Source organism: Sinorhizobium meliloti (assembly GCF_017876815.1).
GTDB classification, from domain to species: domain Bacteria; phylum Pseudomonadota; class Alphaproteobacteria; order Rhizobiales; family Rhizobiaceae; genus Sinorhizobium; species Sinorhizobium meliloti.
The window spans coordinates 281,338-337,152 of sequence record NZ_JAGIOS010000001.1; the positions used below are offsets into that span (position 1 = coordinate 281,338).

At 63.5% G+C, this 55,815-nt stretch carries 56 protein-coding genes and 1 riboswitch (2 of these 57 cut by a window edge); of the genes, 25 read left to right on the forward strand and 31 right to left on the reverse strand.

Translation table 11 applies throughout. The features are described 5' to 3' along the window. Positions 1-199 carry the 3' end of a protein-disulfide reductase DsbD domain-containing protein gene (locus JOH52_RS01355; protein WP_013844115.1) on the forward strand. Its footprint begins 629 nt before the window's first position, so 199 of the gene's 828 nt are visible here — the last part of the coding sequence; its start codon lies off the left edge, out of view; its stop codon occupies positions 197-199. A gap of 55 nt (positions 200-254) precedes the next feature. Continuing rightward, positions 255-740 carry a peroxiredoxin gene (locus tag JOH52_RS01360; RefSeq protein WP_010968915.1) on the forward strand — a complete coding sequence of 162 codons (486 nt, stop codon included), beginning with the start codon at positions 255-257 and terminating at the stop codon, positions 738-740. Positions 741-950: 210 nt separating this feature from the next. Here the strand turns inward: JOH52_RS01360 and rnhA are convergent, their stop codons facing one another. From rnhA to coxB, 12 genes are all read right to left on the reverse strand, one after another. Further along, complete coding sequence (rnhA, locus tag JOH52_RS01365; protein WP_010968914.1) at positions 951-1,412, reverse strand: ribonuclease HI; 462 nt, start codon at positions 1,410-1,412, stop codon at positions 951-953. Then, positions 1,409-2,389: a homoserine kinase gene (locus JOH52_RS01370; RefSeq protein WP_010968913.1), complete on the reverse strand. Its 981-nt coding sequence runs from the start codon at positions 2,387-2,389 to the stop codon at positions 1,409-1,411. The genes rnhA and JOH52_RS01370 overlap by 4 nt, the downstream gene beginning before the upstream one ends. Positions 2,390-2,543: 154 nt before the next feature. After that, positions 2,544-3,554: a 4-hydroxy-3-methylbut-2-enyl diphosphate reductase gene (gene ispH / locus JOH52_RS01375; RefSeq protein WP_003532315.1), complete on the reverse strand. Its 1,011-nt coding sequence runs from the start codon at positions 3,552-3,554 to the stop codon at positions 2,544-2,546. A gap of 93 nt (positions 3,555-3,647) precedes the next feature. After that, positions 3,648-4,415, reverse strand: a complete 768-nt coding sequence (locus tag JOH52_RS01380) for an SURF1 family protein (RefSeq protein WP_013844113.1) — start codon at positions 4,413-4,415, stop codon at positions 3,648-3,650. After that, positions 4,384-4,767, reverse strand: coding sequence for a DUF983 domain-containing protein (locus tag JOH52_RS01385; protein ID WP_010968910.1), 384 nt, complete (start codon positions 4,765-4,767; stop codon positions 4,384-4,386). Before JOH52_RS01385 ends, JOH52_RS01380 begins: the two co-directional genes overlap by 32 nt. Continuing rightward, entirely contained in the window at positions 4,764-4,943 is a 180-nt protein-coding gene (locus JOH52_RS01390) for a L,D-transpeptidase (protein WP_234705572.1), read from the reverse strand. Before JOH52_RS01390 ends, JOH52_RS01385 begins: the two co-directional genes overlap by 4 nt. An 18-nt stretch (positions 4,944-4,961) precedes the next feature. Continuing rightward, on the reverse strand, positions 4,962-5,840 hold the full coding sequence (locus JOH52_RS01395) for a cytochrome c oxidase subunit 3 (RefSeq protein ID WP_010968909.1): 879 nt from the start codon (positions 5,838-5,840) through the stop codon (positions 4,962-4,964). 61 nt (positions 5,841-5,901) lie between these two features. Continuing rightward, on the reverse strand, positions 5,902-6,498 hold the full coding sequence (locus tag JOH52_RS01400) for a cytochrome c oxidase assembly protein (RefSeq protein ID WP_010968908.1): 597 nt from the start codon (positions 6,496-6,498) through the stop codon (positions 5,902-5,904). Positions 6,499-6,509: 11 nt separating this feature from the next. Further along, the gene (locus JOH52_RS01405; protein ID WP_010968907.1) at positions 6,510-6,650 is read right to left on the reverse strand and encodes a hypothetical protein; all 141 of its coding nucleotides are present in this window, start codon (positions 6,648-6,650) and stop codon (positions 6,510-6,512) included. Next, positions 6,650-7,600: a heme o synthase gene (locus tag JOH52_RS01410; RefSeq protein ID WP_013844112.1), complete on the reverse strand. Its 951-nt coding sequence runs from the start codon at positions 7,598-7,600 to the stop codon at positions 6,650-6,652. The genes JOH52_RS01405 and JOH52_RS01410 overlap by 1 nt, the downstream gene beginning before the upstream one ends. A 98-nt stretch (positions 7,601-7,698) precedes the next feature. After that, positions 7,699-9,387: a cytochrome c oxidase subunit I gene (ctaD, locus tag JOH52_RS01415; RefSeq protein WP_003532329.1), complete on the reverse strand. Its 1,689-nt coding sequence runs from the start codon at positions 9,385-9,387 to the stop codon at positions 7,699-7,701. Between the two features lie 19 nt (positions 9,388-9,406). Beyond that, a complete protein-coding gene (gene coxB / locus JOH52_RS01420; protein WP_010968905.1) occupies positions 9,407-10,291 on the reverse strand; it encodes a cytochrome c oxidase subunit II in 885 nt (294 codons plus the stop codon). 401 nt (positions 10,292-10,692) lie between these two features. Here coxB and JOH52_RS01425 point away from each other — a divergent pair, with 401 nt between their 5' ends. Beyond that, positions 10,693-11,223 (forward strand): invasion associated locus B family protein, encoded by a 531-nt coding sequence (locus JOH52_RS01425; protein WP_003532333.1) that lies wholly within the window; start codon positions 10,693-10,695, stop codon positions 11,221-11,223. Positions 11,224-11,291: 68 nt separating this feature from the next. Here JOH52_RS01425 and ribB read toward each other — a convergent pair whose 3' ends face one another. Together ribB and aroC are read right to left on the reverse strand one after the other, a co-directional pair. Beyond that, a complete protein-coding gene (gene ribB / locus JOH52_RS01430; RefSeq protein WP_003532339.1) occupies positions 11,292-12,392 on the reverse strand; it encodes a 3,4-dihydroxy-2-butanone-4-phosphate synthase in 1,101 nt (366 codons plus the stop codon). 91 nt (positions 12,393-12,483) lie between these two features. After that, positions 12,484-13,581 carry a chorismate synthase gene (gene aroC / locus JOH52_RS01435; RefSeq protein ID WP_010968904.1) on the reverse strand — a complete coding sequence of 366 codons (1,098 nt, stop codon included), beginning with the start codon at positions 13,579-13,581 and terminating at the stop codon, positions 12,484-12,486. Positions 13,582-14,021: 440 nt separating this feature from the next. Between aroC and JOH52_RS01440 the strand changes: the two genes are divergently transcribed. Beyond that, positions 14,022-14,282, forward strand: coding sequence for a DUF1344 domain-containing protein (locus tag JOH52_RS01440; RefSeq protein ID WP_003532345.1), 261 nt, complete (start codon positions 14,022-14,024; stop codon positions 14,280-14,282). Between the two features lie 10 nt (positions 14,283-14,292). Here JOH52_RS01440 and JOH52_RS01445 read toward each other — a convergent pair whose 3' ends face one another. The 4 genes from JOH52_RS01445 to JOH52_RS01460 form a co-directional block, all read right to left on the reverse strand. Further along, complete coding sequence (locus tag JOH52_RS01445) at positions 14,293-14,877, reverse strand: histidine phosphatase family protein (protein WP_003532346.1); 585 nt, start codon at positions 14,875-14,877, stop codon at positions 14,293-14,295. Positions 14,878-15,021: 144 nt separating this feature from the next. After that, on the reverse strand, positions 15,022-15,840 hold the full coding sequence (fabI, locus tag JOH52_RS01450) for an enoyl-ACP reductase FabI (RefSeq protein WP_003532347.1): 819 nt from the start codon (positions 15,838-15,840) through the stop codon (positions 15,022-15,024). 200 nt (positions 15,841-16,040) lie between these two features. Beyond that, positions 16,041-17,096 (reverse strand): DnaJ C-terminal domain-containing protein, encoded by a 1,056-nt coding sequence (locus JOH52_RS01455; protein ID WP_010968903.1) that lies wholly within the window; start codon positions 17,094-17,096, stop codon positions 16,041-16,043. 205 nt (positions 17,097-17,301) lie between these two features. Beyond that, positions 17,302-17,757, reverse strand: coding sequence for an RT0821/Lpp0805 family surface protein (locus JOH52_RS01460; RefSeq protein ID WP_003532349.1), 456 nt, complete (start codon positions 17,755-17,757; stop codon positions 17,302-17,304). A gap of 141 nt (positions 17,758-17,898) precedes the next feature. On the opposite strand from JOH52_RS01460, the gene pdxH reads away from it, so the two are divergent. After that, entirely contained in the window at positions 17,899-18,519 is a 621-nt protein-coding gene (gene pdxH, locus JOH52_RS01465; RefSeq protein WP_013844109.1) for a pyridoxamine 5'-phosphate oxidase, read from the forward strand. A gap of 23 nt (positions 18,520-18,542) precedes the next feature. On the opposite strand, the gene JOH52_RS01470 is transcribed toward pdxH, so the two are convergent. Continuing rightward, a complete protein-coding gene (locus tag JOH52_RS01470; RefSeq protein WP_014529095.1) occupies positions 18,543-19,601 on the reverse strand; it encodes a polysaccharide deacetylase family protein in 1,059 nt (352 codons plus the stop codon). A 209-nt stretch (positions 19,602-19,810) separates the two neighbouring features. On the opposite strand from JOH52_RS01470, the gene JOH52_RS01475 reads away from it, so the two are divergent. Further along, the gene (locus JOH52_RS01475; RefSeq protein WP_010968900.1) at positions 19,811-21,040 is read left to right on the forward strand and encodes a D-alanyl-D-alanine carboxypeptidase; all 1,230 of its coding nucleotides are present in this window, start codon (positions 19,811-19,813) and stop codon (positions 21,038-21,040) included. A 141-nt stretch (positions 21,041-21,181) separates the two neighbouring features. Here JOH52_RS01475 and tldD read toward each other — a convergent pair whose 3' ends face one another. Next, positions 21,182-22,597, reverse strand: coding sequence for a metalloprotease TldD (gene tldD, locus JOH52_RS01480; RefSeq protein ID WP_013844108.1), 1,416 nt, complete (start codon positions 22,595-22,597; stop codon positions 21,182-21,184). A 103-nt stretch (positions 22,598-22,700) separates the two neighbouring features. Further along, a complete protein-coding gene (locus tag JOH52_RS01485; RefSeq protein WP_010968898.1) occupies positions 22,701-23,900 on the reverse strand; it encodes a winged helix-turn-helix domain-containing protein in 1,200 nt (399 codons plus the stop codon). A gap of 133 nt (positions 23,901-24,033) precedes the next feature. On the opposite strand from JOH52_RS01485, the gene JOH52_RS01490 reads away from it, so the two are divergent. Genes JOH52_RS01490 through JOH52_RS01510 form a run of 5 tightly spaced genes read left to right on the forward strand, consistent with a single transcriptional unit; the run spans position 24,034 to position 28,586 of the window. After that, positions 24,034-24,714 carry an energy-coupling factor ABC transporter ATP-binding protein gene (locus JOH52_RS01490; RefSeq protein ID WP_010968897.1) on the forward strand — a complete coding sequence of 227 codons (681 nt, stop codon included), beginning with the start codon at positions 24,034-24,036 and terminating at the stop codon, positions 24,712-24,714. Continuing rightward, positions 24,708-25,313, forward strand: a complete 606-nt coding sequence (locus JOH52_RS01495; protein WP_010968896.1) for a CbiQ family ECF transporter T component — start codon at positions 24,708-24,710, stop codon at positions 25,311-25,313. Before JOH52_RS01490 ends, JOH52_RS01495 begins: the two co-directional genes overlap by 7 nt. Positions 25,314-25,344: 31 nt before the next feature. Then, a complete protein-coding gene (locus JOH52_RS01500; RefSeq protein ID WP_010968895.1) occupies positions 25,345-25,908 on the forward strand; it encodes a biotin transporter BioY in 564 nt (187 codons plus the stop codon). 4 nt (positions 25,909-25,912) lie between these two features. Beyond that, positions 25,913-27,409: a class I adenylate-forming enzyme family protein gene (locus JOH52_RS01505; RefSeq protein WP_013844107.1), complete on the forward strand. Its 1,497-nt coding sequence runs from the start codon at positions 25,913-25,915 to the stop codon at positions 27,407-27,409. Beyond that, positions 27,393-28,586 carry a thiolase family protein gene (locus JOH52_RS01510; protein WP_014526637.1) on the forward strand — a complete coding sequence of 398 codons (1,194 nt, stop codon included), beginning with the start codon at positions 27,393-27,395 and terminating at the stop codon, positions 28,584-28,586. The genes JOH52_RS01505 and JOH52_RS01510 overlap by 17 nt, the downstream gene beginning before the upstream one ends. Here the strand turns inward: JOH52_RS01510 and JOH52_RS01515 are convergent. Then, the gene (locus tag JOH52_RS01515) at positions 28,574-28,975 is read right to left on the reverse strand and encodes an acyl-CoA thioesterase (protein WP_010968892.1); all 402 of its coding nucleotides are present in this window, start codon (positions 28,973-28,975) and stop codon (positions 28,574-28,576) included. The two genes, JOH52_RS01510 and JOH52_RS01515, sit on opposite strands and share 13 nt — an antisense overlap. Before the next feature lie 13 nt (positions 28,976-28,988). Between JOH52_RS01515 and JOH52_RS01520 the strand changes: the two genes are divergently transcribed. The 7 genes from JOH52_RS01520 (at position 28,989) to JOH52_RS01550 (ending at position 36,529) form a co-directional block, all read left to right on the forward strand. Next, positions 28,989-29,957, forward strand: a complete 969-nt coding sequence (locus JOH52_RS01520; RefSeq protein WP_010968891.1) for a zinc-dependent alcohol dehydrogenase family protein — start codon at positions 28,989-28,991, stop codon at positions 29,955-29,957. A 62-nt stretch (positions 29,958-30,019) separates the two neighbouring features. Then, on the forward strand, positions 30,020-30,949 hold the full coding sequence (locus tag JOH52_RS01525) for a histone deacetylase family protein (protein WP_010968890.1): 930 nt from the start codon (positions 30,020-30,022) through the stop codon (positions 30,947-30,949). Between the two features lie 3 nt (positions 30,950-30,952). Next, entirely contained in the window at positions 30,953-31,204 is a 252-nt protein-coding gene (locus tag JOH52_RS01530; protein WP_003535810.1) for an exodeoxyribonuclease VII small subunit, read from the forward strand. Between the two features lie 216 nt (positions 31,205-31,420). Continuing rightward, positions 31,421-32,344, forward strand: a complete 924-nt coding sequence (locus tag JOH52_RS01535; protein WP_003535807.1) for a pirin family protein — start codon at positions 31,421-31,423, stop codon at positions 32,342-32,344. Positions 32,345-32,564: 220 nt separating this feature from the next. Next, entirely contained in the window at positions 32,565-34,478 is a 1,914-nt protein-coding gene (gene dxs / locus JOH52_RS01540; RefSeq protein WP_033044606.1) for a 1-deoxy-D-xylulose-5-phosphate synthase, read from the forward strand. A gap of 51 nt (positions 34,479-34,529) precedes the next feature. Further along, positions 34,530-35,285 (forward strand): TlyA family RNA methyltransferase, encoded by a 756-nt coding sequence (locus JOH52_RS01545; protein ID WP_010968888.1) that lies wholly within the window; start codon positions 34,530-34,532, stop codon positions 35,283-35,285. Further along, positions 35,282-36,529, forward strand: a complete 1,248-nt coding sequence (locus JOH52_RS01550; protein ID WP_010968887.1) for a class I SAM-dependent RNA methyltransferase — start codon at positions 35,282-35,284, stop codon at positions 36,527-36,529. The genes JOH52_RS01545 and JOH52_RS01550 overlap by 4 nt, the downstream gene beginning before the upstream one ends. A gap of 81 nt (positions 36,530-36,610) precedes the next feature. Here JOH52_RS01550 and mcpU read toward each other — a convergent pair whose 3' ends face one another. Continuing rightward, positions 36,611-38,707, reverse strand: coding sequence for a methyl-accepting chemotaxis protein McpU (gene mcpU, locus JOH52_RS01555; protein ID WP_014529091.1), 2,097 nt, complete (start codon positions 38,705-38,707; stop codon positions 36,611-36,613). Here mcpU and JOH52_RS01560 point away from each other — a divergent pair. Continuing rightward, positions 38,700-38,939 carry a hypothetical protein gene (locus JOH52_RS01560; protein WP_017265910.1) on the forward strand — a complete coding sequence of 80 codons (240 nt, stop codon included), beginning with the start codon at positions 38,700-38,702 and terminating at the stop codon, positions 38,937-38,939. The two genes, mcpU and JOH52_RS01560, sit on opposite strands and share 8 nt — an antisense overlap. Before the next feature lie 51 nt (positions 38,940-38,990). Here JOH52_RS01560 and JOH52_RS01565 read toward each other — a convergent pair whose 3' ends face one another. Both JOH52_RS01565 and JOH52_RS01570 read right to left on the reverse strand, forming a co-directional pair. After that, positions 38,991-39,743 carry a crotonase/enoyl-CoA hydratase family protein gene (locus JOH52_RS01565; RefSeq protein WP_010968885.1) on the reverse strand — a complete coding sequence of 251 codons (753 nt, stop codon included), beginning with the start codon at positions 39,741-39,743 and terminating at the stop codon, positions 38,991-38,993. A gap of 9 nt (positions 39,744-39,752) precedes the next feature. After that, on the reverse strand, positions 39,753-41,534 hold the full coding sequence (locus tag JOH52_RS01570; RefSeq protein ID WP_010968884.1) for an acyl-CoA dehydrogenase family protein: 1,782 nt from the start codon (positions 41,532-41,534) through the stop codon (positions 39,753-39,755). 177 nt (positions 41,535-41,711) lie between these two features. Here JOH52_RS01570 and JOH52_RS01575 point away from each other — a divergent pair, with 177 nt between their 5' ends. Beyond that, complete coding sequence (locus JOH52_RS01575; protein ID WP_010968883.1) at positions 41,712-42,701, forward strand: transporter; 990 nt, start codon at positions 41,712-41,714, stop codon at positions 42,699-42,701. Between the two features lie 595 nt (positions 42,702-43,296). On the opposite strand, the gene JOH52_RS01580 is transcribed toward JOH52_RS01575, so the two are convergent. Then, entirely contained in the window at positions 43,297-43,710 is a 414-nt protein-coding gene (locus JOH52_RS01580) for a BA14K family protein (RefSeq protein WP_010968882.1), read from the reverse strand. 259 nt (positions 43,711-43,969) lie between these two features. On the opposite strand from JOH52_RS01580, the gene JOH52_RS01585 reads away from it, so the two are divergent. Beyond that, positions 43,970-45,031, forward strand: a complete 1,062-nt coding sequence (locus JOH52_RS01585; protein ID WP_013844102.1) for a glycoside hydrolase family 25 protein — start codon at positions 43,970-43,972, stop codon at positions 45,029-45,031. Position 45,032: 1 nt separating this feature from the next. Here the strand turns inward: JOH52_RS01585 and JOH52_RS01590 are convergent, their stop codons facing one another. Together JOH52_RS01590 and JOH52_RS01595 are read right to left on the reverse strand one after the other, a co-directional pair. Beyond that, on the reverse strand, positions 45,033-46,133 hold the full coding sequence (locus JOH52_RS01590) for an FAD-binding oxidoreductase (RefSeq protein WP_014526636.1): 1,101 nt from the start codon (positions 46,131-46,133) through the stop codon (positions 45,033-45,035). Next, the gene (locus JOH52_RS01595; RefSeq protein ID WP_010968879.1) at positions 46,130-47,374 is read right to left on the reverse strand and encodes an aromatic ring-hydroxylating oxygenase subunit alpha; all 1,245 of its coding nucleotides are present in this window, start codon (positions 47,372-47,374) and stop codon (positions 46,130-46,132) included. Before JOH52_RS01595 ends, JOH52_RS01590 begins: the two co-directional genes overlap by 4 nt. Before the next feature lie 114 nt (positions 47,375-47,488). Next, a riboswitch (cobalamin riboswitch) is annotated at positions 47,489-47,691 on the reverse strand. A 320-nt stretch (positions 47,692-48,011) separates the two neighbouring features. Between JOH52_RS01595 and JOH52_RS01600 the strand changes: the two genes are divergently transcribed. The 3 genes from JOH52_RS01600 (at position 48,012) to JOH52_RS01610 (ending at position 51,135) form a co-directional block, all read left to right on the forward strand. Then, positions 48,012-48,605: a DUF6656 family protein gene (locus tag JOH52_RS01600; RefSeq protein WP_010968878.1), complete on the forward strand. Its 594-nt coding sequence runs from the start codon at positions 48,012-48,014 to the stop codon at positions 48,603-48,605. Positions 48,606-48,670: 65 nt separating this feature from the next. Further along, positions 48,671-49,645 carry an L-threonylcarbamoyladenylate synthase gene (locus JOH52_RS01605; protein WP_010968877.1) on the forward strand — a complete coding sequence of 325 codons (975 nt, stop codon included), beginning with the start codon at positions 48,671-48,673 and terminating at the stop codon, positions 49,643-49,645. A 47-nt stretch (positions 49,646-49,692) separates the two neighbouring features. Continuing rightward, positions 49,693-51,135, forward strand: a complete 1,443-nt coding sequence (locus JOH52_RS01610) for an FAD-binding oxidoreductase (RefSeq protein WP_010968876.1) — start codon at positions 49,693-49,695, stop codon at positions 51,133-51,135. Between the two features lie 47 nt (positions 51,136-51,182). Here JOH52_RS01610 and JOH52_RS01615 read toward each other — a convergent pair whose 3' ends face one another. Further along, positions 51,183-53,492 carry a DUF1217 domain-containing protein gene (locus JOH52_RS01615; protein ID WP_017265803.1) on the reverse strand — a complete coding sequence of 770 codons (2,310 nt, stop codon included), beginning with the start codon at positions 53,490-53,492 and terminating at the stop codon, positions 51,183-51,185. A 374-nt stretch (positions 53,493-53,866) separates the two neighbouring features. Here JOH52_RS01615 and JOH52_RS01620 point away from each other — a divergent pair, with 374 nt between their 5' ends. Then, on the forward strand, positions 53,867-54,433 hold the full coding sequence (locus JOH52_RS01620; RefSeq protein ID WP_010968874.1) for a DUF6101 family protein: 567 nt from the start codon (positions 53,867-53,869) through the stop codon (positions 54,431-54,433). A gap of 79 nt (positions 54,434-54,512) precedes the next feature. Here the strand turns inward: JOH52_RS01620 and ubiA are convergent, their stop codons facing one another. Both ubiA and JOH52_RS01630 read right to left on the reverse strand, forming a co-directional pair. Then, a complete protein-coding gene (ubiA, locus tag JOH52_RS01625; RefSeq protein ID WP_010968873.1) occupies positions 54,513-55,469 on the reverse strand; it encodes a 4-hydroxybenzoate octaprenyltransferase in 957 nt (318 codons plus the stop codon). Positions 55,470-55,541: 72 nt separating this feature from the next. Then, a protein-coding gene (locus JOH52_RS01630; RefSeq protein WP_010968872.1) for a MipA/OmpV family protein crosses the window boundary here: on the reverse strand, positions 55,542-55,815 show its 3' end. Its footprint extends 533 nt past the window's final position; the window shows 274 of its 807 coding nt (coding positions 534-807); its start codon lies beyond the right edge, outside the window; it ends in the stop codon at positions 55,542-55,544.

The following is a 55,815-nucleotide window of genomic DNA, read 5'->3' on the forward strand; positions in this document are numbered from 1 at the left end:
GTCAGCCGATCTCTTTCTCGCCGGGCCGCCCGGCGTCTTTTTCGGCAAGCCGGTTTTTCACGATGCGCAGGGCGCCGAGCGTCGGGCCGACGTTCCGGTGAAGCTCTCCGGCAAGGACAAGAACATCGCGGGTAAGCCGATCACGCTCACCCTGCGCGCGGGCAGCCGCAGCATGGAAACGATGCTTGCCTTTGATTGAGCCGACCCTATAGTCCTGCGAAACCCCGCTACTGCATAGAGACGAGGAGAGACCAGTGACCATTGCCGTCGGAGACAAGCTGCCCAACGCCACCTTCAAGGAGAAGACCGCAGACGGCCCGGTCGAGGTAACGACCGAGCTGCTCTTCAAGGGCAAACGCGTGGTTCTTTTCGCGGTGCCGGGTGCTTTTACCCCGACCTGCTCGCTCAACCACCTGCCCGGCTATCTGGAAAATCGCGATGCCATTCTTGCGCGCGGGGTCGACGACATCGCCGTTGTCGCGGTCAACGACCTGCATGTGATGGGCGCCTGGGCGACCCATTCCGGCGGCATGGGCAAGATCCATTTCCTCTCGGACTGGAATGCCGCCTTTACCAAGGCGATCGGGATGGAGATCGATCTTTCGGCCGGCACGCTCGGCATCCGCTCGAAACGCTATTCGATGCTGGTCGAGGACGGCGTCGTCAAGGCGCTGAACATCGAGGAAAGCCCGGGACAGGCGACCGCTTCCGGTGCGGCCGCGATGCTTGAGCTGCTTTGATTCTTAAAACGGACTGCGTGCATCTGCCCCTCATCCGGCCTGCCGGCCACCTTCTCCCCGCACGCGGGGCGAAGGGACAAGCGGCATGCTCCAGTTCTAGAGCGAGCGCTCGGGAAAGACCCCGGGGCGTTCGCCGCTTGCCCCTTCTCCCCGCGTGCGGGGAGAAGGTCGCGGCAGCGGGATGAGGGGCAATAACAGACGGAGAGCTTTCTATTTCACCGCGTCCGCACGACGCGCCTTCTTGAACGGTTCCATGCCCTTGCGCGCAAGTTCGTCGGCGCGTTCGTTCTCCGGATGGCCGGCGTGGCCCTTCACCCAGTGCCAGGTCACGTTGTGGCGGTTCCTTGCCTCATCGAGCGCCTGCCATAACTCGCCGTTCTTCACCGGCTTCCGGTCGCCGGTTTTCCAGCCGTTGCGCTTCCAGCCGTGTATCCATTTGGAGATACCGTCCATCACATATTTGCTGTCGGTATGGAGATCGACCTCGCAGGGCTGCCTGAGCGCGTTGAGGGCAGAGATCGCCGCGAGAAGCTCCATGCGGTTGTTCGTCGTCTCCGCCTCTCCGCCGGACATTTCCTTCTCCACGTCGCCGTAGCGCAGGACCGCGCCCCAACCGCCCGGTCCGGGATTTCCCGAGCACGCACCGTCGGTAAAGATGTGGACGTGCTTCATGCCGGGGCCTCTTCGCGTCTGAGGCCATATTCGGCGCTCGAGACGATGGCGCGGTGGAAGCGGATCTTCGTCAGATATTCGAGCGGATCTTTCTTGACCACAAGCGCGCCCGGCGGCGTCATCAGCCAGTCATAGAGGCGCGTCAGGAAGAAGCGGAGCGCGGACCCGCGCGCAAGCAGCGGCAGCGCCTCGATCTCTTCCGCCGTCAATCTCCGCACGCTCTCATAGCCGGAAAGCAGCGCCATGCCCTTGGTGATGTTGTAGGAGCCATCCTTCTCGAAGCACCAGGAGTTCAGGCAGATGGCGACGTCGTAGGCGAGGAAATCGTTGCAGGCGAAATAGAAATCGATAAGGCCGGAAAGACGATCGCCGAGGAAAAACACGTTGTCCGGGAAGAGATCAGCGTGGATCACGCCTTCCGGCAGGTCTTTCGGCCAATGCTCCTCGATAAAGGCGAGCTCCGTCGCGATCTCGTCCTTGAGGCCGGCTTGAACCTCGTCGGCACGCGCTTCGGAGTTCCGCCATAGCGGTCGCCAGCCTTCGACGGAGAGCGCGTTGGGGCGCTTCAGGGGAAAGCCCTCACCCGCCTGGTGCATCGATGCGAGCGCCCGGCCGACCTCGCGGCAGTGCTGCGCCTCGGGCTTTCTCAGCCACATGCCTTCCAGAAACGAGATCACGGCCGCAGGTCTTCCTGAGAGCGTTCCGAGAAGCTTGCCGTCGGCGCGTGGAAGGGGCAGCGGGCAGGAAAGCCCACGCTCGGCGAGGTGATGCATGAGGCCCAGGAAAAACGGCAGATCGTCGGCGTTTACCCGCTTCTCGTAGAGCGTGAGGATATAGGCCCCTTTGGTCGTGTGGAGAAGGAAGTTTGAATTCTCCACGCCTTCGGCGATGCCCTTGTAGGAGGTCAGCGATCCCACCTCATAGGCGGCGAGGAAACGGATCAGCTCGTCTTCCGTGATATCGGTATAAACTGCCAAGGCGCGTTACTTTCCAGAGATGCTAATTGCGAGAATCTAAGCGGCTAGAGCACTTCCAGGAAAAGTGTGTAACGGTTTCCGTCCGGAAGTGCGTTGGTTCAAATGGGTAGAGCCTTCCAGTGTTTCCATGAAACATTGAAATGCTCTAGCTGCGCTACTCGCCGTTGACGAAGGCCATGTCGGCCCCCGTCAGTTCGACGTGCCGGAGCTCGCGGTTGACGAGAAAGTGCTCGTTTTCCTCCACCGTGTCGGCAAGCTCGACCGTGGCATCGTAGCGCTCGCGGAACGCTTCGATGATCTCGTTGACGATCACCTCCGGCGCGGAAGCACCCGCCGACAACCCGACCATCGAAATATCCCCCACCGTCGCCCAGTCGATTTCCGAGGCGCGCTGGACGAGAACGGCTTTTTTCGCCCCTGCCCTCAGCGCAACCTCGACGAGGCGCTTCGAGTTCGATGAATTGGGTGCGCCGACGACCAGGAAAAGGTCGCAGCCGGGCGCCGCCTGCTTCACCGCTTCCTGCCGGTTCGTGGTGGCATAGCAGATCGAATCGGCCGCAGGCGCCGTCAGGTTCGGAAAGCGCTCATGCAGCCGCTTGATGACGCCGGCGGTATCGTCGACCGAGAGCGTCGTCTGCGTGACGAAACCGAGATTGTCCGCGTCCGGCGGCATATAGACGTCGGCATCCTCGACGGTCTCGACCAGGGAGACCGCCCCCTCCGGCAATTGCCCCATGGTGCCGATGACCTCGGGGTGTCCGGCATGGCCGATCAGCACGACGTGGCGTCCCATGCGATGATGGCGCATCGCCTGCTTGTGCACCTTCGAGACGAGCGGGCAGGTGGCGTCGAGATAGAAGAGATTGCGCTCGTCCGCATCGGCCGGAACGGATTTGGGCACGCCATGGGCGGAGAAGACCACGGGCTGCTTGCGGTGCTCGGGCGGGATCTCGTCGAGCTCCTCGACGAAAATCGCCCCCTTGGCTTCGAGCCCCTCCACCACGTAACGGTTATGCACGATCTCATGACGGACATAGACCGGCGCGCCGAACTCCTTGAGCGCGAGCACCACGATCTGGATCGCCCGGTCGACGCCCGCGCAGAAGCCACGCGGCCCGCAGAGGCGGATGGTGATCGGGGTTTTTGCTGCTGCGGATGGGGCCATCATGAAAACGCCAGTGGAACGAACAAAGCCGGATGTCGGCATGGGCCATATATAGCGGCAACGATCGGGCACACAAGGAAGAACCGGCGCGCCCTACCGCCTGCGCCGGTAGATGTAGATGCCGCTGACGGCGACGAGGGCGGCTGCAAGGCCGTACCAGGTCAGCGCATATTGCAGGTGATTGTTCGGCAGATCGAACTGGGTCACGCCGCCGATCGGCAGACCGCCGGGATTGTCCGATGCATCGGCATCGATAAAGAAGGAAACGACGCGATCGGATGCGAGGCCGGCAGAGTCCGCCATCGTATCGAGGTCCTTCCAGTAGAAGATGTTCTTGGCGGCGTCGTTGTCCGGTACCAGGGACGACGGCTTTCCGGAAAGCTTCGGCCGCGCCAGACCGTTGATGGTCACACTTCCGGCGATCTGCCCTTCGGCCCGCGTGGAGGCATCCTTCTTCTCGAAGGGGACGAAGCCGCGGTTCACGAAAATGGCCCGGCCGTCGGCCAGCATAAGAGGCGTGAAGACGTAGAAGCCCGTGCGGCCTTCATGGGTGGCGAAGAAATGGCGCTCCTTGCCGTGGTCGTACACGCCGGACACGTACACTGTCCGGTAGTCGATATCCCCGCCGGCCGCGGCCATGGCCTCGATCTTGTCGAACGAGACGGCCGGCGCCGAGCGCCGCTCGGCAATTGCGCCGATCAGCGCCTCCTTCCAATGCAGCCGTTGCATCTGCCAGGTGCCCAGCGACACGAGCACAGCGAAAGCGGCGAGCACCAGGACAACGCCGGCCGCACGGCCGGCGCGGCTGCGCGGAGCCGGCATGCGCTCGTCAACCACGGTCGATTTCACCCGGACGTGCATTGTTGCGGTATTGCAGATTGATGAGCACGCCCTTCAGCATACGCGTCAGCGCCAGGCTCAAGACGGTTGCAAGCGGAATCCACAGGAGGAAATGCAGCCAGAGCGGCGGGTTGACATTGATCTCCATCCAGAGCGCCGCGCCGACGACCACGAAGCCGACGATCAGGATGACGAAGACGACCGGACCATCGCCGGAATCCGCGAAACCATAATCGAGCTCGCAACTGCCGCAGGCCGGCCGAACCTTCAGCAGCCCGTCGAAGAGCTTTCCCTGGCCGCAGCGGGGGCAAAGACCCTTGATTCCCGTCATCACGGGATCGACGGGCGGATAGAGCGCCTTGTCTTCGTTCATGGGTTGGTCACGATCGCGGTATTGTTGGGAACCATGTCCCGGATTTCGTCCATCTCGGCATTGGTAACGGCAATGCAGCCATTCGTCCAATCGAACATGTGCGTCAAAAACGCCAGCCAGCCGAAATAAGCCATATGTTCAAATGAAACGGGGCGGCCTCTCAGCCGCCCCGTCATCATCGAAGCATAACGGCGTCAGCCGTGGGCGATCGGCGCGCCCCAGCCACCCCAGATGTAGATGGAGAAGAAGAGGAACAGCCAGACGACGTCGACGAAATGCCAGTACCAGGCCGCCGCCTCGAAGCCGAAGTGGTGCTTCGGCGTGAAGTCGCCCCGCAGGGCGCGCAGCAGGCAGACGAGCAGGAAGATCGTGCCGACCAGCACGTGGAAACCGTGGAAGCCGGTCGCCATGAAGAAGGTCGCGCCGTAGATCGAATCCTTGAAGGCGAACGGCGCGTGCGCATACTCGTAGCCCTGCACGTAGGAGAACAGAACGCCGAGCATGACCGTGAGCGTCAGGCCGTAGACGAGGCCCTTGCGATCGTTGTGCAGCAGCGCATGGTGTGCCCAGGTCGCCGTCGTGCCGGAGAGCAGCAGGATGACGGTGTTGTAGAGCGGCAGGTGCCAGGGATCGAGGACCTCGATGCCCTTCGGCGGCCAGACGCCGCCGGTGAACTCGGCGCGCGCGGCCTGGATCGCTTCACCGGGAAAGAGGCTGGCGTCGAAGAATGCCCAGAACCAGGCAGCGAAGAACATCACCTCGGAAGCGATGAACATGATCATGCCGTAGCGCAGGTGCAGCGACACGACGCGGGTATGGTGGCCCTCATGCGCTTCCTTGATGGTATCCGACCACCAGCCGAACATGGTGTAAAGGATCAGCGCCAGACCGATGAAGAAGACCCACGGATTGGCGAACTCAAGCCCGAACATCTTGAACGAGCCGCCGGAGAGATAGCGCATGTAGCCGACGCCGCCGAAGGCCATGACGAAGGCTCCGATGGAGGCAAGCAGCGGCCACGGGCTCGGGTCGATGATGTGATAGTCGTGTTGCTTCTGGTGCGCTCCGGCCATGTCGATAATCCCCGATAGTCCTCTCTTGTCGCCGTCCGGCATAGCCGAAAAGGCGCTCATGTCAAAGTTTGTTTTCGGCCTTCGCCTTCACTTGCGCGACCGGCTTGGAGGGTTCGCGCGGGTAGAAGGTGTAGGACAGCGTCAAAGTCTTGATGCCCTGCGTCTCTACCGGCTTGACGATCTCCGGATCGACGAAGAAGACGACCGGCATCTCCATTTCCTCGCCCGGCTCAAGCGTCGTCTCCGTGAAGCAGAAGCATTGCACCTTGTTGAAATAGGCACCGGCCGCCATCGGCGTCACGTTGAAGGTCGCCTGGCCCGTCGTCGGCGTGGAAGCCAGGTTCTTCGCACGGTACATGATCTGCACCGTCTCGCCGATCCTGACGTCGATATCCCGTTGAACCGGGACGAACTCCCAGGGCAGTCCGGCAGCGACGTTGGCGTCGAACGTGACCTTGATCTTCTCGTCGAGGATTAGGTCGGATGCCTGCTCGACCCGCTGCGTGGTGCCGTTATAGCCCGTGACCCGGCAGAACATGTCGTAGAGCGGAACGGCCGCATAGGCCATGCCGATCATGCCTGCCACAAAGGCAAGGCACGTGCCGACGATCACGCCGTTCGAGCGTTCCTTCCGATCTGCCTGCCCATTGTCCGCCATGCGCAACGCCTTCAATTCACCATGCCGCCGCCGACCTTGACCAGCGTGACGACGTAGAAAATTGCGACCAGGGCCGCCAGCACGATGCCGAGCGCGATGTTGCGGCCGCGGCGGGACTTCTTCTGAGCCTCGTTGAGTTCAACGGTTTCCATCAGACAATGCCTCCAAGCCAGATCCGGGCGATCGCGTAATCAACCAGGAGCGCCGAGAATATCGCGAAAAGATACGCGATCGAGAATGCGAAGAGCTTTTTCGCCGGCACCATGCGCTTGTCGCCTTCGGGCATGCGCAGTACGCCCAGCGAATACCAGACGAAGCCGAGCCCCATGGCCGTGGCAAAGGCTCCATAGCCGAGGCTCGCGAAGCCGAGCAAGGTGGGACAGACGCCGCTGACTGCGGTGAGCACTGCGTAAATGACGATCTGCCGCTTGGTCGTCGCCTCGCCGCAGACATTCGGCATCATCGGCACGCCGACCGCGCCGTAATCGCCCATCTTGAAGAGAGCCAGGGCCCAGAAATGCGCCGGCGTCCAGAGAAAGATTATGAGGAAGAGCACGATGCTCTCGACCGACACGCCGCCGGTCACGCAGGCCCAGCCTATCATCGGGGGGAAGGCCCCGGCGGCTCCACCGATGACGATGTTCTGCGGCGTCGAGCGCTTCAGCCACATCGTATAGATGGCCACGTAGAAGAAAATCGTGAAGGCGAGCAACCCGGCTGCGAGCCAGTGGACGGCGAGCCCGAGGATGATCACCGAGAATGCCGACAGGGTCAGTCCGAAGGCAAGCGCCTCCTGGGGCAGAATCTTGCCCGCCGGAATCGGACGCTTGGCCGTGCGGCTCATCACCGCGTCGATATCCGCGTCGTACCACATGTTCAGCGCTCCGGAAGCGCCGGCTCCGATGGCGATGCATAGAATGGCGGTGAAGCCGATGAACGGATTGATATGGCCGGGGGCAAGGACGAGCCCGGCGAATGCGGTGAAGACGACGAGAGACATGACACGCGGCTTCAGGAGCTCGAAATAATCGCGTGCAGAGGCCTCGGAAAGTCGCGGTGCGCCTTCCATGCCAACTACCTCGTGATTGCCGATGACCGTCATGTCCGTACCTTGAACTTGCTGCGGCAGAAACAGCCGCGTCACGCCGGCCTGCCGGCGGGGAGAAGCCGCCGAAACCGGCGGCTTCTGTTCGTTACCCGTCACTTGATCCGCGGGAGCTGCTCCCACTGGTGGAACGGCGGCGGCGAAGACAGCTGCCATTCCAGCGTGTTGGCGCCTTCGCCCCAGGGGTTATCCCCCGCAACGCGCTTCTTCGCGAAAGCTTCGGCGACACAGAAGAGGAAGATCAGCACGCCGACTGCCGCGATGTAGGAGCCGTAGGACGAAACCATGTTCCAGCCGGCAAAGGCGTCCGGATAGTCGATGTAACGGCGCGGCATGCCTGCGAGCCCGAGGAAATGCTGCGGGAAGAAGATCAGGTTCACGCCGACGAACATCACCCAGAAATGCAGTTTGCCGAGAAACTCCGAGTACATGTAGCCGGTCATCTTCGGGAACCAGTAGTACCAGGCCGCGAAGATTGCGAAGACGGCGCCGAGCGACAGCACGTAGTGGAAGTGCGCCACCACGTAATAGGTGTCGTGCAGCGCACGGTCGAGGCCGGCATTGGCGAGCTGGACACCCGTGACGCCGCCGACGGTGAACAGGAAGATGAAGCCGATCGCCCAGACCATCGGGGTCGCGAAGCGGATCGAGCCGCCCCACATCGTCGCGATCCAGGAGAAGATCTTCACACCCGTCGGCACGGCGATGACCATCGTCGCGAAGACGAAGTAGCGCTGCGTCTGGAGCGACATGCCGACCGTGTACATGTGGTGCGCCCACACGATGAAGCCGACGGCGCCGATCGCGACCATGGCGTAGGCCATGCCGAGATAACCGAAGATCGGCTTGCGCGAGAAGGTCGAGATGATGTGGCTGACGATGCCGAAGCCCGGCAGAATCAGAATGTACACTTCCGGGTGACCGAAGAACCAGAACAGGTGCTGGAACAGGATCGGGTCGCCGCCGCCTTCCGGCGCGAAGAAGGTCGTGCCGAAGTTGCGGTCCGTCAGCAGCATGGTGATCGCGCCTGCGAGAACCGGCAGCGAGAGCAGGAGCAGGAAGGCGGTGATCAGAACCGACCAGGCAAAGAGCGGCATCTTGTGCAGCGTCATGCCCGGAGCGCGCATGTTGAGGATGGTGGTGATGAAGTTGATCGCGCCGAGGATCGACGAGGCGCCGGCGATGTGCAGGCCGAGGATCGCGAGATCCATCGCGGGCCCGGGCATGCCGGATGTCGAGAATGGCGGATAGATCGTCCAGCCGCCGCCCGCGCCATAGGCGCCTGCAGGACCTTCGACGAACATCGAAAGCAGCACCAGCAGGAAGGCCGGCACGATCAGCCAGAAGGAAATGTTGTTCATGCGCGGGAACGCCATGTCCGGCGCACCGATCATGATCGGCACCATCCAGTTGGCGAAGCCGCCGATCAGCGCCGGCATGACCATGAAGAAGATCATGATCAGCGCGTGAGCGGTCGTGAAGACGTTGAACATGTGCTTGCCGCCGTCGATGGCAGCATCACCCTCGAAACCATAGACCATCTGGGCCAGACCGTGGAAGATCTGGATGCCCGGCTCCTGCAGTTCGGCGCGCATGAAGACCGACAGCGTGCCGCCGATGATGCCGGCGATGATCGCGAAGATCAGGTAGAGCGTACCGATGTCCTTGTGGTTGGTCGATAGGAACCAGCGCTGAAAGAAGGTCAGCGGCTTGTGCGCGTGGTCCGCGTGGCCATGATCGGAATGATCATGGCGTTGATCGTGATGAACGGCTGTTCCAGCCATGGTCAAGCTCCACTTCCGATTACTGTGCGGCGTTGTCGGCGACGTCAACGGCCTTGGCCGCGCCGTCGACGGACGCCATGAGCGCCTTGTTCGCTTCGCCGACATTGGTTGCGGCGGCGGCGAGCCAGGCGTCGTATTTATCCTGCGCAACAACGCGGACGGCGATCGGCATATAGGCGTGATCCTTGCCGCAGAGCTCGGAACACTGGCCATAATAGAGACCTTCGCGGTCGGCCTTGAACCAGGTCTCGTTGAGACGGCCGGGAACCGCGTCGATCTTGACGCCGAAAGCCGGCATGGCGAAGGCATGAATTACGTCGGCAGCCGTGACGAGCAGGCGAACGGTCTTGCCGACCGGCACGACGACTTCGTTGTCGACGGCGAGAAGACGCGGATACTGCGCCTTGTCCTCTTTGCCGAGGCCCGCACGATCCTCGTCCTTCAGGAGCAGGCTATCGAAGGAGAGCGGGCTTTCGCCGACCTCATATTCATAGGACCAGTACCACTGGTTGCCGGTCGCCTTGACCGTCAGGTCCGGATTCTCCGGAGGCGTGAGTTGCGCGGTCAAAAGCTGGAATGAGGGAATCGCAAGGAAAAGCAGCACGATAACCGGGCCGACCGTCCAGACGACTTCGATCAGCGTATTGTGGCTGGTCCTCGACGGAACAGGATTGGCACTCTCGCGGAACTTGACGACCACGATGACCAGCAGCAGGAGAACGAAAAGTGTGATCGGAATGATGAACCACAGGGTGTAGTGTTCAAACCACGTGATTTCTTCCATGATGCCCGTAGCAGCCGCCTGAAAGTTCGTCTGCCAGTCGACAGGCTTGTCAGCAAAGGCGCTCGAAGCAAAAAGCAGACAGGCAAGCGCTGCCAGAACTGCATAGGCCTTGTTTTTCACAATTACGTCTCCCCAATGCGCTTGATCAGGATCAAACCCGGAACACAGAATCCCTGCGATACTGAAGCGCTTCAAACCACAGTTTGACCAGCGCCGCAACATCTGTCCAAGCAACCTCGTGCGGCATTTTTGCACAAAGCGGAAGTTTTCGCACAGGAGACCTCGCAACCGGTCGAAAGCCCTCCCACGCACCGGCGCCCGCGCGCGGACCGGTCATTCGCCGCCCCATTTGCGGGCAGCCACGCTCACCGGCGGAGAGAAAGCGGCCCTCGGCACGCCGATTTCGTACCGGGAGGGCCCAATTTCGGCCATATGACACTGGAATGTAACGACCAGGGCTTTTCATTTATCCTCGCGCGCTTCAAGAATAGCCCTAATGATTCGAGGTTTTTGAGGTTTACATGGGCCTGTCCCTCTTCTCCCGGCTGCCCGCCCTGGCCGCGCTCGCAATTGCCGCCTTCGCACTCCCCGCAGCAAGCTTGGCCCAGCAATCCAACGCAACGCCGGGCACGGTGAAGTCAAATCACGGCGCGTGGTCGATCGTCTGCGACCAGCCGGCAGGCGCCTCGGCCGAACAGTGCGCGCTGATGCAGAACGTCATCGCCGAAGACAGGCCTGAAGTCGGTCTCTCGGTCGTCGTCCTCAAGACCGCCGACCGCAAGGCGAAGATCCTTCGGGTGCTTGCGCCGCTCGGCGTGCTCCTGCCGAACGGCCTCGGCCTCAATGTCGACGGCAAGGACATCGGCCGCGCCTATTTCGTGCGCTGCTTCTCCGACGGCTGCTACGCCGAGGTCGTGCTCGAAGACGAGCTTCTCAAGACCTTCCGCGCCGGCGCGACGGCGACCTTCATCGTTTTCCAGTCGCCCGAGGAAGGCATTGGCATCCCCGTCGACCTCAAGGGCTTCGACGAAGGCTACGACGCCCTGCCGTAACGGCAGCTTGCTTCAAGGCGAGGGAGCCGCGTCGGGTGACGCGGCTTTTATTTTGGGCTCTTCCGGATTTACAGAATCTCGGTAGCGGCGATCTTGATGCCGAAGCCCTCCAGGCCGACATAATGCCGCTCGCGCGACGAAAGAAGGCGAATGGAGGTGATGCCGAGGTCTTTCAGGATCTGCGCGCCGAGGCCGATCTCCAGCCACTCGCTTTCGCGCTCCTGTGCCTCCGAGTGGACCTCCCTCTCGTGCTTGCCCTTTCGCGCTGTCTGCGAAATTCCGACCCCCACGGAGCCCTCCCGCAGATAGACGATGACGCCCCTCCCCTCGGCGGCGATGCGCTTCATGATCTCGTCGATCTGGCGGCCGCGGCCGAAGACGTCGGCTCCGACATTTTCGAGGTGGAGACGCACGGGAATGTCGACGCCGTCGCGAATGTCTCCGAAAACCACGGCCAGGTGCTGCATCGTATCCCAGGGCAGCGAATAGGTGTGGCCCTTGGCCTTGCCGTAGGGCGTGTCCATTTCGAAGGAATGGCCCTGCTCGATCAAGGTCTCCTTGCGCTGGCGATAGGCAATGAGATCGGCCACGGAGACCTGCTTCAGGCCGTGCGTTTCCGCGAAGGCTTCGACCTGCGGCCCACGCATGACGGTGCCGTCATCGTTGACGAGTTCGCAGATGACGCCGATCGGCGGCAGGCTCGCGAGCCTGCAGAGATCGACGGCGGCCTCGGTATGGCCGGAGCGCATCAGCACGCCGCCCTCGCGCGCCACGAGAGGGAATATGTGGCCCGGCCGGACGAAATCCGTCGGCCCGACATTCGGATTGGCAAGGTTTCTGACCGTAAGCGTTCGGTCGTCTGCGGAAATGCCGGTCGTGGTCCCGTGCTTGAAATCGACCGACACCGTGAAGGCGGTGGTGTGGGCGGAGTCGTTCTCGGCAACCATCGCATTCAGGTTGAGGCGTTTTGCCTCCTCGCGCGGCATCGGCGTGCAGACGATGCCGGAGGTATGGCGCACGATGAACGCCATCTTCTCAGGCGTGCAGTGCACCGCTGCGACGATCAGGTCGCCCTCGTTCTCACGGCCGCCGTCGTCGGTGACGACGACGATCTCGCCTGCTTCGAAGGCGCGAATGGCTTCGACGACGCGCTTCTGGTCGTAGGACATATATATTGCCTCCGCGAATATCTTGTTTGGCGCAATGCCTGACAGCGGCGCGCGTCTTTTTGGACGCGCAAAGGCCGCTGCAGCAGTGGAGTTACTTCAGCCGCCCGGTCTGACCGCGGTCACGCAGATAATGATCGGCGATGGCGCAGGCAAGCATGGCCTCCCCGATCGGCACCGCCCGAATGCCGACGCAGGGGTCGTGGCGGCCCTTGGTGCGCACGTCGACCTCCTTGCCGTCGCTGTCGATCGAACGGCGCTCCGTGAGAATGGACGAAGTCGGCTTGATGGCGAAGCGCGCAACGACCGGCTGCCCGGTCGCGATCCCGCCCAGAATGCCGCCGGCATTGTTGGACAGGAAAACCGGCTCGCCCTGCGCCCCGATGCGCATTTCGTCGGCGTTCTCCTCGCCGCTGATCTCGGCTGCGGCAAAGCCGTTGCCGATCTCGACGCCTTTGACCGCGTTGATGGACATCAGATTGGCGGCGATATCCTGATCGAGCTTCGCATAGATCGGCGCGCCGATGCCGGCCGGAACGCCTTCGGCAACCACCTCGACCACGGCGCCGATCGACGATCCCGCTTTGCGGATGCCGTCGAGATATTCTTCCCAGACGGGCACGATCGCCGGGTCGGGTGCGAAGAACGGATTGTTGTTCACTTCCGCCCAGTCCCAATTGGACCGGTCGATCCGGTGCTTGCCGATCTGGACGAGTGCACCGCGAACCACCAGGCCCGGCACGACCTTGCGCGCGATAGCGCCCGCCGCCACGCGCGCAGCCGTCTCGCGCGCCGAGGAGCGGCCGCCGCCGCGGTAATCGCGGATGCCGTATTTCGCATCGTAGGTATAGTCTGCATGACCGGGACGGTATCGCTTGGCGATCTCGGAATAATCCTTGGAACGCTGGTCGGTATTCTCGATCATCATCGAGATTGGCGTACCGGTCGAAATCATCGTCTCGCCGTCGTCATCGAGCATCACGCCGGAAAGGACCTTCACAAGGTCGTCCTCACGACGCTGGGTGACGAAGCGCGACTGGCCGGGTTTGCGCTTGTCGAGCCAGGCCTGGACTTCGGCGAGCGTAAAGCGAATTCCGGGCGGACACCCGTCGACGACACAGCCAAGTGCGGGACCGTGGCTTTCGCCCCAGGTCGTGACGCGGAAAAGATGACCGAATGTATTGTGCGACATGGCGGCTACCGAACTCCGGATCGCGAAGATGGCCGATGGACCCCCTCGCGTCTATTCCAATCACCCCGGAGCCGCAGCTGGCCCGCTCCGAGGGCCACGCGTCAGACGCGCGTGCCCTCTCTTAGTGGAAAGCGGGCACGCGGGAAAGTCCTTCTGCGCGTCGGCTGGCGCGGGTGCCATCTCCCCTGTTCCCCAGGCTTGGCGCCTTAAGGAAGATGCCGTGAAATTCCCGTGGAGAACCCGGCGAGAGCGGCTGCCGCAGAGCCGCTCCGCCGCTTTCACGGAATCATCGGGTTGTAATTCTCTGAACCGGCCTTCACCCTCCCATGCGGCGGGCAACTGCATCGAAAAAGCAACAACATAGGGCTACTTTTGCCACAATCGGGGATCAAAGCGTGAGGACAACAAAATTCGCAGAATCATTGAAGAGGGCAAGAAGGATGCGATTTGTCATTGCCACGCTCATGGCCACCGCAAGCCTGCTTTCGCCGCTCTCCGCGCTTGCCGAGAGTGCCGACGTCGAAGCCGTGATCACCAGCGTCGATACCGACCGGCTGAGCCTCTCCCTCGATGACGGCAAGAGCTACCAGGCGCCAGAGGAATTCAACTTCGAGGGGCTGGAGGCCGGCGTCAAGGTGCTTGTCTTCTACACCGAAGTCGACGGCAAGCGCGTCATCAACGACCTGGAGATCCTTCAGTAGGTTTGCGGCGTCAGAGCCAGCCTATCGAGCCATCCACGATTTTCAGCAGGCGGTCCTGCGGTATCGCAGCGGCCGCCGCCTCATCGGCATCCATCTCCCCAAGCAGCTTGAACAATGCCCTGATAACGCCGCCATGGCTGACGCAGACCGTAGGCCGCGTCACGCTCCTGAGCCAGGCACCGACACGCCAGGACAGGATTTCGTAGCTCTCGGCGTCAGGACCGGGCGGAATGAAATCCCATTTCGCGACGCGCCTCTCCGCGATCCGCTCGGGCACGAGCCGCTTCAGTTCGGGAAGCGTGTAGCCTTCCCAGTCGCCGAAGGACACTTCCTTCAGACGCTCGTCGGTGCGGTAGGCCAAGGGATCGAGATCCATCGCCCGCCGAAGACGCTCCATGGTTTCGCGCGTACGGCCGAGCGGGCTGCTGACGAAATCGAAGTCGGCCGCGCCGCTCCCGATGATCCTGCTCAACGCGACGCCGTTCCCGGTCGCCTGCTGCCGCCCGGTCTCGTTGAGGGGGATGTCCTTCTGACCCTGAAGGCGGCTCTCCGCATTCCAGTCCGTTTGTCCATGGCGAACCATGTAGATGAGCACAATGTCCACTCCGGGCGAGCCGCCGCGATCCCTACCGCACATTCCGCAAACCGCAGCCGGTTTGAAGATAGAACATGCAGCAGTTCAAAGTGTTACAGCCGCCATGCGGCCGAAGGACGCATGGCGGCTGTCGAGCAAAGGCTGTCAATCCTTCAGAACGCTGATGTCCGGCGCGTCAACGGCCTTCATGCCGACCGTGTGGTAGCCGGAATCGACGTGATGGACTTCGCCGGTGACGCCGCTCGACAGATCGGAAAGCAGGTAGAGGGCAGAATTGCCGACCTCCTCGATCGAGACGGTGCGCTTCAGCGGGGCGTTGTATTCGTTCCACTTCAGGATGTAGCGGAAATCACCGATGCCGGACGCAGCAAGCGTCTTGATGGGACCGGCGGAGATCGCGTTGACGCGGATGCCGCGGTTGCCGAGGTCGACCGCCAGATAGCGAACGCTTGCCTCGAGGGCCGCCTTGGCGACACCCATGACGTTATAGTGCGGCATAACCTTCTCGGCGCCGTAATAGGTGAGCGTCAGTATCGAGCCGCCGTCGTTCATGACGCGATCCGCACGTGCGGCGACCGCCGTGAAGGAATAGACCGAAATGTCCATCGTACGCGCGAAGTTGTCGCGGCTCGTATCCAGGTAGCGCCCCGTCAATTCGTCCTTGTCGGAAAAGGCGATCGCGTGCACAACGAAATCGATCTTGCCCCACTTCTCTTCGAGGGCCGAGAATACGGCATCGATCGTGGCGAGGTCGGTCACATCGCAATGGCCGGCCATGAAGGCACCAAGCTCCTGCGCCAGCGGCTCGACGCGCTTTTTCAAAGCATCGCCCTGCCATGTCAGCGCGATTTCAGCCCCTGCCTCGGCCAAGGCCTTCGCGATGCCCCACGCAATCGAGCGATTGTTTGCGACGCCCATGATGACGCCGCGCTTGCCATTCATCAGACCCGATGCCTGAGCCATGGAATGTCCCCAATACTGTCTGCCTCCACCAGCTGCTGCCGGTGGCAAAATTTCACAAATGCCAGGATGCCGCGCCTCCTGCAGCGGGTGCGGCAAATTGTCGAGCATTGCCTATGGCATAGGCGCCACAGCGGTTCAAGCAGGAGGCGGATCAGGAACTGTTAGTCCCCGTAATATTGGTTCAGCTTGTCAGAAAAGCTTCATAAAAAGAGGCCGTCACGTTGGGATCGCATGAGGTCCGTCACCTTGTCGTCCGGTTTTTCATGCAGCACCACCCGCAATTCGACGATCAGGTCGCCGCTTTCCCCGTCGGCGCCGCGCAAGCCCTTGCCGGCGATGCGGATCTCCTTGTCGGAGCCCGACCACGCCGGTACGGCCACCGTGAGCGGTCCGTTCGGTGCCTCGATCGTCGTTTCGCAGCCGAGAACCGCGTTCTGAAGATCGATCGGCAATGTGGTGACGATGTCGAGACCGCGGGTCCGGAACGGGCCGTCCTGACTGAGGCGCAGGGTTGCCACCACGTCGCCGCGCGCCATCCCGGCAACACGGTAGCCCTGCTCCTTCAGGCGGATCGCCTGGCCGTCCGTCGCGCCGGCCGGGATGGGGACCTTCAGCAGCTCTCCATCCGGAAGCTCCACCGGCACGCGCGCGAGATTGATCACGTCTTCGACGCTGGCGTGAACGTCGACGGCAAGATCGGGCACCTTCTCGGCCGTTTTCGCGATGCGTCCGCGAATACGCTGGACGATCGCCGCGACCAGATCCGCCGCCGGCATGATCGAGCGACGGGCAAGCGCGTCGGCTTTCGGCTGCTCTTGTTTTGCTTCGGCGGCAGGCTCGGTTTTGGCTTCCACCGGCGCACGTTCCCTTTCGGCGGGACGCGCGGAAGACTTCGGCCTCGCGGAAGTGGCCTGCGGCTCGACGCCGAATATGCGCGAAATCGCTTCCTCGGCCGTTTCGGCGCCGACAGGCTCGTCCGGCACCTCCGCGCCTCGCATCTTCTCCTTCATCGCCTCCATGCGACGAAGCTCCGCCTCGCGCCGCGCCCAGTCGTAGCGGCTTCTGCGCACCGGGTCGCGAAGCAGCTCATAGGCCCTGCCCGCTTCCGCGAAGCGCTCGTTGGCGGTGGGATCGTCCTGGTTGTGATCGGGGTGGACCGCTCTGGCTACGGAGCGCCAGGCCGCCTTGATTTCCTCTTGCCCGGCGGTGCGACGCACACCAAGAATTGCATAGGGATCGCGCATGGCTGCTATCATTTTCTTTACTCGGCGGTCCTTCCCCGGATGCCCGCCTGACACCTCACGACGATCGAAGAGGGTCTGGGAAAACCTTCTCCGTCCACGAGAGATGATCGGGCGAAGTTGCTAACTATCGGTTAGTCGGAGGCGGGGACGCGCTGCCGAAAGCATCGTCCGGGACGCTTCGCCGGCCGCTTTGCGGCAATATGGTTAACCTGCGATTTCAGCTCCGCGGGCCGAAGCTCGTCAGGTACCATTCCCCGTTGCCGAGCTGGCAGGTGTTGCCATCGAACTTGGCAATGCCCTCGAAGGAGTGCCGGGTCGTCGTGAAGCGGCGGCAACGCATGCCCGAGGCATGGTCTTCCTGGATGCTGCTGATGACGCCGGCGCTGCCGGAATTCGCATTGGCCCAGGGGATGGTGCTGTCGTGGCCCTGACTGATGTCGGCAGAGGTAACGAGGTCGCGCACGGCTATGGCATCGGAAAGGCCGTCGGATGTCTTCGCCACCGGCACGGTTCCGGTCGAGACCGAACGATCGACGCCCGATCCCCCGAAGACGTCGAGGCCCGCGCCCATGCACCCCGGCAGAGCGAGAATCGTCACGCAAATTGCCGCGCTGCGCAGCAATGCGAAGGAAAGACCCTTCTTGCCATCGTTCCGCTTTGCTATGTCTTGCACGGCAATCCTGTCAGACTCGCCAGAGCGCACCACGTCCCGAGGAAGTCCGCAGGCAGGCTCTGACATTATTACGATGCGGAAACACCACTCGGGCTCATCCCGAAGCGTTCCCGCGCCAGACACACGGCATTGGAAAACAATATGACCGCGAACGAGTTAATAACCGGTGACTTCACGGAAGCAAGCGAGCCCTTTTCCCTTTTTGGCACATGGCTGAAGGAAGCCGAAAAGAACGAGGTGAACGATCCGAACGCCGTCGCCCTTGCGACCGTCGACCCGGATGGCATGCCCAATGTGCGCATGGTCCTGCTCAAGGGGTTCGACGAACGCGGCTTCGTCTTGTACACGAATTTCGAGAGTCAGAAAGGCCGGGAAATGCTCGCGACCCGCAAGGCGGCCCTGTGTTTCCACTGGAAATCGCTGCGCCGCCAGGTGCGTCTGCGCGGTCCGGTCGAAATCGTCTCCGACGAGGAAGCCGACGAATATTTCATGAGCCGGCCCCGCGGCAGCCGCATCGGCGCCTGGGCATCGAAGCAGTCACGGCCGCTCGAAAGCCGCTTTGCGCTGGAGAAGGCCGTCGCCGAGTACACGGCTCGGCATGCGATCGGCGAGATTCCACGTCCGGACTACTGGTCCGGATTCCGCATCCGTCCGCTGTCGATCGAATTCTGGCACGACCGCCCCTTCCGGCTGCACGACCGTGTCGAGTTCCGCCGCGAAACGCCGGATGGCGGCTGGACGAAAGTGCGGATGTACCCCTGACGAAAAGACGCTGCCACCGCGAGTCAACCTGCCCGGCGGGCAAGGAGCCGGAACGGGATGCCGGAACCGAGTGCGGTCACATAGCGCGCGGCCTGGAAATGGCCGTTGAGCGAAATCCGCGGCAGCGCATGAGGATTTGCAGCCTCGGACAGCATGCCGGGCTGCGTCGTCACCGCCACGGCAAATCCGAGTTCCGCCGCCAGCAAATGATCGCGGGGCGAAACCGCGAGCCTGTCACCATAGGGATAGGCGAAGCTCGAGGGCCGGCGACCGGTGATCGTCCTGACGCGTTCGGCGGAGGCTGAAATTTCGCGGCGCGCCTCGTCGTCGCCAAGCCGCGCGAGTGCGCGATGGCTGATCGTGTGCCCGCCGAGGCTCGCAAGCGGACTTCGGATCAGGCTCCGGAGACCCTCCTCGTCGAGCGTCAGACGCTCGGTGATGGCCAGCGGGTCGATGCCGTGCTCGTGCGCGGCCTTATTCAGTGTCGCGAGCGCATGGGCCTCATCGCTGCCATGGACATAGGCGGCGATCCGATCGAAGGCGGCCTGCTTCTGCGCAAGGTTGTCGCTCGCTACTGCTTCCTCACCTGCGCCGAAATCGAAACGAAACCTGCCGCAGACGGACAGGAGATCGGCGATCGTTTCCCACCAGAGCGTATGGCTGCGGTCGAGATAACCGGCCGTGACGAAAACGGTGAAGGGCACGCCGTGGCGCTCGAAGACCGGCAGGGCGTGATCGAGATTATTGCGGTAGCCGTCATCGAGAGTGAAGCAGGCGAAGGGCCAGTTATCGGCGGAAGCAAGGCAGGCGGGCAGGTCATCCAGCGGGACGAGGCGATAGCCGTCCCGCTTCAATGTCACGATCGCCTCTTCGAGGAATGCCGGTGTGATTTCCAGGTGGGCGTTGGGATCGAAAGCTCGCGGAACCTTCGGGCGAACATGATGCAGGGTGAAGATCGCCCCGCGCCCGCGAGCCGCGCCCATCAGCCGCGCCCGCGCAAGCAGATGCGCAGCCTCGAGCCCGCCGGTGATAGCGGTGCGCTTGGCATGGTAGCGGACCAGACCCGCGAAGCCGTGTTTCATCTTCTTCCGTCTTCTCAAATCGTCATGTCGAGCTTGGACAGGCACTGCGGCCCGGACGGTAACGTCTGCGGGGTTAAGCCTTGCTGAATCGGCCGGGCGATGCGAAAGACCGGGCCGCGTCTGGGCGGCGAGGTTGCAACTACGCCTTGAGCCTGTCAAAACAGCGTACCGCGTCGATATCGGCCGCACATCTCTATGAGGGGGGTTCGATGACGAGCTTTCGATTGGCTATGGCGACGATCGCCGTGCTTTTCTTCGGTGCCGTTCAGGCAATGGCAGGCAACGCCTCGCTTGTCGTCGACGCTCGGACGGGCCGGGTTCTCTCTGCCGAAAACCCCGACACGCTCCACCATCCCGCGTCTCTCACCAAGATGATGACGCTCTACATGACCTTCGAAGCGCTTCACCGCGGCCAGATCGCCTGGAAAACGCCTGTGCCCGTGTCCGCGACCGCTGCACGCAAGCCGCCGACGAAGCTCGGCGTCAAGGCCGGAGGAACGATCACCGTCGAAGAGGCTGTCTACGGCATGATCGTCCGTTCGGCCAACGACGCGGCGGCAGCGATGGCCGAGCGGCTTGGCGGTTCCGAGGAAGGCTTCGCGAGAATGATGAACGCAAAGGCACGCCAGCTCGGCATGAACCGCACATTCTTCGTCAACGCTTCGGGTCTGCCGGCAAGCGAACAGGTGACCACGGCCCGCGACATGGCGCGGCTGGCCGTGGCACTCATGCGACACTATCCACGCGAGTACCGCCTGTTCTCGGTCCAGAGTTTCGCCTTCCGCGGTCGTGTGATCCGAGGCCACAACAATCTGATGTATCGATACCAGGGGATGGACGGTATCAAGACCGGCTACACGCGAGCCTCCGGCTACAATCTCGTAAGCGCGGTGAACGACCGCAACCGACGCCTCATCGGCGTGGTGCTCGGCGGGCGGAGCGCGCGAAGCCGTGATGAGAAGATGGCGGCGCTCCTCGACCAGCACCTGGGCAGGGTCTCCTCGCCCGGCCGCCCGATGATCGCAGCAGCAAGCGCACCCCGCCTGGCCGACGTGGCAAGCTTGCCCGGCGTTTCCTTGTCTTATGTGGGTACCCAGCCCGCGGTCGAACCTGTCGCCGCAGCGCCGTTGGCCGGTATCGTCCCGGCGGATCGGCCAACCCCGGTGGCGGCCGCGAGTACGGCACCACCGGCCGGCGGTTGGCGCATTCAGATTTCCACCGCACCGACGGCGGAAGGTGCGCGCAAGATGCTCGTCGAAGCGCAATCGGCCGGCGGCGCAGCCCTTCTCGGCGCCGCCCCCCACACCGAGACCGCAGGCTCGGGCGGAGCCTATCGCATAGGTTTCGCAGGCTTCGCCAGTCGCGAGGCGGCCGCGACCGCCTGCAGCATCCTGAAAAAGCGGTCCTATGACTGCGTCTTGCTTCCTGATGGGGGGTGAGTCCGCAACTCCTCCGCTCCTCATTCCTGTGCTCGTCACAGGAATCCAGCCAGACCAAGTCCTTGGGCTGAAAAACTCTTCCGCGCCGCAGACGCGGCGCTGCTGGATCTCTGTGACAAGCACAGAGATGAGGGAACGTTGTCAGGCTTGCGTGCCGCCGACGGTGATCTGATCCATGCGCAGGTGCGGCTGGCCGACGCCGACCGGGACCCATTGGCCGGCCTTGCCGCAATTGCCGATGCCGGTGTCGAGCTTCGTATCGTTTCCGACCATCGTCACCCGCTTCATCGCATCCGGACCGTTGCCGATCAGCATCGCGCCCTTGACGGGCGCTCCGACCTTGCCGTTCTCGATCAGATAGGCCTCGGTGCAGCCGAAGACGAATTTGCCTGAGGTGATATCGACCTGGCCGCCACCGAAGGAGACGGCATAGATGCCCCTCTTCACCGACGAGATGATTTCATCGGGCGTGCGGTCCCCGGCAAGCATGTAGGTGTTGGTCATGCGCGGCATCGGCACGTGGGCGTAGCCCTGGCGGCGGCCGTTGCCGGTCGGTTCCATGCCCATTAGGCGGGCGTTCTGCCGGTCCTGCATATATCCGACGAGCTTGCCGTCCTCGATCAGGACATTGTAGCCGGAAGGCGTTCCCTCGTCGTCGATCGAGATGGAGCCCCGCCGGGCTTCGATCGTGCCGTCGTCGACGACCGTGACGCCCTTCGCAGCGACCTGCTCGCCGAGCAGCCCGGCGAAAGCGGAGGTCTTCTTGCGGTTGAAGTCGCCTTCCAGGCCGTGGCCGACGGCTTCATGCAGCATGACGCCCGGCCAGCCGGAGGCAAGCACGACGTCCATGGTGCCGGCCGGCGCATCGATCGCCTCGAGATTGACGAGCGCTTGCCGCAGAGCCTCGTCCGCTCCGCTTTTCCAGTTTTCCTCGGTTATGAAATCGCCGAAGCCGCGCCGTCCGCCGATACCGAAGGAGCCGCTTTCCTGACGGTCGCCCTCGCCGACCACGACGGAGATATTGATCCGCGTCATCGGCCGGACATCGTGGACGCGGTGCCCGTCGGCTCTCAGAATATCCACGACCTGCCAGCTCGCCGCGACCGTCGCGGTCACCTGGCGGACCTTCGGCTCCTTGGCGCGCAGATAGGCGTCGATCTCCTGAAGCAGCTTGACCTTGGTCTCGAAACTCGGCTCGCCGATCGGGTTCTCGTCGCCGTAAAGCTTCTTGTTGGTGCGCTGCGGGGCTGCCGCGTAGGAGCCGGAATAGCCTCGGGTCACCTGCTCCACGGCATCCGCCGCCCTCTTCAGGGCCGCAAGCGACAGTTCGCCGGCATGGGCGTAGCCCACGGCTTCGCCGGCGACGGCGCGCAGGCCGAAGCCCTGGTCTGTGTTGAAACTGCCGCCCTTCAGGCGGCCGTTGTCGAAGGAAAGCACCTCCGCCTGCGCATGTTCGAGGAAGAGCTCGCCGTCATCGGCGCCGGCAAGCGTTTCGGAGAGAACCTTGCGGACCGTCGCCTCGTCCGCATCGAAGAGGCTCATCAGGTTGGTGTCCATGGTTCTGCTCCCTGCCGTGAAGGATTGGGTCGTGAAACTTACTGGCTCCATTTAGGGAGCGCCGGCCCGCAAGCCAAGAAAAAACAAAAGCACGAAAAATCGGTCAGGAAAGGGCAGCGTTCCAGCCCTCGAGCAATTTGACCTCCTCGACGCCGGCAAAGCGGGCGATGCGGTCGAGTTCGGCCATGAGTTTTTCCATCCGGCCCGAAGAGGGTTTGACGCCACGTTCCAGCCAGAGGCGCCGAACGTCGAGGCTTCCGCGCTTGCGATCGGCTTTCATGTCGATGCGGCCGATCATCCGGTCGCCTTCGAGCAGAGGGAAGACATAATAGCCATATTCCCGCTTCGGCTCCGGTACGAAAACCTCGATGCGGTAGAAGAAGTCGAAAAGCCGTTCGGCCCGGTTCCGGTCGCGCAGCAGCGGGTCGAAGGGGCTCAGCACCCGGACGCGGGCGGGCGGGTCGGGAATGTCGCCGAGCCCGTCGGGAAAGCCGGCGAAGGCAAAGGACGGGCGCGGCTTGCCGCCATTGGCAGGCTCGATGACGATCTCGCACAGTTCGTCGCGATGGGCGGCGACCCAGTCCTTCGCCTCGTCCGGCGACACGAGATCCCAGAAGGCTGCGATCTCGCCGTGGGTGGCGAAGCCCAGCCGCTCGAGCGCGCTGCGGCAGGCCCAGTCGATGAACTCCTCATGCGCGACCTCACCGTCGTAATGGCGGGCGGGAATGACGCGTTCCGTCAAATCATAGACCTTCTGGAAATTCTCGCGCCGGGCGATCGCAAGCTTGCCCTGGCGCCAGAGCACCTCGAGAGCCGTCTTCGACGGGTGCCAGTTCCACCAGCCGCCGGATTCGTGGCCGTCCTCCTTGAGGTGGCGCGCCATGACGGCGCCATTGTTCGCGATCCTCGCATAGGTCTCCTCGCAGCCCGCATCGAAGTCTTCTCCGCGCCACTTGCGCCAGCGCTCGCGGAGCGTTTCGCTCTCCCATTTGAAGCGATGCTTCCAATAAATGAAGAAGGTGCTCGGTATGATCGAAGCGTCGTGGGTCCAATGTTCGAAGAGTTCGCCGTCCTTTTCCAGGAGCTCGGCCAGATGCTCGCGGCGATAGGTCTGATTGCGGGAAAAGAGAATCTGATGATGGGCCCGCTCGACGGTCGCTATGCTGTCGACCTGCACGAAGCCGATGTCGTGAATCAATTGCAGCAAGCCGTCCTTGCCGAGCGCGCGATGCGGCGCGGCCGAGAGCCCCTGCTTGGCGAGAAAGATGCGCCGGGCATCGCGATTGGAAAGGCGAATCGTCATGAACAGAGAGTAGGCTTTTATTCCCAAGTTTCAAACGTCAGACGGCAATAGATGTATAGTCCGCGCTACATTGCCCTTTACGATCGACTTGTCCTATAGAGCGATCACGCAAAACATCGCGAGGACCGACGGCTTGGAAATCCGCTTTACCGATTGCTCGGTCAGCTTCGGCGAACGGGTCGCGCTTCATCCTTTGAGCCTGGCCCTCGATGAGCGGCGGGTCGGCGTCATCGGTCTCAATGGCTCCGGAAAGACCACATTCGCACGGCTGATCAACGGGCTCGTCAAGCCGACGACCGGACGGGTCAAGGTCAACGGCCTCGACACGGTCGAGGACGACAGGGCGGTGCTCACTGAGGCCGGCTTCATCTTTCAAAATCCGCAGCACCAGCTGATCATGCCGATCGTCATCGACGATATCGCCTTCGGGCTCAAGAATCGCGGGCTGCCGGCGCATGAGATCTCGTCGCGGACCGAGGCGGTCCTTGCACGCTTCGGCGTCAGCCATCTCGCACGAAGGCGGGTGCATGAGCTTTCCGGAGGCGAAACGCAGCTCGTCGCCATGGCGAGCGTCATCGTCACCGGGCCGAAAATCCTGATCCTCGACGAGCCGACCAATCAGCTCGACCTCAGAAACCGCCGGATGGTCGCCGAGACGATCGACACGCTCGACGAAGACACGATCGTCATCACCCATGATCTGGCGCTTGCCGAGAGCGCCGAACGGGTCCTGCTCTTTCACGAGGGCCGCCTCCTTGCCGATGGAGCGCCGGACGAAACCATCCGGCGCTATCACGAGGTCGCCGGATGCTGACGAGCCTCTATGTCGAGGGAGCAAGCTGGTTTCACCGCGTGCCGGTGCGCGCCAAGCTCGTCGCGCTCGCCGTCTTGAGCATCGCGCTCTTTGCGACGGACTCACCCTTCCTGCTGCTACCTGCCTTTCTCCTCAGCGGCTGGCTTTATCTCTCGCTCGGGCTGAGACCGCGCGAAGCGCTGTCGCGCGTCGGTTTCGTTTTCTTCACCATACTGATCCTTGCCGCGGTCAATCTGTTCCTCGTTCCCGTGCCGCAGGTCGCAGCGCTCGTCTTGCGGCTGATGGCTCTCGTGCTCTTCGCCGCTGCGGTCACGGCGACCACGACGATCGGCGCTTTCATGGACGAGATAACGATCATTCTGAAGCCGCTGGAGCGCCTCGGTCTCCTGAGGGCGGCAGATGTCGGCCTGGCGCTTGGCCTCGTGTTGCGGTTCGTGCCCGATATCTTCACCCGGTATCAGGCACTCGCCGAAGCGCATCGGGCACGCGGGCTGCCGGTCCGGCCGTTGACCATCATCGGCCCGCTGATCATCCTGACGCTGAAAGATGCGGACACGATCGCGGCCGCCATTGACGCGAGGGGATTTCGCCGTCAATAAATTCGCGCTTTCTAATAAGAGGTAGGACTATATGAATACCAGAGATCTCGTCCTCGTCGCGCTTTTCACTGCCATCATCGTCGTGCTCGGCCTCGTACCGCCGATCACGCTCGGCTTCATTCCCGTTCCGATCACGGCGCAGTCGATGGGCGTGATGCTCGCCGGCTGCATCATCGGCGCGAAGCGCGGCGCGCTCGCCTTCCTCCTCCTCGTCCTGCTCGTCGCCATCGGACTGCCGGTGCTCTCGGGCGGCCGCGGCGGGCTGGCCGTCCTCGCCGGTCCTTCCGGCGGGTTCATCTTCGGCTGGGCAGTTGCCGCCTTCGTCACCGGCCTGATCGCCGAGCGCTTCGTCAAGCCTGCGACTTCCGAAGCGCGCCAGTTTGCCGGCTTCTTCCTCGCCTCGGTCCTCGGCGGCATCGTCGTGCTCTATGGGATCGGCGTTCCGTGGCTTTCGGCCGTCACCGGCACGCCTCTCGCGGCCGCCGCAACCGGCTCGCTCGTCTTCATTCCGGGCGACCTGTTGAAAGCCGCGATCGCGACGCTCGCCGCCCGGGCCGTCTACGCCGGCTACCCGCTGCTGCCGGCGCGCGTCTGACGCAGTGCCGCTCGCAGAGGCAGTCGCGCTCCATGCGAGCGAACGCCCGCATTCCCCGGCCTTCCGCATGGAAGGCCGGGTTTTCACCTTTGGCGAGCTTGCCGCGGGAGCCAAGCGCATTCTCCCGGCCGTTCAACGATCGGCAGCAGAGGCGACGGAGAGAAGCATCCTTTCCGGGCCCGTGCGGCTGGTTGCGCTCGAAACCGGCAACCATCCACTTTTTCCTGCGGCTTTCATCGCTGCGACCGCGGCCGGCCATTGTGCCGCTCTGATCGACCCGCATTTGCCGGAGATCGTACGCCGGCGAATGAAAGAACGGCTGCGGCCGGAGGTCGTCATCCGCGCCGAAGGCGATCTCTTGCGCATCGATGTGCCATCGGCAGGACAAAGCCGTCTGCTGCAAGGCGCCTCCGATGCTCCGCCTGCAATCCCCGCCGGCGACGGCGGCGAACCCTTTCTCGTGGTCTTCACCTCGGGCACGACCGGTGAACCGAAGGCGATCATCCGCAACCGCCGGTCCTGGCGGGTGAGTCTCAAGACCGGCCAGGGCTTTTTCGGGCTCGGGCCGGAGACAACGACTTACGCGCCGGGACCGCTGGCGCACGGCCTGACGCTCTACGCGCTTGCGGAAACCTTGACGGCCGGAGCCGAATTCGTCGGCGCCCGGCACTTCGAGGCGGATCAGGTTTTGGCCACGATTGCGGCCACCGGGGCGAAACGGCTGGTGCTGGTGCCGACGATGCTGCGGCGGCTATGCGAGCGCGCGGCCGGTTCGCCGTTGACATCAGTCGGACAGATTACCGTTGCCGGAGCCAAGCTCACGACGGCGGATCGGGATGCGGCGAGACGCGCTTTTCCGGAGGCTCAAGTCACGGAATATTACGGCGCCTCGGAACTCGGTTTCATCAGCGTCTCCCGGGCGAAGGACAGGCACACGCCGACCGCAGTCGGAAAGGCCTTTCCGGGCGTTCGCCTGGAGATCCGGGACGAGAGAGGCGAGCGCCTTCCTGCAGGAGAGACGGGCACGATCTTCGTCGAAAGCGAACTGATATCCGACGGTTACATCGCGGGCGGCGACGGAGCGGGATTCCGCCGGCAAGGAAAGCTCGCGACGGTCGGCGACCTCGGTTTCCTTGACGAAGACGGTACGCTGCATCTCATCGGCCGGGCGGGCGGAATGGTGGTCTCGGGCGGAAACAACATCTATCCATCGGAGGTGGAGACCGTGATCCAGGGAGCCGGCGGCGTGAACGCGGCCTTCGTCTTCGGTCTCCATCATCCGGATCTCGGCAGCGAGCTTGCGGCGGTGATCGAGCCCGGCGACGGATTCGATCATGCGGCACTCGAACGTCATCTTGCCGCCGACCTGCCGCGCTACAAGCGCCCGCGCAGGATATGGCTCTGCCGGAAGATGCCCATGACCGCCTCCGGCAAGGTCGCGGCCGGGGAGCTTCGCCAATGGATTGCGACGGAGAACAGCGCCCTTGAACGCCTCGTCTGACCCCGCTCGCACCCCGGTCGTTATCGCCGCGCTGCGGACGCCGGTCGGCCGCGTCAACGGCAGCCTTGCTGCGGTCGAACCGGCACGCCTTGCCGCCTTGCTGATCGAAAGGATCATTGCGGATACGGGCATCGACCGGGCAGAGATCGACGACGTGCTCGTCGGTAATGCCGCCAACAGTGCCGGCAATCTCGCGCGCCTGGCCGCGCTCGAGGCAGGATTGCCCGTCGCAATTCCGGGCGTCACCGTCGACCGTCAATGCGGTTCGGGGCTGGAGGCGATTGTCCTTGCGGCCCGGCAGATCCAGGCCGGCGCGGGGCGCTTCTACCTTGCCGGGGGCACCGAGAGCGCCAGTCGCGCCCATATCCGCCTTCGGCCCCCGCTCACGCGCGGCGAAGAGCCTCAGCCGGTCAAGCGCGCGCGGATGGCTCCCGACTCGATCGGCGATCCGGATATGGGCGTTGCGGCGGAGAACGTCGCGACTGCCTGCGGCATCTCGCGTGAGCGGCAGGATCGTTTTGCGCTCGAAAGCCACCGACGCGCCGTTGCGGCCGAAGCGGAGGGCCGGTTCTCGCGCGAGATCGTGCCCGTGCCGACACCAGAGGGGCCGATCGCGAGGGACGAATGTCCTCGCGCAAACGCCTCTGCCGAGACGCTCTCGCGACTGAGGCCGGTTTTCGTTGCCGGCGGCACCGTCACCGCCGGAAATGCCTGCCCGGTCAATGACGGCGCGGCGATGGTACTGATGACGAACCTCGCGGAGGCGCGGAAGCTCGGTGCGCGCTTCGGCCTCGCTTTCACCGATGCTGCGACGGCCGGCGTCGAACCGAAGCTGCTCGGCCTCGGCCCCGTCCCCGCCATGGCGAAGCTTCGCGCGCGCAATCCCGCGCTCGATGTGGCCCGCGTCGATTTCATCGAATTCAACGAGGCCTTTGCCTCGCAGGTTCTCGGGAGCCTCGACCAGCTCGATATCGCACCCGAACGCGTCAATCGCGACGGCGGCGCGATCGCGCTCGGCCACCCCTATGGCGCTTCCGGCGCCATTCTCGTCGTCCGGCTGTTTTCGCAGATGTTGGCGGCTTCATCCCCGGCCGAGGGGCTGGCCATGATGGGCATCGGCGGCGGCATGGGGATCGCCGCCCACTTCAGCAGCTGCAGACCGGATCAGGCGGCATAGCCGGCGAGCCATTCCCGGGTGGGGCCTGGCAGCTGTACCGGTTGATGGCGGGCACGGTCGACGGCCACCCAGACGATCTCGACCTCGGCAGCAAGCTTGTCGCCGGTCTCGACGCGCACGGCAAAACCTATCGAGCTGCCGCCGATCTTCGCGACGGTGACCGTAAAGCGCGCGGGCTCGTCGAAGCGCAGACCGCGATGGAAGATGCAGGCGGAGCGGCGGACGAGATAGGCCGGTTCTTCCGCGATTGCCGGCCGGTGCCGCCAGAGATTGGCAAGTGCGGCCTCCGCATGCGCATAATAGGCCGCATTGTGCATATGGCCGTGCATGTCTATATCGCGGAACGGAATGCGAATTTCCGTGACATTTTCCCGCTCTGTGCCGTCCATGCGAGGCTCCCCGATGCGCTCCACACTCGTTAGACAGTTTGGCGACCCCGGACAAGTCATCGAGCTCGTCGACGCACCCCGCCCTGCCCCAGGCACGGGCGAAGTCGAGGTCGAGATATCGCTCGCGGCAATCAATCCTTCGGACCTGATCCCCGTTACGGGCGCCTATAGCGCGCGCACCGCCCTGCCTTTCGTCCCCGGCTTCGAGGGCGTCGGCATCGTCAGGCGCGTCGGGCCGGACGTGCAAGGTTTCAAGGCCGGAGACCGGGTCGTCCCGATCGGCGCGAGCGGGCTTTGGCAGCAATTCCTCCTCCGTCCGGCCGAGTGGTGCTTTCACGTGCCAGGCGGGATCGAGGACGCACAGGCAGCGATGAGCTATGTCAATCCGCTAACGGCGTTGACGCTTGCCGAAGCGCTGCGGGAGCATTTCGGATCGCTCGAGGGCATGGATGTCGGCGTGACCGCGGCGGGCTCGGCCATCGGCGGCATGCTGATGAAGCTGCTTGCGCTCGAAGGCGCGGTGCCGACGGCCATGCTTCGCAGCGACAGAAGCCGCGGCCGTCTCGGCGAGACACACCGGATCCTGGTGGCCGACAGCGGCGACGGCCTTATGGGCAGCCAATTCGATGCGGTGCTGGACGCCGTCGGCGGCACGCTGGCGGGCGAACTGATCGGGCGGTCCATCCGCCCCGGCGGGACCTTCATCCAGTATGGAGCGCTCAGCGGCGCACCCGTGCCGCAGACGGCGATCAGCGGCCGGCCGGACATACGCTTCGCCTTTCTTTGGCTGAGAACCTGGGTGCATTCCGCCGGCCGGGAGGCACTCGAAGCCGCTTTCCTGCGCAGCTTCGCCGGGCTGCAGAGCGGCCTCTTTGCCAGCCCTATTGCCGCCACCTACCCCTTGAGCCGGCTTGCCGACGCCCTTGCGCATCAGGCCGACCCGCGTCGCGACGGCAAGATCCTGCTCGATCCGCGCTGTTGAAAATCGGCAGTTTCGCGTCGCCCACCATGGATTTTGACAGGCATGCGCACTAGTTTCGCCGGATGACCACGCATCTCTACGAAAACCCGGTCTTCCTGAAGCACGAGGTCCCGGAAGGGCACCCCGAGCGGCCGGATCGGCTGAAGGCCTTGAATCTTGCGTTGGAGCATCCGAATTTCGCGGATCTCGAGCGGCTCGAGGCATCGAAGGGTGACGAAAATCTGGTGTTGCTCGCCCACACCGAAGAGCACCTGCTGGGGATCAAGCGGGACATTCCGGACGAGGACATCAACCAGATCGAGTCCGATACCTATGCAAGCCCGCAAAGCCTCGAGGCCGCGTTGACCGGTATCGGCGGTGCTGTGGCGGCCGTCGACGCGGTCTTCGCCGGCGAAGCGGACAATGCCTTCGTGGCAGCCCGCCCGCCCGGCCACCACGCCGAGAAAAACAGGGCCATGGGCTTCTGCTTTTTCAACAATGTAGCGATCGCCGCGCGCTACGCGCAGACGGCGCATGGTGCGGAACGTGTTGCCATCGTCGACTGGGACGTCCACCACGGCAACGGCACACAGGACATTTTCTGGGACGACCCGTCGGTGCTCTTCTGCTCCACGCATCAGATACCGCTCTATCCCGGCACCGGTGCCAAGGACGAGACGGGCGTCAGGAACAATGTCGTCAATGCGCCGATTTCGCCCAACAGCGGCAGCGAGCATTTCCGCGATGCCTTCCGATCGCGCGTGCTGCCCGCGCTTGAAAATTTCCGGCCCGATTTCCTTCTGATTTCCGCCGGCTTCGACGCCCACCACCGCGATCCATTGGCCCAGATCAATCTCGTCGGCGAAGATTTCGACTGGGCGACGGGTCGCCTCCTAGACGTTGCCGGCAGGAGCGCCGGAAACCGCATCGTCAGCCTGCTCGAAGGCGGTTATGACCTGCAAGGGCTCGCCGAGTCGGCCGGCCTGCATATTCTGAGATTGATGAGAGGGTAATTCATGAACAACAATGCGCAACCGGACGTTTCCGCCCTCTCCTTCGAGCAGGCCGTCGAGGAATTGGAACGTATCGTTTCGGCGCTTGAACGCGGCGACGTCGCACTCGACAAATCGATCGAGATCTACGAGCGCGGCGAGGCCCTGAAGAAGCACTGCGAGGCCCTGTTGAAGGCGGCAGAGGATCGTATCGAAAAGATCCGCCTCGACCGCGCCGGCCGGCCGCAGGGAGTCGAGCCGCTCGACGCGGAGTAGCCTTCATTCCAGGCGAGATTCGCCCCCTCATCCGGCCTGCCGGCCACCTTCTCCCCGCGGGCGGGGCGAAGGGACAAGCGGCACGCATCGGTGCAAAAGTCCCTCTCTCCGCTTGCGGGACTCGGAACAGGAAACGCTCCGTCTCCCGATTGCCGCTACCGAACCGGAAGCACTGAGGGTAATCTTCAGTGAATGCCACCAACCGGAGCGCCTGCCATGTCCTTCTTTCCCGGTCCCGATCCGCTCGCCGGAGACAAGCCCGCCTGCGACGCAATCGAGCATCTGATCATCCCGCGCACCAGCGATATCGGCGGCCTGCAGGTCAGGCGGGCGCTGCCGACCGCGAAACGCCGGCTCGTCGGTCCTTTCATCTTCTTCGACCGGATGGGCCCGGCGCTGCTGCGTGCCGGCCAGGCGATCGACGTCCGCCCGCATCCGCATATCGGCCTTTCGACCGTCACCTACCTGTTCGACGGCGAGATCAAGCACCGCGACAGCCTCGGCACCGAAATGGTCATTCGCCCGGGCGACGTGAACCTGATGACCGCCGGGCGCGGCATCGTGCATTCGGAGCGCTCGCCGGAAAACCAGCGCGGGCACGAACGCTCGCTTTCAGGACTGCAGACCTGGCTGGCGCTGCCCGACGCCATGGAGGAGATCGATCCGGTCTTCGCGCACACCGAGGAGCGTATGCTGCCGCATCTTGCCGACGGCGGGGTTCGCGCGCGCGTCGTCATCGGCCAGTTCGAAGGGGCGGCTTCGCCCGTTTCCACCTTTACCGATACGATCTATGTCGACCTCATGATCGAGCCCGGCAAGAGCGCGCCTTTCGCGGCCAACTGGGAAGAGCGGGCGCTCTACATCCTTTCCGGCGAAGCGATCATCGCCGGCGACCATTTCGACAACAATCAGCTCCTCGTATTTCGTCCCGGCGACGAAATCACCATCACCGCAGGGCCTGCAGGCTGTCATGTGATGCTCTTCGGCGGGGCAGCGCTCGGCTCGCCGCGGCATATCTGGTGGAATTTCGTTTCCTCCTCCAAGGAGCGGATCGACAAGGCAAAGGAAGAATGGCGCACGGGACGCTTCGATATCGTGCCGGGAGACGAGGAAGAGTTCATACCCTTGCCCGCAAGCTGATCTCCGTCAAGCTCGCTTTCAGGCGTTGGATCGCGGTGCGGCGGAAAACCGCGCAGGTTTTCCTCATCCCGCACTTGGTTGAAGCCGCAGGAAAGCCTAATTTTGCATTCAACGGCGATTACCTCTAATAAAGAGCCGTTCCGACGACCCATCAACAATGCGCGCGCCTGTCTCCGGCGCGCATGAGGCATGCAGCGTGACACAACTGCCAACCAACCCGATGCCGGCAACTCCCCTGCTCGATAAGGTCGACTATCCCGACGATCTGAAGAAGATCGACGACAGGGACCTGCCGCAGCTGGCGGCCGAATTGCGTGCCGAGATGGTCGATGCCGTGTCGCGCACCGGGGGGCACCTGGGCGCGGGCCTCGGCGTCGTCGAACTGACGATCGCAATCCACAAGATCTTCGACACGCCGCATGACCGTCTGATCTTCGATGTCGGACACCAGTGCTATCCGCACAAGATCCTGACCGGCCGGCGTGATCGCATCCGCACCTTGCGCCAGGAAGACGGGCTCTCGGGCTTCACCCGGCGGGCGGAAAGCGAATACGACCCCTTCGGCGCAGCACATTCCTCCACCTCGATCTCGGCCGGTCTCGGCATGGCTGTCGCCGCCGAACTCGACGGCAAGAGCCGCAATGTGATCGCGGTGATCGGCGATGGCGCGATGTCGGCCGGGATGGCCTTCGAAGCGCTCAACAATGCCGGCGCGCTCGATGCGCGCCTCATCGTCATTCTCAACGACAACGACATGTCGATCGCACCGCCGACCGGCGCGATGAGCGCCTATCTGGCGCGACTCGCCTCCGGGCGGACCTATATGGGCATTCGCGAGGTCGGCAAGAAACTCACCGCTTATCTCGGCAAGACCGTCGACCGGGCGATCACCCGCGCGGTGGAGCATGCCCGGGGTTACGTCACCGGCGGCACGCTATTCGAGGAGATGGGTTTCTACCATATCGGCCCGATCGACGGACACTCCTTCGACCACCTGCTTCCGGTCCTGCGCAACGTTCGCGACAATGCGAAAGGCCCCGTCCTGATCCATGTGGTCACGCAGAAGGGCAAGGGCTATCCGCCGGCCGAAGCCGCGGCCGACAAGTATCACGGCGTCAACAAATTCGACGTGATTACCGGGGCTCAGGCGAAAGCCAAACCCAACGCCCCCGCCTATACCTCCGTCTTCGCGGACGCGCTCACGCAGGAGGCGAGCCTCGACGACAAGATCGTCGCGATCACCGCCGCCATGCCGTCCGGGACGGGCCTCGACAAGTTCGCGTCGGTGCATCCCTCGCGCTGCTTCGATGTCGGCATAGCCGAGCAGCATGCCGTGACCTTCGCGGCCGGCCTTGCGGCGGAGGGATACAAGCCTTTTGCGGCGCTTTATTCCACCTTCCTGCAGCGCGCCTATGACCAGGTTGTCCACGACGTGGCCATCCAGGGGCTGCCGGTCCGCTTTCCGATCGACCGCGCCGGTTTCGTCGGCGCCGACGGGCCGACCCATGCCGGCTCCTTCGACACGACCTATCTGGCGACACTGCCGGGCTTCGTCGTCATGGCGGCGGCCGACGAGGCGGAACTGAAGCATATGGTGCGCACCGCCGCGGCCTACGACGAGGGTCCGATCTCGTTCCGCTATCCGCGCGGCGAGGGCGTCGGCGTCGAGCTGCCGGAGCGCGGCGAGATCCTTGCGATCGGCAAGGGCCGGATCGTCAAGCAAGGGAACAAGGTGGCGCTGCTTTCCTTCGGCACACGGCTCGCCGACTGTCTGCTGGCGGCGGAAGACCTGGATGCGGCCGGCCTCTCGACGACCGTCGCCGACGCCCGCTTCGCCAAGCCGCTCGATCATGATCTGATACGCCAGCTTGCCCGCCATCACGAGGTTCTGATCACCATCGAGGAAGGGGCGGTCGGCGGTTTCGCAAGCCACGTCCTGCAGTTCCTGGCGGAAGAAGGCCTCATCGACGGCGGCCTCAAAGTGCGCCCCATGGTGATGCCCGACATCTGGATGGAGCAGGCAAAGCCGGAGGCGATGTATGCCCGTGCCGGGCTCGACCGTGCCGGCATCGTGTCCACCGTCTTCAAGGCGCTCGGCCAGAAGCACGGCGTCGGCCTCGGCGCCGCCGGCTGAGCCGTCCAAGAGTTCGCTTGCATTGCGCGGCGGGACGCGCGATGACGGCCCATGTCCCAAGACACACAGATGACGATCCGCCTCGATCAATTGCTCCTGAACAGGGGCCTGGTGGCCAGCCGCGCCCGCGCCCGTGACGCGATCCAGCGGGGAACCGTGAAGGTCGACGGCCGCACCGTGACCAAGCCGGCTTCGACCTTCGCGCAAGGCGTGACGCTCACCATTGACGATCCGGCGCAGGATTATGTTTCGCGTGCGGCACTGAAACTCGTCGCGGCGCTCGATCATTTCGGCCTCGATCCATCGGAGCAGACCTGTCTCGACGTCGGGGCTTCGACCGGCGGCTTTACCGAGGTGCTGCTGAAGCGCGGCGCCGCGCATGTGGTCGCCGTCGATGTCGGCCACGGTCAGATCCATCCGCGCGTCGCCGAAGACCCGCGCGTGACGAATATCGAGGGCTTGAACGCCCGGTCCATGACGCGCGGCGACATCGATGAGCGCGCCATCACTTTCATCGTCTCGGACGTCTCCTTCATCTCGCTGAAGCTGGCGCTGCCGCCGGCCCTCGGCCTGGCCGAACCGGGCGCCTGCTGCATCCTGCTCGTCAAGCCGCAGTTCGAGGCCGGCCGCGATGCGATCAGCAAGGCCGGGCTGCTGAAGGATCCGGAGAGCGCTCCGGCGGTGGCAGCCGAACTCGAGCGGTGGCTTGTCGAGGACATGGGCTGGCGAAGCCTCGGCCTGATCCCCTCGCCCATTGCCGGCGGTGACGGCAACAGCGAATTTCTTCTGGCGGGGCGCAAGCCATGAGCACCGGGACCGTGACCATCGATCGACTCGGCGCCCAAGGCGACGGCGTCGCTCGGACGGAAGCCGGGCCCGTCTTTGCACCGTTCACGCTCCCCGGCGAAACCGTCTCGCTCGCGGTCAACAAGGCGAACGGGACGCTGATCTCGCTGAAGGAGGCTTCCCCGGAGCGGGTGGAGCCGCCATGCCGGCATTTCGGGCCGGACGGCGTCAACGGGACGTGCGGCGGCTGCACGCTGCAGCACGCATCCGACGCGCTCTACCACGCCTTCAAGCGCAATCTCGTCATCGACGCCTTGAGGTCGAAAGGGCTGACGCCGGAAGTCGGAGCACTCATCATCGCACGGCCCGGCGATCGCCGCCGCGCCGCTTTCACCGCCCGGCGGACGGAAAAGGAACTGCTGCTCGGCTATAACCAGATGCAGAGCCATCACATCGTTTCGATCGGCGAATGTCCCATCACCAGCCCGGGCATCGTCTCGCGGCTGGCGACCATCCGCAAGATCGCCGCGGCCATGGCGTCGAGCGCCGAACCATTCCGTATCACCGTGCTCGAAACCGATACCGGCCTCGATCTCGCCTTCGAGGGACTGAAGCTCAGCGACCCGCAGCGGCGCTCGGCCGTCGATGCCGTTCTTGGCGAGCGGGGTATCGCGCGCGTCAGCTTGAATGGCGAAATCGTCGTCGAGCCGCTCAAGCCTGCGATCGATTTCGACGGCGTGACGGTTTCGCCGCCGCCCGGCGCCTTTACCCAGGCGACGCGGCCCGCCGAGGACGCCATGGCGAAGCTGGTGCTGGCTCACGTCGGCAAGGCGAAGCGCGTTGCCGACCTCTTCGCCGGCATCGGCACTTTTGCGCTGAGGATTGCACGAACGGCACGCGTTCACGCGGTGGAAGGCGACGACAGGGCGGTGAAGGCGCTGGATTTCGCCGCACGCAACACCCAGGGACTGAAGCCGGTGACCGCCGAGAAGCGCGATCTTTTCCGCCGGCCGATGATGGCGCAGGAATTGAAAGCCTTCGACGCCGTGGTCTTCGACCCGCCCCGCGCCGGCGCCGAAACGCAATGTCACGAGCTTGCCCGGTCCGGCGTGAAGAAGATCGCCGCCGTCTCCTGCAATCCGGTGACGCTCGCGAGGGACCTTTCGATACTGACCGCAGCCGGTTATCGCATTACGGGGGTGACGCCGATCGACCAGTTCCTCTGGTCGGCCCATGTGGAAACGGTAGCGACGCTCGAAAAGTGAAAAAGGCCCGGTGACGAACCGGGCCTTGTTAGTTTTACGATTCCAGACGGAAACCGCTGCACATTTTTCTTGGAATTGCCGTCAGGCTGCGCGGCGGCGGCTCGTGGCCTGGTAAGAGGCCGCTTGCGTCTCGCCCAGTATAAACTGGGCGAGCAGCGCGTTGAGCGCCGCGGCCTCGGATGCGAGGCCGTGACTGGCAGCCGTCTGCTGCTCGACCATAGCGGCATTCTGCTGGGTGCCCTGGTCCATCGTGTTGACGGCCGTGTTGATCTCCTGGAGACCGGTCGACTGCTCGCGCGTCGCCGTTACGATCGCGCTTACATGCTTGTTGATCTCCTGCACCTCGACGACGATCGCCTGCAGCGCCCGTCCGGTATCACCGACCAGCGTCACGCCGGAATGCACCTGCTCGCCCGAGGTGGTGATCAGCGCCTTGATTTCCTTGGCGGCATTGGCCGAGCGTTGGGCGAGTTCGCGCACTTCCTGGGCGACGACAGCGAAACCCTTGCCCGCCTCGCCGGCCCGTGCCGCTTCGACGCCGGCATTGAGCGCCAGGAGATTGGTCTGGAAGGCGATGTCGTCGATGACGCCGATGATGTTCGAGATTTCTCCGGACGATTTCTCGATGGCGTGCATGGCCTCGACCGCATTCTGCACCACCTCGCCGGACTTCTCCGCACCGGCACGGGTGCGGGCGACCAGCGCACCGACTTCCTCGGCCCGGTGGGCGGAATCGCGGACGGTGGTGGTGATCTCCTCGAGCGCAGCGGCCGTTTCTTCGACGGATGCCGCCTGCTGTTCGGTGCGGCGTGCGAGGTCGTCGGCGGCCGAGCGAATCTCCGTCGCGCCCGCGTCGATCGCGCGGGCATTGGCGCCCACTGCGCAAAGCGTGTTGTGCAGCTTGGCGACCGAGTTGTTGAAGTCTTCCCGGAGGCGATCCAGGCGGTCGGCAAAGGGACTGCCGATCCGATAGGCGAGATCGCCGTCGGCCAGCCGTCCGAGACCCGTCGCCAGCGCATCGACCGCATGCTGAACCTCGGCGGCATCGCGGGTCTTCTGCGCCTCGCGCTCGAGACGCTCGCGCTCCGAAAGCGAGCGGTTGGAATCGGCCTCGTCTTCGAGGCGCTTCCGTTCGACCGCATTGGCACGGAAAACGGCGACGGCCGCCGCCATCGACCCGATCTGGTCGCGCCGCTCCTCTCCCGGGATCGTAACGTCGAGACTGCCGGCTGCGAGCTTCTCCATGGCACCGGTCATGTCGGTTACCGGACGGATGACGAGGCGGCTCAGAAGCGTGGCGAGGAAGGCGATCATCGCGCCGACCGCCAGGATCGTGGCGATCGTCGCGGCGACGCGGAACTGGCTGATCGCCGAATAGGCGACATCCGCATCGAGCGCGAAGCCGACATACCATTCGACCGACGGAAGCCCCTTCACCGGCACGAAGCTCACGAGCATCGGCTTACCGTCGAGCTCGGTGTGCATGATCCCGGTGCCGATCGCCGGCGGATCCACCGGGAAGGCGTCGGCGAGCGTCTTCGTCACGAGCTTGGCATTGGGATGAACCAGGATCTGGCCATCCTTGTTGGCGAGGAACGCAAAGCCTTCGCCGCCGACGTCGATGCCGTTGACCATGGAAACGAGGGCCTTGAGCGAGAAATCGCTGCCCGTCACACCGTAAAGTTTGCCCTCGTGCTTCACCGGTACGGCGGCGCTGATGATCAGGTCGCCGCTCGACGCGTCGACATAGGGTTCGGTTAGGACGCGCGCATCGGCCTTCACCGCCTGCTGATACCAGGGGCGCTGGCGCGGATCGTAACCGTCGGGCATCTTCGAGTCCGGCCAGATCATGAACTGGCCGCTCTCGTTGCCGACATAGGTGGAGATGAATTCGCCGGTCAGCACGTCGTTCTTCAGGACGCTCCCGATGGCGGCTTCGTCAGCCACCTGGCCGGCAGCGTCCGCCGCCATCGCGGTCAGCGTCACACGGCCGTTCAGCCAGTTGGCGACGCTCTGCGCCGCCTGGTTGCCGGAGGAAGCGATATCCTCCTCCACTGCTTTCGTGGTCGTGGCGCGCTGGAGACTGTCGATATAGACGGAAAAGCCTGCAAAGGCGCCGACGACGACGCAGGACGCGGCAACGAGAATGCGCGTCATGAGATTCGATCGTTTGGACAAGGTGGGGCTCCCTGAAAGAGGCGGCATCGCCGCCGGGGATGAGCTCGTGATGATTTTCCCGGGCGCGACGGATCGGCCGCTGAGCGACTTGAAGGACGGCGGGAAAACGATGGGACATGCCGCAAAGGCGGAGCCGGCAATGCTTCATGCGGCCGGGGGCCTCGCGTGCCGCAAAATTCCTGCGGCGCCGAAGGAGACCTACTGCGGCTGGACGCTAGCGGGAGCTATTTAAGAAGCGATTAAAATTGCTCCATGAACGTCGCAATGGCCGGAAGCGACCGCCCTACCGGCGCATGAAGGCTTCGAACGCGGCGCGCGCCTCGGCGCTTTTCAATTGCGCGGCAAAATGCTTCGCCTCCTCCTCGATCCGGGCAAGCACATCGCTGCGGTCGCCGCGAATGAGGTCGCGGGCGATGCGCAGCGCTTCCGGCGGTTTTTTTGCGAGGCGCGCTGCAGCTGAAAGCGTCTCCTCCTCGACGGCGGTCTCTTCCACGATCTTCCAGATCAGCCCGGCCTCGCGCGCACCGGCGGCGTCAAGCGGCTCGCCGGCTGCAAGCAGGGCAAAGGCGCGCTGATGGCCCATGATGCGCGGAGCGATCAGGCTCGAGGCCGCTTCCGGAACGAGCGCCAGATCGACGAAGGGGGTCTTGAACACCGAGCGGGCGGAGGAGACCGTCAGGTCGCAATGGAGGTGGATGGTCGTGCCGATGCCGATCGCCAGTCCGTCGACGCCGGACACGATCGGTTTCGTCGCGCCGGCAAGCGCCCGCAGGAAATCCAGAACCTCGCCCCCCATGCTGCCCCCCATGGCGAAGGCGAGGAAGTCGGCCATGTCGTTGCCGGCCGAGAAGCACCCTTCCGTTCCGAGGAATGCCATCGCGCGAATGGCGGGATCCGTTCCGGCAGCGGTCAGCGCCTCCGTCATCCTGGCGTACATCTGGCGGGTGATGGCGTTCTTCTTCTCAGGCCGATTGAACCGGATGAGCTGAACGCCGGGATAGGCATCCGGCCGTTCGACGAGCACGTGGTCGGTCATGAGGTTTCCTCAGTCGAGTATGGAACGGGCAGCGGCAAGGCTCTCTGCGCCGTTGACGACGCGGTCCTTGAGCGCGCTCGTCTCCGAAAGCAGATTTTCCGCTGCGAAGCGGCAAAGTGCAACGCGCCGGTCCTGCCCCCCGTCACCGGCTTCGGCGAGCCCGCCCTTGGCGAGATAGACCCCGGTCAGCACGAGGCCGAACAGGCGCTGATAGGCGGTCGCGCCGGCGAGCGCCTCGGCAAGCTTTCCGTCGCGCAGCCTCGAAAGCAGCCAGTCGGTCGCCCCTTCGAGATCCGCAACCGCCGCATCGAGCCGTGCGGCCGTTTCGCCGAAGCCTTCCCTGTTCGACGCGGCGACGGCAGCGGCGACCTCCCGGAGTTCGGCGATGAAGCCGCGCACCTGTGCGCCATCGGAAAGCGGCAGCTTGCGGGTGACGAGGTCGATCGCCTGGATGCCGTTGGTGCCTTCGTAGATCGGCGCGATGCGGGCGTCGCGAAGATAGCGCGCGGCCCCGGTCTCCTCGATGAATCCCATGCCGCCGTGGACCTGAATGCCCATCGAGGCGACGTCGACGCCGGCGTCGGTGGCGAAGGACTTGGCGATCGGCGTCAGCAGGCTCGAACGCTCCTGCCACTGGCGGGCGTCCTCGCCTTGCGCGGCATGCGCCATGTCGACGGCGTGGGCGCAGGCATAGGCGATGGCGCGCGATCCTTGGGTCAGCGCCTTCATCGTCAGCAGCGTGCGGGCAATATCCGGATGCTCGATGATCGGACTCATGCCGTCGCCGCTCCACCCGGGCGCGCGGCCCTGCGTGCGCTCCTTGGCATAGGCGATCGCCTTCTGGGTGGCGGCCTCCGCGATCGCGACGCCCTGCATCCCGACGGCAAGCCGCGCATTGTTCATCATCGTGAACATGCAGGCGAGACCCCGGTTTTCCTCACCGACCAGATAGCCGATCGCCCCCTTCTCGCGGCCGAATTTCCCGTCGCCGTAGATCATGGTGCAGGTCGGCGATCCGTGGATGCCGAGCTTGTGCTCCAGCGAATGGCAGAAAACGTCGTTTCGCTCGCCAAGCGAACCATCCTCGTTGACGAGGAACTTCGGCACGAGAAACAGCGAAATGCCCTTCGTCCCGGCTGGCGCATCGGGTAGCCGCGCGAGTACCAGATGGACGATATTGTCGGTGAAATCGTGCTCGCCCCAGGTGATGAAGATCTTCTGCCCCAGGATGCGATAGGTGCCGTCGTCGCGGCGCTCTGCGCGGGTCTTGAGCACGCCGAGGTCCGAGCCGGCATGCGGCTCGGTCAGGTTCATGGTCCCCATCCATTCGCCCGACACCATCTTCGGCAGGAAGGTCGCCTTCAGAGCGTCGGTGCCGTGCTTCTCGAGCGCTTCGATGGCGCCCATGGTGAGCGTCGGCGCAAGTGCGAAGGCCATTGAGCCGCTGTTCCACATTTCCATGGCGGCGACGTGCAGCATGTGCGGCAGGTTCTGCCCGCCGAAGGCTTCCGGAGCCGTCAGGCCGTTCCAGCCGCCGGCAATCCAGTTGCGGTAGAGTTCCCGCCAACCCTCCGGCGTCTTGACGGCGCCATCGACGAGCCGCGACCCCTGCCGGTCGCCCGCGTCGCCGAGCGGCGCCACCTCTTCCGAGGCGAAGCGCCCGGCCTCGCCGAGGATCGCGTCGACAAGGTCCTCGCCGAGTTCGCCGAACGTCCCGGCGTCGAGAGCCTCGGCCATGCCGGCAACATGCTTCAGGGTGAATGCGATCTCCTCGACCGGTGCCTTGTACATGGTGCTCCTCCCCTGCTTCCGCCGGCGCCTATTGGATGGGCGGCAGACTAGCTAATTTTACGTGAACGTCAACGTCACTCACTACATCCGGACGGCGACTGCGGCCGGGCAACTTTAACAAAACTGTCACGGGCCGCGAATAGAAGCCGTCTCGACCGATCCGGCCGAGGCACTGCGATGAATCTGATCTCACCCGATATACCGGGCCTCGTCTGGGCCTACCGGTTCGTACCGGGAGAAAGCCGGTGCCGGCGCATAGCCGCCGATTCGCCCGTCGAGAGCCTTGAGGCAGGCGAAGACTGGGTCTGGCTGCACCTCGCGCTCAGCGACGCACGCACACCGGCGCTGATCGAGCGCATCGGAAATCTCCCGCAGGAGGCAATCGCCACCCTGACGAGTCACGACACGCAGGCCGCGATCACGGTGGCGGACGACGTCGTGCACGGCACTCTGGTCGATTTCGAGCGGACATTCGATGCGGTGACGCAGACGATCGGCTGGCTTCATTTTGCCGTCAGCGACCGGATGATCATCACCACGCGCCTGCATCCGCTGAGAAGTGTCGATCGCGTGAAAGCGGCCGTGGAGAAGAGCGCCAGATGCCGCCGCCCTATCGACCTCTTCGAGATGCTCGTCGTGGAGTTCCAGCGCACTCTGATCACGCTGGTGCTCGAGCTGACGGAGGAATTGAACGTCATAGAGGACCATGTCTATGGGGAGGCCGGGCACAGCAAGCAGCCGGGCCTGGCGCCATTGCGCCGGACCGTCGTGCGGCTGCACCGGCACCTGCGGACGGTGCTCGCCCTGTTGCGCCGGGCCGGAGCCCTGGAAGAGGACGAGGTGCCGCCGGGCTTTATCGACGTGGCCGAGAGACTTTCGGATCGGCTGGAGGCCGTCGACCGGGATGTCTTCGCCCTCCAGGAACGCGCGAGGCTGCTGCACGAGGAAATCGACAGCAAGATTTCCTCGGAAACGAATCGTCACCTCTATATCCTCTCGCTGATGACCGCCTTCCTGCTGCCGCCAACGCTCGTCACCGGCTTCTTCGGCATGAACACGGGGGCGCTCCCCTTTTCCGAGGGCAGCGGCACCAATTTTGCGGGCATGCTCATTGCCTCGTCCATGGGCCTTGCCTGGATCGTCCTCAAGCGCATCGGCATTATCTGAGAGGCGATCTGCGCAGCTATAGGGCGAATAGCACTGCCGGCGGGGCCGTTGCCTTGGGGAGAAACCGGCTGGCTCGCAGTTATGCGGTCTGCCGACGGCATCGTTTGGGAGGCGTGAAGGTCAAGCCGCTTGTGGTCTCCCCCCTTGTGGGGCAGGGGAATCGCATATGCGGAACAGGCATGGAACATCGAAGGGTTTGTTCTCGATGCGATTCCGTTCTGTTCGCCATTCGATTCCTCGAAATCGGCCATATGCGAAAGCCCTACCTTGTGGGGGAGATGGCCGGCAGGCCAGAGGGGGTTGAACGCAAAACTCTGCATGCCGCCGAAATCGAATTTGCCGCGAGGATACCCTGCGGCAATCCGAAGATGCGGTCATACGACTGCGTCATGTAGTGCTGACGGGCGAGCAGGAGAGCAGACCCCCTCTGGCCTGCCGGCCATCTCCCCCACAAGGGGGGAGAATATTTACGGCAGGCTCTCGCTTCCACTTCTGCGTTCTGCCCGTGGCATCGTTTGGGCACGTGAAGTCAAAACCGCTTATCCGCCCAAGGCAATGGTCCCGTGAGAGGATCAGAGTGTGTATATGCCCTAGCTCAGCTATAGGGCGAATAGCACTGCCGGCGGGGGCCGTTATAGGGCTGATAACTGTTGTCGTAGGCCCTGTAAGAGCGATAGCGATCATAGCACCATTGGACATGCCGGCTGCCGTAACGGACCGGCGGGCGGTAAGCGGGACGGCGCTCGATTACGATTCCGAAAGCAGCCGGCGGGTACCACCAGCCCCGGTAATAGCGATAGCCGGGGCGCTGGTAGCGGTAACCACGGTGACCGTTGTAATAATAGAAGTCGCCATACCGGTAATAGCCACGCCTAGGCGCATACTGAACGTCCGTGACGGCGCTCTCGGCGGCAACCCGCGGGGGCAGAGGCGTGAAAGCCTGCGACGGCACCGCCGATGCCGCCAGCACGAGCGCTGCAAGCGCGCCCGAAAGCCATTTGCGTGACATCATTTCCTCCTCGCATTCGATTTCGCGTACAACCGGCCCTTGCAGGGGCGATATACCAAGACTAGAGCAGAAATCGCCGGAAGCAACTGCTGCGCGCGGATGCAGCAATGGAAAAATCCCTCCGTCGGTACAATCCTGGGCGGAATCGGGCCGTCGACTTTGCCTCTTGAGGTCGGTGTACAGAAGTGTTCGCCTCGCGCAGATTGGGGCCGGGGCTGAGATTTACGACCTCTTAACGCTAAGTCGGCAATCTCAGAGAATGGAAAAGCGGGGAATCTCGATCATAGGGATGATCTTGCGCCTGGCAGTCCTCATGGGCCTGACCTTCGCGGCGGCGAACGCACGCGCTAGCGAAGTGGAGCCGTGGAAAGAGCGGCGGAACGCCATCATCGTCGACGCTTACGAGCTGAACAGCATCGACTGGGAAGCCATGCTGAAGGACAAGCGGATCGCGGGCTTCATCGCGAAGGCTTCCGACGGCCTGCCGGAAAGCTACACCTGTACCGGTGACCACGGCGGCGATACGGTTGCCCATTGCAGGACGATGTGGCGCAAATATGCGGTCAGCCGCGAACTCTATCAGACGCGCCGGATGCTCGCGCGCTCGCATGGTCTGCTCTGGGGCGCCTATCATCTCGCAAGGCCTGGCAACCCCGTCGATCAGGCGAACCACTTCATCGACTATGCCGATCCGCGCGACGACGAGCTGATGGTGCTCGATATCGAAGGGATCGATCCGGAAAAATACATGTCGCTCGAAGACGCCGCGATCTTCGCCGGCCATGTGAAGGCCCGGACGGGGCGCTATCCCGTCCTCTACACCAACCACGCAACCGCGAAACACATTGCCGCCAACCGCATCAAGCATCGGCTTCTTTCGCGCCTTCCGCTCTGGTATGCGCGCTACAAGCCCGATATCCGTAAAGTCTTTCCGATGGGAAACTGGGACCGCTACGCGCTCTGGCAATTCTCCTCGGCGCATAATTGCGGAAAGAAGCGCTGCCCCTATCGGGTGCCCGGCACCCTCGACGATATAGACGTGAATGTCGCAGCGATGAGTGCATCGGCACTGAAGAGCGTCTGGCCTCATGGCGCGCTTCTTCCGGAGAAGCCGCCGGTGCTCACTGTTATCGCCTCGGCCACCGTCGGCACGATCCCGGCGCTGAACGCAAATGCGACGACCACTCTTTCGCGGCCGCTCGTGATAAGCCGCGCCGAGGCGGAGAGCGGATCAGGAGCCGGCGCCGACGAGACGGTTACCGGCTCCATCGCCGTCAGGGCCGCCGAGGCACGCCTGCCCTACCAATCCGAGCGGCGTTAACTCAGGCCTCGATCTGGACGTCGCTTGTCGGCCGCGAACAGCAGGCGAGGATGTAGCCCTCCTCGATCTCGTCGTCGAGAATGCCGCCATTGTGGTTCATCTCGACGTCGCCGGCGATCTTCAACACCCGGCACGTTCCGCAGATGCCGCCCTCGCAGGCGGCCCCGATCCTGACACCGTTGGCGCGGGCCGTCTGCAGGATCGTCTGGCCGGGAACGGCGGTCGCTTCCTTGCCGCTCATGGTAAAGGTCACCCGCGCCGCCCCGGCCCCGGCATCGGCGGTAGGCCCGGCCCGAATTGCAAGCTCCTCGGCCGCTGGCGCCGCGGCGGGCTGGAAACTCTCCTGGTGGTAACGGGCCATGTCGAAGCCCGCCGCTTCCAGCATTGCCCGAACATTGCCCATGAACGGCTCGGGCCCGCAGCAGAAGACGGTTCTTTCCAGGAAATCCGGTGCGAGCATCGGCAGCTTCGCCGCGTCTATGCGCCCGCGCAGACCATGCCAGCCATGCCGCGCCTCATGCCCCTCCACGAGGAAGCCGAGATTGAGCCCCGGCATCTGACGGGCGAGAACTTCGAGCTCCGATCTGAAGAGGAGATCGTCCGGGCGCCGGGCGCAGGAAATGAAGGTGACATCCGTTTCCGGCGCGCAGTCGGCCATCCAGCGCGTCATCGACATCATCGGCGTGACGCCCGACCCCGCCGATATGAAGAGATATTTTTCACCGGGATGACGGACGAAGCTGAAATCGCCGAGCGGCCCGAACGCCTTGAGCATCATGCCCGGCTTCAGATTGTCGAACATCCAGCGGGTGCCGATGCTTCCCGGCTGCGCCTTGACCGTGACCGCGACCGAAAGCGGGCGCGAGGGCGAGGATGACAGCGTATAGGTGCGCATCACCGGCTTGGCTGCGACGGGCAGTTCGAGTGTCACGAACTGCCCCGGCAGGTAGCGGAACCAGGCCGGCTTGTCGGAGCGGAAGGTGAAGGTCATCACGTCAGCGGTTTCGGCTACGGCCGACATGCACTCCAGCATGTGCTGACGGTCTCTCCAGGGATCGAGCTCGTCGAAATGGCGAAAGGAGCGAGGCATTTCCATGGTCATGCCACCCGCGAGAGATGCGCGGCCCCGCCCTGAAGGCGGTCCAGCATGAAGCTCGAATACCACTCGACGAACTGCATGACGCCGCCCTCGTGTTCGGCGGAATAAGGACCCGGCTCATAGGCGGGCGAGCGGATTCCGAAGGCGTTTTCCTCGACGATCTGCCGGTCCTGATCGTTGGTCTCCGTCCAGACGTGCGTCAGCTCGTCTATCGTGTAGTCGACGCCCTCCACCGCATCCTTGTTGACCAGCCATTTGGTCGTAACCTCAGTCAGTTCCGGCCCGAGCGGCAGAACGCGGAAGGTGATCGCATGGTCGCCGAGAATGTGGTTCCAGGTCGTCGGATAATGGAAGAGGAGCAGCGTCCCGATGCCATCGGCGTCTACGCCGGCGGAGAGTTGCTTGCGGACGGCCTTCTGTCCGGACATCGTATAGCTCTCGGCGCCGTTGATCAGCGGCATTCTCGTCATGCGGAACTGGCCCGTGGGCGCGATTTTGAAGGCGCTCGGAAGGCCCGCCGCCTCGCATTTCTGCCAGTGGGCGCCGATTTCCGGATCGTTCATCGCCCCCTGGACACCGGTTACGGTCGGCGCTTCCGGATAGGTACGGCAGAGTTCCGGATGATTGGCGGCGCAGTGGTAACACTCGCGATTGTTCTCCCAGACCAGCTTCCAATTGCCCTTCTCGACGATGGTGCTCTCGAAGGCGACCTTCGTTTCCCCCAGGCGATGCGGCGCGAGATAGGCCGCGACCGTCTCGCGGAACGGCCGGAAGTCCATCGGGTGTTCGGCAAGACTGATGAAGATGTAACCGCCGACGGTCTCGCAGTGGATCGGCTTCAGACTGTGCTCGGCCGGGTCGAAGCCCTCGGGCATCTGCCGCGCGAAGAGCAGGCGGCCGTCGAGTTCGTAGGTCCACTGGTGGTAGGGACAGACGAGTTTGGCGGATGAGCCTTTGTGCTGCGTGCAGACGCGCGAGCCGCGATGGCGGCACGAATTGTGCAGTGCCCGGACCGCGCCCTGCCTGTCTCGAACGATAACGACCGGGTAATCGCCGACCTGCGCCGTGAAATAGTTCCCCGGCCGCGGGACTTCGCAATCATGGCCGATGAACAGCCAATCCTTGTACCAGATCTGCTCCAGGTCCTGACGGTAATAATCAGCATCGACGTAGAAGGCGCGGTCGAGGCTGTAGCCTTCGCGACGGGTCTTCAGCTTGCGCAGCATTTCGGTCTGAATTTCCATGCCCTTGTCCTCGTTTTTCCGCCGTTTCGGAGAGGCAGGACTGGAACCCGCGCCGGCCGCATGGACCCGCAACGCAATTGGCTCCGATCCGGCTGCCCGCCGCAACCAGCTACGGTCTATTTCTGCTTCAAGGCTGGTTTCCGGGCTCTGGAGCCGTCCGCAAGGGACCTGCCCGGCGCCTTCCCGGACGCGGTGTCCAGTGGCCTTCTGCCGTGGCTGTTCGCTCCACCACCGTTGCGGGGGCAGCGCCGGGATTTGACCGGCTTCCCAATTCTCCGCCCTCCCTTCGAGGCGGCACCTTGAGTGTCCTCATCTAAGCCTGAGGACCGGCCCGGCAACTGCCAATAGACGACATCCGATTCCAGAAAGACGACAGCCAGACGCGACACAATCGGCACGAAGGCATGCAATATTATCCATAACAAACAAGGAAGTAGATGAATCCCTGCGCAGCTGGAGGATTTTTCGGCAGCGCCGTTCATGGCGCGAAGGCGAGTGGCCATTCTGCGACACGGCCCGCCAACACAAGGGTCTGATCGACGCCGGCCCGGACATACCGGGACCAATTCGTTAACTGTGATGATTTAACGTTCGCGGCGATCAACCCGCTTGCGGACAGGATGGCGCGACGACGCTCATGGCAAAACTCCGATATTACGACGCTGCCGACAAGGCGGCCGCACCGCCGAAAGCCAAGGCTCACACCGAGTTCCTGCGGACCGGCCGGATCGATAGACGCCGGTGGATGCCGAACGAGCGACAGTATCTGAGTTATGCCGAGGTGGCGCAGCAGACGGCGCGGAAGCTGACGACAGCGGGCGAGACGACCCACAGGCGAATCAACGGGTTTCATGCCTCGATCCAGTTCCCGAAGATGGTTTTCCATCGCACGCTCCCCAGCAGTCCGCATCTCGGCTATTGCCACGTGACCGCCGCGAAAACCTGCCTCGCCAATGGTCATGAGATCACCTGGTCCTTTTATTTCGCGAACTTCTTCTGCGAGCTCGGGAACGAGACCCATTTCTTCGACCGTATCCAGCCGGGCTACTCGCGCATGTATTTCGCCGTCGCGATCGAGCCCGACGCCAGCGAGGAACGGATCGTCGTCAACCGCAACGTGCGCGGCAACGGGCTGATTTTCCGGACGCAGGATCCGAAGGTGGCGCTGAAGAACGTGCTGATGCTCGGCGCACGCGACGAAGCCTTGCGCCGGATCGTTCGCAGCCTTTGACAAAGAAAATCGTTCTGTTTTTGCGGTCGCTCCGTTAAGGAAGCGACGGAAAGGATCAGAACGCCATGGCCGAAATCATCGACACGCGCATCGAACCTGAGCGGGCAATCGAGAAAGCCTGCGCGGTTCTTTCGGACGGCGAACCGGTCGCGATCCCGACGGAGACCGTATACGGCCTTGCCGCCGATGCCACGACCCCCGATGCGATCAGCCGCATCTATGAGATGAAGGGGCGGCCGCGGTTCAATCCGCTGATTTGCCACGTCTGCGATCTGGCGATGGCAGAGGCGCATGTGACCTTCGATCCGGTTTCGAGACGTCTGGCCGAGGCCTTCTGGCCCGGCCCCCTCACGCTGATCCTGCCGCAGCGGCGGGAGAGCACCGTGCACACGCTCGCATCCGCCGGTCTCGATACGCTCGGAATTCGCATGCCCGACGGCTTCTCGCGCCGGGTGATCGCCCGGTTCGGGCGGCCTTTGGCAGCGCCGAGCGCCAACACGTCGGGCAAGATCAGCCCCACCAGTGCGGCCCATGTGCAGGCGGATCTCGGTTCCAGGCTGAAGCTCATCCTCGACGCGGGGCCGGCCGCGATCGGCCTGGAATCGACCATCGTCAAGGTCGAGAACGGAAGGTTGCGGCTGCTGAGGCCCGGGGGGCTCGACGCGGCAGAGATCGAAGCGCTGACCGGGCTCGCCATCGAGCGCCCGGAGGCCGCCGGCGCTGTCATCGAGGCGCCCGGCATGCTCGCCTCGCATTACGCTCCCGGTGCCGCTGTGCGGCTCGATGCCGATGAGGTCCGGAAGGGAGAAGCCCTGATCCGCTTCGGCGGAGAGGCGCTTCCCGGTGAAGCCGATGCCGCGATCGTCCTGGATCTCAGTCCGGGCGGCAGCCTGCGGGAAGCCGCGGCCAATCTTTTCGACTATATGAAAAAAGCGGATGCCAGCGGCGCCGCGACCATCGCTTTCGGCCCGATCCCGAGCGAGGGGCTCGGCGAGGCGATAATCGACCGGCTGCAGCGCGCGGCCGCGCCGCGGGGCTGATGGCCATCGGCACGCTTGAAGCAACCACGTTGATCCGAGGCAGGGCCATGACCACCGTACTTCCTTCTCCCGAACTCATCGCCTCCTTCGTCGATATCGTCGGGCCTGGCAATGCCCTCACCGCACCCGCCGACACGGCACCCTACCTCGTCGAGTCCCGCGGGCTCTACCGCGGCACGACGCCGCTCGTGCTCAGGCCCGGCTCCGTCGAGGAAGTTTCGCTGGTGATGCGGCTTGCGAGTCAGACCCGAACGGCAGTCGTGCCGCAGGGCGGCAATACCGGACATGTGGCCGGACAGATTCCACGCGAGGGCAAAGCCGACGTGGTCCTTTCCCTCGAGCGGCTGAACCGCATCCGCGACATCGACCCGGTCGGCAACGTGATCGTGGCCGACGCCGGCTGTATCCTGGCGGACATCCAGAAGGCCGCCGATGACGTCGACCGGCTTTTTCCCCTGTCACTCGGCTCGGAAGGCTCTGCCCGGATCGGCGGCAATCTTTCGACCAATGCCGGCGGCACTGCCGTGCTTGCCTATGGGAACATGCGCCAGCTCTGCCTGGGGCTGGAAGTCGTGCTCCCGACCGGGGAGATCTGGGATGGGCTCAGACGCCTCAGGAAGGACAATACCGGCTACGATCTGCGCGATCTTTTCATCGGCGCCGAGGGAACGCTCGGCGTCATAACCGGCGCCGTTTTGAAGCTCTTTCCGAAACCGCGCGGCCACCAGGTGGCCTTTGCCGGCCTCAGGAGCGTCGAGGACGCACTTACGCTTTTCGATCGGGCAACAAGCGTCTGCGGGCCGGCCCTGACGGGCTTCGAACTGATGCCGCGGCTCGGCATCGAGTTCACCACCCGGCACATCGCCGGCGTCAGAGATCCGATGGAAACGACGCATCCGTGGTACGCGCTGATCGATATCTCCACCTCGGATACCGCCGAAAGCGCGGAACGGATGGTGCAAGACCTTCTCGAAGCCGTCATTGCCGACGGTCTCGTCGAAAACGCGGTCATCGCCCAGAACGAAGCGCAACGCAGAGCGCTCTGGCACATGCGAGAAAGCATGTCGCCGGCACAAAAGCCTGAGGGTGGCTCCATCAAGCATGACGTTTCGGTCCCGGTGTCGAGCATTCCGGCCTTCATGACGGAGGCGGATGCGCTGGTCTCCAAGGCCATCCCCGGCGCGCGCATCTGCGCCTTCGGCCATATGGGCGACGGCAATATCCACTACAACATCTCCCAGCCCGTCGGCGCGGACAAGCAGAGCTTTCTCGATCGGTGGCGCGAGATCAATGCGATCGTTCACGCCGTCGTGCTCAAACATGACGGCTCGATCTCTGCCGAGCATGGCATCGGCCAGTTGAAGCGAGACGAACTCGCGGCGATCCGCTCGCCGATCGAGATCGAGCTCATGCGACGGATCAAGCACGCCTTCGACCCGGCGGGGATCATGAACCCCGATAAGGTGCTGCGCGAGGATCGAGGCGAGTAACGACGGCATCCGGAAGTGCGTGATTCCGGGCCGCCCGCCGTTAAGCCCTACCCGCCCTTCCTGAGCTGCGACAGTTGGAAGAGCGTATCGGCGCTGATGCCGATATTGCTGCCGCTGCCTGAAAGCACCACCACGGCCGGATCGACTTCCATGTTGTTCTCCAGATCGTAGAGCACGGTGAAGCGCGCGAGGAGTTTCTTCAGTTCGGCCGGGTCGCTCAGCTTCTCGAGATCGAGGTTCTTCTCGACGATCTTTGCCTGCTGGTCGATGTCCATGGAACTGAATTCGTCGGGCAGGCTGAAGATGGTGCGGAACACTTCGGCGAGCGCATCATCCGCCAGGAGATCGTAGGCGTCGACGAGCGAGCCTGCCTGGCGCTCGAAATAGAGTGCCAGGCGGACACCTGCATTGTCCTCGCCTGCCTGTTCTTCCAGCGACTGGTGCAGATACCGGTCGAGGGTCTCGTAAAGCCCCTGCCGCGTGATGATGACGCTCTTGTCCTCGCGCAGAACATTGCCGCCGCTGTCGAAATTGAACGAGGTGACCAGGGCGATGTAGGCTCCGGAGTTCTGCTGCTGATTGATGAAGCTCTTGGGATCGTCCAGATCGGAGGTGAAGATGTCGCGGAGGAAATCGAGGGTGACATTCTCGGGATCGATGCCGTTTGCCTCGAGAGCGAAATCGACCAGGCGGGAATCGGCGAGAAACTCGTCGAGAGAGGAGAGTTTGGCGACTTCGGCCGTATAATATTCGGCTTCCGCTTCGGCCTTGGTCTTGTCCTCCTCCGAACCAAAACGGGACTTGTTGACGATGTAGGTCTTGGCGGTCTCCTGGATCAGCGTCTCCGACTGGGCCAATGCCGGAACGCCGATATCGCCCGATGTCGTAAAGTTGAACAGCTGGGCGAGCTTCAAATAACGCTCGTCCTTCAGCGTATAGACGAAGCTTTCCGGATCGGTGAGATCGCTGGTCAGCACCCGCTTGATCGTCCGCGCGCTTTCGGAATCCGGATCGAGGCCGACGGCTTGCAGCGCGAAATCGTAGATCGAAGCCGTTTCGATGAAGTCGCTGACGGACGTCATCTTCTCTACGGCAAGCTTATAGGCGCCGATCGCCTTCTCGTCCGCTGCGTCGTCCTTGTCATTGTAGCGCGTCATGTAACGGCTGGAGGTGAGTGTCGTCTGCTCCGCGGTCTGCGCTGCATCGCCCGCCGCGAGCGTGCCATCCGCCTGGAAGTTGAAGGCCCTGGCGAGCGCCTTGTAGTTCTCGTTTCCCTTGCCGATCGTGTTGATGTAGCTGTTCGGGTCGTCCGGATCGCTGGTCAGGATATTCTTGATCGTCGCCGGCACGATCGTGACCTCGTTGAGATCGAAGGCCGTGCGGATGTAGTTATAGAGGCGCGTATCGGCGACAAGCTCGCTGACGGTCGTGATGCTCGCGATCTTCTCCTCGAAATAGGCCTTATTCAGGAGCGCCGCCTGAGGCGTGACCCGGGAATTGCTGGAGACGTAGAGTTCATTCATGGTCTTCTTGTGCGCGGCGGTCTGTGCCGATCCCGCGGCCACCGTGCCGTCGGCTTCGAACTGGAAAGCCGCCGCCATCGCCAGGTAATTGCTGACCGTGGAAATCGACTTGTTGTAGGCGGCTATCTTCGCCTGGAGTTCCAGTTTTTCCGCCTGCGTCGTGCCGCTCTGCTGGAGCTTCGCCTGAGCGTCGGCTCTGGCAGCCTCGAGCTCCGATAGTCTGGGCTCGAGCACGGTGTTCTCATAGCTGTCCGGGTCGTCGGCATTGCTGGAGAGAACCTTGCGGAGCGTTTCACGGGAGTAAGTGCTCTCGTCGATACCGAAGACAGTGAAGACATAGGTCCGCAGACGGTCATTGTTCAGAAGCTGATCGACGCTGGTGACCTTGTCGATCATGACGTTGTAGTAGCGCGTCTCTTCCTTCTGGGTTTCCCCGATGCTGGCGATACTCGTATTATAGAGGCCGATCATCTCGTCGAGCTGCGCTTCGGTCTGGGAAACCGCCGTTCCACCGCTGAAGCTGAACGCCATCGTGAAATCGCGGTATCGTTCGTCCGTCAGCTTGTTGGCAAAGCTGTTGTCGTCGGACAGATCGCTTTCGAGCACCTTCCGCATGAAGGCGACCGACTCGATCATGTCCGCCAGGCCATAGGCCTTCATCGCGTAGGAATAGAGACGGTAATCGGCTAGGAACTCGTCGACAGAGGCCACACTGCCGATGTTCTCCCTGTAATACTGCGTATCGCGGGCGACGATCGTCTGCTCCGACACGCGCCTCAGGCTGAGCTTCATGTCCCGTGCGATCAGATTGTAGTCGAGATAAGTCGAAACCATGCGTCGCCCGCCAGCAAGGAACGGGGACCGCCGGCGCTCCGACATCCCCTGAAACCACTCCGATGATGACCAAGATCGCGCAGCATGCTTGTGTGTGGCTTTTCCCGCTGGAGCGGGACGAGGAAAGTGAGTGCCCATTTTCCGCTCGCATCCCGCGCCCTGGCAAAGCACGTCGAAAATGCCCGCGGTTTCATTGACGAATGAGAAACCTTGCGGCCTCGGCTTTTGCTAACCATCGGAGACAGCAAAGTTTTTTTAACCGCGAATTTTAAGCCGCCCGGAACGGAGCCCACCTATCCTCAGCCCGTAGAGGACGAAAAGTCCCGACAGGAAGGCCGGGAACGGCTCTCAAGGAAAAACAAGGGCGATATGAAATGCGCAATACACTCTCTCAGCCGGCTTGGGTCGAAAACACGCTCAGACTTGACCCGAAGCGCTTTCCGCAGCAAGCAAGCTACGTGCTGCGCGGGCACACGGGGAATGTCAGCATCAGCCTTGACGAGCGTGGCGCTGTTCTGCGCAAGGTGCTACCATTCAGCGGCCTGCCGCTTTCGATCGCTCTGCCGGCGCGAGCTTTCAAGGGTGTGGCGGCACGGGCAATCGACCATGGCGACGGGGAGGTTACAGTGACGCTCGAACTTCATCACGATGATCCGGATCTCTGTATCCCGCTGCTCGTGGCTCATGATCTTTCGGACATCGCCGCCGATTGGCGCGCCTGGGCCGAAGCCTATCGCATTCCGATGCTCATGGTGGAAGCCGACGGGGTCGCGCGGCCGCTCGAGGAACATATCGGCGATGTCCGCACCGCTCCCGCAAAGCCGCGCCGCCGTCATTCCTTCTTCGCCGAGCGCCGCCCGCGTTTTCTCGTGCGCCGCTCCACCGGCAGTCTCGGTATCCAGATGAAGATCGACGGCCGCGAAATCATCGCCCGGGCGTGACCGCAGCGTTCCACGCTGTAAGACATAGATCAGCAAGCCGGCCCTACGACGCTCCGCGCCCTATGGCCGGCTTTTGTATTCAAATGAGCCTCGCGAGAAGCGAGAGCACAAGTCCGGCAAAGATGATCAGGCCGACGACGCCGTTGAACTTGAACAGCGCGAGACATTGCAGCGGATCGTGAATGTTCAATACGACGATCTGGTAGGCGAGCATCACCGCGGCCACCAGAAGCCCGACATAGGCGAAGAATCCGGCACCGGCCGCCAGAAAGGCGAAAAGCATCAGGAAAACCGCAATCCCGTATAGCCCGATAAGCCAGGGCTGCGGGTTGTCGCCGAAGCGGCGGGCGGTCGAGCGGACGCCGATCAGCTCGTCGTCCTCCCTGTCCTGATAGGCGTAGATGGTATCATAACCGATGGTCCAGGCGATGGCGGCAGCGTAGAGGCTGATCGCAGCCAGGGAGAGGCTGCCGAACTCCGCGGTCCAGCCCATGATCGCGCCCCAGGAGAAGGCGAGCCCGAGGAAAAACTGCGGCCAGTCCGTGAAACGCTTGGCGAAGGGATAGATCGCGACCAGCGCCAGCGAAAGGAAGCCGAGAAAAATCGTGAAACCGTTGAACTGCAGGAGCACGACGAGACCCACAAGGGCCTGCAACAGCATGAATGCCTTCGCCTGAAAGCGGGTGACGCGGCCGGAAGGCAGCGGGCGCGAACGCGTACGTGCCACTTCCATGTCGATGTCGTGATCGACGATGTCGTTGTAGGTGCAGCCGGCACCGCGCATGGCAATCGCGCCGACAGTGAAGAGAAATATATGGAAAAGGAAGCGCCCGGCCGAGAAGCTGCCGAGCGAAGCCGCCGCCCCGGCCGCCATGGCGGCCGACCAGAGGCAGGGCAACAGCAGCAATTGCCAGCCGATCGGCCGGTCCCAGCGGGCGAGCTGCGCATAGGGCCACAGCGCTCGCGGCAGAACCCGATAGACCCAATTATTGGACGGCGCGTCGTGCACGCGGCCGGAATCGATAAAACTGTTCATGGCCTTTGTTTGGCCCCGCAAAACCCGCCGGTCAAGCGCCCCATTTCATCCCGCCGCCTTCCAGGCGGCCCGTCAGGGAAGCGTGAAATCGAAGCGATAGGTTGCGGTCACCCCGACGAGGAACTGGTCGCGGCTGCCGCGCTCGCGTACGAGGCTTGAATCGGCGGCAGCGCCCATCAATCGCCGATATTCGGCATAGACACCCGTCTCCAGCTTCTCGGTCGCCATCCAGTTGATCTCCGCGCCGAGACCCGCGGAGTGAATACCGCCACCCGGATCATAGGTGCCGAGTCCCGAAGCAGCGGATTCCGCTGCGTTGACGCCATAATAGGCGTCGAAATAATCG

Excerpts from the sequence above, each read along its gene's own strand:
- JOH52_RS01610 (WP_010968876.1), top strand. The coding sequence starts at position 49,693 with ATGACCACCGTACTTCCTTCTCCCGAACTCATCGCCTCCTTCGTCGAT.
- tldD (WP_013844108.1), bottom strand. The coding sequence starts at position 22,597 with ATGGACACCAACCTGATGAGCCTCTTCGATGCGGACGAGGCGACGGTC.
- JOH52_RS01590 (WP_014526636.1), bottom strand. The coding sequence starts at position 46,133 with ATGACCATGGAAATGCCTCGCTCCTTTCGCCATTTCGACGAGCTCGAT.
- JOH52_RS01615 (WP_017265803.1), bottom strand. The coding sequence starts at position 53,492 with ATGGTTTCGACTTATCTCGACTACAATCTGATCGCACGGGACATGAAG.
- JOH52_RS01595 (WP_010968879.1), bottom strand. The coding sequence starts at position 47,374 with ATGGAAATTCAGACCGAAATGCTGCGCAAGCTGAAGACCCGTCGCGAA.
- JOH52_RS01600 (WP_010968878.1), top strand. The coding sequence starts at position 48,012 with ATGGCAAAACTCCGATATTACGACGCTGCCGACAAGGCGGCCGCACCG.
- aroC (WP_010968904.1), bottom strand. The coding sequence starts at position 13,581 with ATGTCGCACAATACATTCGGTCATCTTTTCCGCGTCACGACCTGGGGC.
- JOH52_RS01485 (WP_010968898.1), bottom strand. The coding sequence starts at position 23,900 with ATGACGATTCGCCTTTCCAATCGCGATGCCCGGCGCATCTTTCTCGCC.
- JOH52_RS01380 (WP_013844113.1), bottom strand. The coding sequence starts at position 4,415 with ATGCACGTCCGGGTGAAATCGACCGTGGTTGACGAGCGCATGCCGGCT.
- ispH (WP_003532315.1), bottom strand. The coding sequence starts at position 3,554 with ATGGCCCCATCCGCAGCAGCAAAAACCCCGATCACCATCCGCCTCTGC.
- dxs (WP_033044606.1), top strand. The coding sequence starts at position 32,565 with ATGCCGGCAACTCCCCTGCTCGATAAGGTCGACTATCCCGACGATCTG.
- ribB (WP_003532339.1), bottom strand. The coding sequence starts at position 12,392 with ATGTCCTACGACCAGAAGCGCGTCGTCGAAGCCATTCGCGCCTTCGAA.
- JOH52_RS01405 (WP_010968907.1), bottom strand. The coding sequence starts at position 6,650 with ATGGAAACCGTTGAACTCAACGAGGCTCAGAAGAAGTCCCGCCGCGGC.
- JOH52_RS01400 (WP_010968908.1), bottom strand. The coding sequence starts at position 6,498 with ATGGCGGACAATGGGCAGGCAGATCGGAAGGAACGCTCGAACGGCGTG.
- JOH52_RS01620 (WP_010968874.1), top strand. The coding sequence starts at position 53,867 with ATGCGCAATACACTCTCTCAGCCGGCTTGGGTCGAAAACACGCTCAGA.
- JOH52_RS01500 (WP_010968895.1), top strand. The coding sequence starts at position 25,345 with ATGAATACCAGAGATCTCGTCCTCGTCGCGCTTTTCACTGCCATCATC.
- JOH52_RS01475 (WP_010968900.1), top strand. The coding sequence starts at position 19,811 with ATGACGAGCTTTCGATTGGCTATGGCGACGATCGCCGTGCTTTTCTTC.
- JOH52_RS01535 (WP_003535807.1), top strand. The coding sequence starts at position 31,421 with ATGTCCTTCTTTCCCGGTCCCGATCCGCTCGCCGGAGACAAGCCCGCC.
- ubiA (WP_010968873.1), bottom strand. The coding sequence starts at position 55,469 with ATGAACAGTTTTATCGATTCCGGCCGCGTGCACGACGCGCCGTCCAAT.
- JOH52_RS01425 (WP_003532333.1), top strand. The coding sequence starts at position 10,693 with ATGGGCCTGTCCCTCTTCTCCCGGCTGCCCGCCCTGGCCGCGCTCGCA.
- JOH52_RS01390 (WP_234705572.1), bottom strand. The coding sequence starts at position 4,943 with ATGACGGGGCGGCTGAGAGGCCGCCCCGTTTCATTTGAACATATGGCT.
- JOH52_RS01515 (WP_010968892.1), bottom strand. The coding sequence starts at position 28,975 with ATGGACGGCACAGAGCGGGAAAATGTCACGGAAATTCGCATTCCGTTC.
- fabI (WP_003532347.1), bottom strand. The coding sequence starts at position 15,840 with ATGGCTCAGGCATCGGGTCTGATGAATGGCAAGCGCGGCGTCATCATG.
- ctaD (WP_003532329.1), bottom strand. The coding sequence starts at position 9,387 with ATGGCTGGAACAGCCGTTCATCACGATCAACGCCATGATCATTCCGAT.
- JOH52_RS01520 (WP_010968891.1), top strand. The coding sequence starts at position 28,989 with ATGCGCTCCACACTCGTTAGACAGTTTGGCGACCCCGGACAAGTCATC.
- JOH52_RS01570 (WP_010968884.1), bottom strand. The coding sequence starts at position 41,534 with ATGTACAAGGCACCGGTCGAGGAGATCGCATTCACCCTGAAGCATGTT.
- JOH52_RS01385 (WP_010968910.1), bottom strand. The coding sequence starts at position 4,767 with ATGAACGAAGACAAGGCGCTCTATCCGCCCGTCGATCCCGTGATGACG.
- JOH52_RS01440 (WP_003532345.1), top strand. The coding sequence starts at position 14,022 with ATGCGATTTGTCATTGCCACGCTCATGGCCACCGCAAGCCTGCTTTCG.
- JOH52_RS01495 (WP_010968896.1), top strand. The coding sequence starts at position 24,708 with ATGCTGACGAGCCTCTATGTCGAGGGAGCAAGCTGGTTTCACCGCGTG.
- JOH52_RS01565 (WP_010968885.1), bottom strand. The coding sequence starts at position 39,743 with ATGACCGACCACGTGCTCGTCGAACGGCCGGATGCCTATCCCGGCGTT.
- JOH52_RS01395 (WP_010968909.1), bottom strand. The coding sequence starts at position 5,840 with ATGGCCGGAGCGCACCAGAAGCAACACGACTATCACATCATCGACCCG.
- JOH52_RS01545 (WP_010968888.1), top strand. The coding sequence starts at position 34,530 with ATGTCCCAAGACACACAGATGACGATCCGCCTCGATCAATTGCTCCTG.
- JOH52_RS01550 (WP_010968887.1), top strand. The coding sequence starts at position 35,282 with ATGAGCACCGGGACCGTGACCATCGATCGACTCGGCGCCCAAGGCGAC.
- pdxH (WP_013844109.1), top strand. The coding sequence starts at position 17,899 with ATGACCGCGAACGAGTTAATAACCGGTGACTTCACGGAAGCAAGCGAG.
- rnhA (WP_010968914.1), bottom strand. The coding sequence starts at position 1,412 with ATGAAGCACGTCCACATCTTTACCGACGGTGCGTGCTCGGGAAATCCC.
- JOH52_RS01575 (WP_010968883.1), top strand. The coding sequence starts at position 41,712 with ATGAATCTGATCTCACCCGATATACCGGGCCTCGTCTGGGCCTACCGG.
- JOH52_RS01605 (WP_010968877.1), top strand. The coding sequence starts at position 48,671 with ATGGCCGAAATCATCGACACGCGCATCGAACCTGAGCGGGCAATCGAG.
- JOH52_RS01525 (WP_010968890.1), top strand. The coding sequence starts at position 30,020 with ATGACCACGCATCTCTACGAAAACCCGGTCTTCCTGAAGCACGAGGTC.
- JOH52_RS01470 (WP_014529095.1), bottom strand. The coding sequence starts at position 19,601 with ATGAAACACGGCTTCGCGGGTCTGGTCCGCTACCATGCCAAGCGCACC.
- JOH52_RS01410 (WP_013844112.1), bottom strand. The coding sequence starts at position 7,600 with ATGACGGTCATCGGCAATCACGAGGTAGTTGGCATGGAAGGCGCACCG.
- JOH52_RS01455 (WP_010968903.1), bottom strand. The coding sequence starts at position 17,096 with ATGATAGCAGCCATGCGCGATCCCTATGCAATTCTTGGTGTGCGTCGC.
- JOH52_RS01580 (WP_010968882.1), bottom strand. The coding sequence starts at position 43,710 with ATGTCACGCAAATGGCTTTCGGGCGCGCTTGCAGCGCTCGTGCTGGCG.
- JOH52_RS01530 (WP_003535810.1), top strand. The coding sequence starts at position 30,953 with ATGAACAACAATGCGCAACCGGACGTTTCCGCCCTCTCCTTCGAGCAG.
- JOH52_RS01585 (WP_013844102.1), top strand. The coding sequence starts at position 43,970 with ATGGAAAAGCGGGGAATCTCGATCATAGGGATGATCTTGCGCCTGGCA.